This is a genomic window from Marinobacter nitratireducens, assembly GCF_000708045.1.
Classification (GTDB): domain Bacteria; phylum Pseudomonadota; class Gammaproteobacteria; order Pseudomonadales; family Oleiphilaceae; genus Marinobacter; species Marinobacter nitratireducens.
This window is the reverse complement of record NZ_ANIE01000009.1, coordinates 518,497-576,167: the sequence shown is the minus strand read 5'-3', so window position 1 is coordinate 576,167 and position 57,671 is coordinate 518,497. Positions and strand designations below refer to the sequence as shown.

The following is a 57,671-nucleotide window of genomic DNA, read 5'->3' as shown; positions in this document are numbered from 1 at the left end:
GCTTGAACCCCCAAACGCCCGGCTCACGTTCATCCACCAGGGACAAGTTATCCACCTGCAGGCCCTTGCTGACCTCCGACGGAGCCATGATATTTTTGTAAAAAGTCAGGTCTGATTTCAGTGAAACAATCTGTGTTTCCAGATCCACGATCATCCGGCGGGCCTGATTCAGAGCCTGCTCGTCGATCGCTCGCCCTCGCTCCAGATTAATTACCTGCTGTCGAGCCTCAGTGTAGTTTTCCTGCAACGTCTCCAGCTCTTCCTCAAGGACTTCATTGGACGCCTCGACACTGGAAAACCGGAAGCCACCTTTCGAAAGCCCCGCGACGTAGCCTGCTATGGCCGCAACCACGGTGAATGCCAAAAGGATGGCTGTACGACGAAGACGATACCCCGGCCTGTGCCGGATGACGACATACTCTTCAGCGGGTTTCTGCTCTTTACTCACAGACACGCCTCAGGGTAACAGAGCCGGAGCTTCCAGCCCCTGAGTTTCTTTCATCCCGAACATGATATTCATGTTCTGCACGGCTTGCCCCGCAGCGCCTTTGACCAGGTTATCGATCACCGAGGAGACGATAACGATATTACTGTCCTCCTGGCGATGCAGAGCCATCCGGCACTGATTTGCACCCCGCACACTTCGGGTTTCCGGATGGCTGCCATAAGGCATGACGTCGACAAATGGCTCGTCCCGATAGCGTGATTCAAACAGTTCCTGAAGCCGCTCAAAGTCTGCCGTATTCTTGATCTCCGCATACAGCGTCGCCTCAATGCCCCGGATCATGGGCAGCAGGTGAGGAACGAAGGTCACGCCCACCCTCCCGCTTGCGGCATCGGTCAGTCCCTGTCGGATTTCCGGGAGATGGCGATGCCCGGACGCTCCGTATGCTTTGAAGCTTTCACCAATTTCGCCGTGAAGTACACCAATCTTACCCTGACGACCTGCACCGCTGGCGCCCGATTTCGCGTCGGCTATCAAACGGCCCGGATCGACCAGTCCATTTTCCAGCAACGGCAGGAAACCGAGCTGCACTGCTGTGGGGTAACAGCCAGGGTTGGCGACCAGCTGAGCCTCTTTGATGACCTCCCGCGCAACCTCTGGGAGGCCGTACACGGCTCTTTCGTTCCATTCAGGCGTCTCATGCTGCATGCCGTACCAATCAGCCCAGACGTCAAGATCCTTGAGCCGGAAGTCCGCTGACAGGTCCACGACCCTGACACCTGCGGCCATCAACTCGGGCACCATCCGCATGGCCACACCGTGGGGTGTCGCAAAGAACACGAGATCACACGCCTTGAGAACAGAGGCATCCGGTTCGGAGAACGCAAGGTCGTAGTGGCCTCGCAGATTCGGGTACATATCGGCCACCGGCATACCGGCCTCCGAACGAGACGTAATACAGCTGACCTGTACCTCAGGATGAACCGCCAGGATTCTCAACAGTTCCACACCGGTGTATCCGGTGCCACCAACGATGCCTACTTTTATCACCTTGCACTCCAGCGACGTGGTATCAGTTTCTTTAGGATTGACCCCGTAGTCTACCATGATAAACCAAGGACTTATTGCAGCTACCGGGGCGACAGTTACAATGATGACAGAAAGTGTCCAACATGCCTCCATCCAACCGGAATCACGCCGTTCATGCGAAACCCATGGCATCAGATTACCGAGCACCTGATCCCGCTGTTCCGGCGCAGGCTGTCTGGTGTCGATGCATTGCCCCAACTGGCTGTCCTGGGCCTACTCTCCGGTATCGTGACCGGCGGCGTCATCCTGCTTTTCCGGCTGGCAATCGAGTGGCCATTGGAACACTTCCTCCCTGGCGCTGGCTCGGAATCGTTTGAACAGCTGGAGTGGATGACTCGGGGGCTGTTACCACTTACCGGTGCACTCGGGCTCGGGCTGATGCTACACCGCCTGGCGATTCACGATCGCAAGGTCGGGATTGTTCATATCATGGAGCGATTGAACTACCACCAGGGGTACATTTCCTTCCGAAGCGCGGTTGTCCAGTTCATCTCTGGCGTCGCTACGGTCGTCACTGGCCAGTCGGCAGGGCGGGAGGGGCCCGCAGTCCATCTGGGCGCGGCCTTTTCCAGCCTGATGGGTCAGTGGATGCGACTCCCGAACAACAGCATTCGAACGCTGGTGGCGTGTGGCTGCGCGGCGGCGATCTCCGCTTCCTTCAACACCCCCATATCCGGCGTCATCTTCGCGATGGAAGTGGTGATGATGGAGTACACCATCGCCGGTTTTACGCCCATCATTCTCGCAGCGGTCAGCGCGGCCATCGTCACCCAGGCGGTTTACGGGCCCGAACCTGCGTTTAACGTGCCAGCCCTGACCATGAATTCCCTGCTGGAAATACCCTGGATTCTGGTCATTGCCATCATCATAGGCATCGCTGCAGCCGCCTTTATCCAAATGGTTGATACGGCCGGGCGTCATCACCATCGCCCCGTACTACTCCGCATCAGTGTTGCCGGCCTGTTGATGGTTCCGTTTGCCATACTTGTTCCTGAAACCATGGGTATTGGGTACGACACGGTCAACGCAACGATCAACGGCGAACTGGGTCTGTGGATTCTGATTGGTGTCGGCGTCGCCAAGCTCCTCGTCACCTCGCTGACCATCGGCCTTGGCATGCCCAGCGGGGTCATCGGGCCCACACTTTTCATGGGCGCGACCCTGGGCGGAGCGATGGGCCTTGTCGGTTCACAGATCATGCCGGAACAGGCCTCATCGGTTGGCTTCTATGCCATGCTGGGCATGGGCGCCATGATGGGGGCCGTGCTACAAGCTCCGCTGGCCGCACTGCTGGCTTTGCTGGAGCTGACACGCAATTCCCACATCATCCTCCCGGCCATGCTGATTATCACCACCTCGACGCTGATCACCAGCGAGGCATTCGGGAAAAAATCCCTGTTCCTGACCATTCTTAAAAGCCAGGGGCTTAGCTATCAGAACTCCCCGGTTATCCAGGCTCTCAGACGAGTGTCTGTTGGCGCTATCATGGATCGGAGTATCATGCGCACGGAGCGCCACCTGACGGTCGACGAAGCCCGCAAGGCTCTCAAGGCGGAGCCCAAATGGCTGATTGTCGAGGGCAGTAACGGCCCGACTGCACTGCTGCCGGCGGTGGACCTGGCTCGATACCTCGAGGACACCGATCAACAGGTCGCCGAGCAGGAAATCGAGCTGCCGGATTCCGTGGATCTGATGGAGATACCGGCCAACCGAAGAGATCTGGCACCAGTGCAGTACCAGGCGACCCTCGAAGAAGCGCTGAACGAGTTCGAAGCCAGCAATGCCGAGGCCCTGTATGTACAGAGGCATGTCGCACCCATGATCCAGCGGGTGTACGGCGTTGTCCTGAAATCCGATATTGAAAGCTATTACCAATACCGACGGAGTTGATGAATGCTGTGGGTCAAAGCCTTCCACATTATTTCCATGGTGTGCTGGTTCGCCGGCCTCTTTTACCTGCCGCGACTGTTTGTGTACCACGCTGCCTGCGACGACCAGCCCGGTCGTGAACGTTTCAAAGTCATGGAACGCAAGCTGTATCGAGGCATCACCACTCCCTCAATGGTCGCTACCGTGATTTTTGGGCTCTGGCTGATCAGTTACAATGCGTCCGGGTATTTCAGCCAGGGCTGGATTCACGCCAAGCTTGTTCTGGTGGCCCTGTTGATCGTTTACCATTTCTATTGTGGCCACCTGGTCAGAGTGTTCAGAGATGAGCAGAACACCCGCAGCCACGTGTTCTATCGCTGGTTCAACGAACTGCCAGTACTGGTGTTGCTGGCCGTTGTAATCCTGGCCGTCGTCAAACCGTTTTAAGGAGCTGCACCATCAAACTCTATAACCGCCCACAGGTTCTGGTACTTTCCGGTCTTGACCCGTCCGGCGGCGCAGGCATCCAGGCCGACATCCAGGCCATCACCTCGCTGGGGTGTCACCCATTGCCCGTGGTTACTTGCCTGACCGTACAGGACACAACCAACGTCTATGGCGCGGAAGCCATTGATCCGGCGTTAATCCGCCAACAAATCGAGTGCGTGGCGAAAGACGCGCCCATCCATGCCATCAAGACAGGCGCCCTGGGCAGCGCAGCCATCGTCGACGTGCTGGTGGACTTCGTTCAACAGCACCCTGAAATCCCGGTCATCACCGACCCGGTCATCAAAGCTGCAGGCGGCGGTGATCTCGCAGACGATGAACTCGTCAACGCCATGAAGACCCGGCTGTTCCCGGTGTCGGAAATGATCACCCCCAATGGCGAGGAGCTCGCCATTCTCGGTGACAACAGCAATCCGGCTCAGGCCGCCAGCACACTTCTGAACACCGGTTGCTCGTCCGTGCTGGCCACCGGCGGCCACGGAACCGGCATGCACATCGTCAACACCCTGTATAACCATGCCCCTGAGCCCATGCGTTGGGAGATAGAGCGTGTTGGCGGCGAATACCATGGCACAGGTTGCACACTGGCGGCGGCCATAGCAGCCGGGAGAGCCTGCGGCCTGTCACCACGAGCGGCCATTTCTCAGGCTCAGAACTATGTGAACCACGCCATACTGCACGCCCTTAAGGTTGGTAAAGGCCAACCCGTCCCTGATCGGGGTATTCTGTGGGAACGTTAAGCCATCCACTGAAGCCCGGCCTGTATGCCATCACAGACAGCAAACTGACTCCCCCAGACACGCTGGCTGCCTCGGTAGAGGCAGCTCTGAGCGGGGGGGCCGTTCTGGTACAATACCGTGAAAAGTTCGCGCCAGGGCCAGAGCGGCTAAGACAAGCCACGGACCTGCAGCGGCTGTGCCGGGACGCAGGCGTCCCGCTGATCATCAATGATGATCCGGAACTGGCAGCCCGGGTCGGGGCAGCCGGTGCCCACCTCGGGCAGGATGACCAGGCGCTGATCGATGCCAGAACCCTTCTCGGGGCAGACGCCATTATCGGCATCACCTGCCACGATCGCCTTGATCTGGCCCGCTCCGCTGATGCCAGCGGTGCCGATTATCTGGCCTTCGGTCGGTTTTTCACATCGTCGACCAAACCTGGAGCGCCTCCCGCCAAGCCAGCCGTTTTGCGGGAAGCCAGACAATTTGGCAAGCCGATTACGGCAATTGGCGGCGTCACCGCAGACAACGGCGCGGAACTCATACTCGCTGGCGCCGATTTACTGGCAGTGGTTGGCGGCCTGTTTGGCGGCACACCGGCACAGATAGAACAACGCGCGAAACACTTTGTCCGGCTGTTCGAACAGCATCATCCACTTTTCACACTACCCAGCTGACAGGAAAGCATTCATGAACCATTCCGAAAGCCTTTTTGAAGAAGCTCAGAAATACATCCCCGGCGGCGTCAATTCACCGGTTCGTGCCTTCCGGGGCGTGGGTGGCACACCCATTTTCTTCAAACACGCCGAAGGCGCCTATCTCTACGATGAAGACGATCGCCGTTACATCGATTACATCGGTTCCTGGGGCCCGATGATTCTCGGTCACTCAGACCAACGCATCAAGGATGCCCTGCACGCACAGGTGGATCTGGGTGTCGGCTACGGTGCGCCAACAGCCATTGAAACTGAAATGGCAAAAAAAGTGTGCGAACTCGTGCCGTCCATTGACCTCGTCCGGATGGTCAACTCCGGCACCGAGGCGACGATGTCCGCCATCCGCCTGGCCCGGGGCTATACCGGCCGGGACAAGATCGTGAAGTTCGAAGGCTGTTATCACGGGCATGTGGATTCCCTGCTGGTCAAAGCGGGCTCCGGCGCCCTGACCCTTGGCGTTCCCAACTCCCCCGGCATCCCGGCGAGCCTGGCCGAGCACACCATCACACTGACTTACAACGATATCGACAGCGTCCGGGAAACGTTTGCCTCCCTCGGCGACCAGATTGCCGCCATCATTGTTGAACCGGTTGCCGGCAACATGAATTGCATCCCGCCGGTTCCCGGTTTCCTCGAAGGGCTGCGAGACGTGTGCGATGACCACGGCTCCGTGCTGATCTTTGACGAAGTCATGACCGGCTTCCGCGTTTCCCTGGGCGGTGCCCAGGGTCTTTACGGCGTAACCCCGGATCTCACTGCACTCGGTAAAGTAATTGGTGGAGGACTCCCGGTTGGCGCGTTTGGAGGAAAGCGCGAGATCATGGAGCATATTTCCCCGCTCGGCCCCGTTTACCAGGCCGGCACTCTCAGCGGAAACCCACTGGCCATGTGCGCAGGGCTGACCACACTGAACGCGATTTCCGAACCGGGTTTTCATGACCGTCTCAAGCAGAAAACCAGCAAACTCCTGGACGGTCTGAAAGAAGCAGCCGAAGCCAACAATATTGCCCTGACCGTTCAGCAGGCAGGTGCCGCCATGTTTGGCATTTTCTTCACTGATGAGCCGGAGGTCACCCGATTCGATCAGGTGATGAACTGCGACGTTGAGCGCTTCAAGAAGTTCTTCCAGGGCATGCTGAAGGAAGGCATCTACCTGGCGCCCTCTGCCTTCGAGGCCGGTTTTACCAGCGCTTCCATGAGCGATTCGGACATTAACGAAACCGTTGATGCTGCTCGCAGAGTGATGGCAACACTTTGATCATCTGATGCTTTTCTGGCCTGCCATGCCTCTGGTGTCATGGCAGGCCAGTCGTCGTGATCCACCTCACAGATTTATAAACAAGCCCCCGTCTCGTCCTCCCATTGCATTGACTCTCATTGCCAACTGATCAAATGATGGTCAGGTCTCAAACGAGACGCTCTGACAGCGGCAATCTAACAATCACAAAAGTAGTCAGCGCAAGGAAGCACCTCTTTCTGCCCGAATGGGGCGGATGCAGTACGAGAAGCAGTCTCTGGAGCAGCCCGTTAGGTTGAGCCGCAGTTTGATAACAAACACAAAAACAAACTGTAGGAACGACAATGAAAACCTGGATAAAAGCCCTCGCCCTGGCCTGCACCGTTGCATGGTCAGCCCCCTCTGCCGCCTGGTGGTGGGACTCGACTCCCTCGGATTACACAGACACCCGCTACCCCATCGTGCTGGTTCATGGCATGTTCGGTTTCGACGATATTGTCGGAGTAGACTACTGGTATGGCGTTGCCGAAGATCTGCGTCGTTATGGCGCCGACGTCTACACCACGCAAGTGCCTGCACTGGACAGCACCATCGCCCGGGGTGAAGCCTTGCTGCCTCAGGTAGAGGCCATCGCAGCCGTGTATGGCAAGGTAAATCTCATTGGCCACAGCCATGGCGGCCCGACCGCACGCTACATCTCCCGTGTGCGTCCTGACCTTGTTGCATCGGTTACCTCAGTTGGCTCGCCCCATAAAGGCTCGCCGGTCGCCGACCTGATATACGGCTCTCCCGCCGAAAGCGCGGCGGCAGGCCTTGGCAATGCCCTTGCCGGCCTGATCGATCTGCTTTCCGGTGGCGGTTACAATCAGGACATGCGTGCCAGCCTGCAATCGCTGACCTCACAGGGCAGCGCAGAGTTCAACAATTTCGCACCTGCAGGCATTCCGACCACATCCTGCGGAGAAGGCGCGTACTCGGCGAACGGCGTTCGTTTCTATTCCTGGGGAGGCACCGGGGTTCTGACCAACGCGCTGGATCCGTCAGACGCCCTCCTTGGAGTGACCAGCCTGGTGATTGGGGGTGCTGACGATGGTCTGGTTGGCCGTTGCAGCAACCACTTCGGCCAGGTCATCCGGGACAACTATTTCATGAACCATCTGGATGAGGTCAATCAGGCTCTTGGCTTGCATAGCCTTTTCGAGACCGACCCCAAGGCGGTATTCCAACAACACGCCAACCGACTGAAAAACGCCGGGCTCTGATAGCACGAATCCTTGGCTTTGGCTCCGGTATCTTTAGCCGGAGCCAAAAATTCCCTCAATGCTCAGCATCACTGTGTGTCTGCGATAATCATAGAGCGCAATGGAGCTATCCGACCGACGATACTGCCAGTCCGCCCGAACCAGCCACCGATTGTTCAACCACTGCTCTGCAAAGATCGTCGTGCTCAGGCGACGGTCTGTTCGCCGTTCTGTCACCAGTCCGCCAACCGTATCGATTGTGTGGGAATCCCGGTACCGGCTGTAACGGAACGAGCCGCTCAGGCCCGCCAACAGATTGGAGGACACTGGAACGCTCGCGGCAATCCGCAACCGGTGGTGCTGAGGGGACAGACTGTAGAACTGGTCTCCGACGCTGAGATCACGTCGATCCTCCATGTCCCAGCGATACTGGCTATCAAGCCGCCAATGCCCGATTTGCTTACCTGCGGCAAGAGTCAGCCGATACCGTTGACCGTCGTAAGCATCGTAATTACTCGCGCCCTGAATACGGGCCACCGCCAGCGCAATACTGCAATTTGCATCCTCGATGGCGCATGGCCGCCAACCCCGTTTACCCTCCAGCCCATAACGGGTTTCGAAACTTTGTCCACTGAACCATGACTGGCTGACGGTTAACTCAGCTTCCCGGTATCCTTCCGAGAGCGGCTCAAACAGAAAAACACTGCCCCGGACCAACGACGAGTTATAGCCGCTGTCATCTGGATACCGGCGGCCGTAGGCTGAGCCTTCCAGCCCAAGGGTATTGCCATTGAAGGAATCAACGCGGTATGAGCCTACGGCAAACAATTCGGCAAAGCTGCCGCCCTTGCTGGAGAGCTCACCATCAGGTAAGCCGGCGATGTTGCTGTCATACCCACCCGCAAGATTCAGAACGCCCGACCCTTGTCCTCGGTGCCCGGCAGGAACGTTGTCTGCTGCGAGCCGATCCAGCTGTACCTTTGCCATTTGTTGGAGCTTATTCGGGGCCGCCCCTCCTTCGCTGACTTCGGAAAACCAGGCTCTGGCAACACGTTGCTCGCCTCTTGCCAGGGCCACCAAACCGAGGTTGTAGGCAGCAAGAGCACGATCATCGGTGGTTAGAAGGGATCGGAATCGGCGCTCAGCGAGTTCATACTCACCCAGACGATAATAGACCACGGCCAGGTTGTAGGAGAGCGAGATCGACCGCATACCAAGCGCCTCCGCCCGCAGGAATTCATCCCGCGCAGCGTCCAGATCGCCTGACTGAAAATGAGCAATACCGGCGGCCAGGCTTTCCCTTGCCTTGTCATCCGTCTGCGACGTCGCCGTAGCGCTGAAAACAAGGCACAGCAGACAGACGGCCATCCTTTTGAAATGCAAGCAGAGCACTCCGCGACTGGAGAATAAAGACGGACAGGCGCAGCAAAGTGCCGCACCTGGAAAACCTATGGCGGGAAGTATAGCAAGGGTGGAGCCGGCTATGGCGGGACCGGGTAAAAGAATTCGTGTCCTAGCGGTTGAGACCCGGGGGTCCGTTTTCCTTTATTTCCTCAACCACTTCCGGCTTTTCCGGCCGCTCTCTCACCTGGTCCAACGATTCTCGGGCACTCCGGGCATCTTCCGAAACCGACTGACCAAATTCACGACCTGACTGGCGAGCTTCTTCGCTTTGGTCCTGTCCACGCATGACATCCCGAGTACGGGAATGTTCAAGATCGGGAGTGGGCAACTCAATTTCACGAACCACCTGATCCGTGAGCGCATCCCCGTCCATGACCATTCTCATGGTTACATCCAGATCGTCCGAAGCTGACGCCGAGAACGCCAACAACAGCCCAACCAGGCAAACGCCGGACCGCAGCAGCATGACAAAACCGGAATCACGACTGCTCATGATGCAGGACTCCCAGTTTGAAGGTTATTGAACGCTGGGATAGCCGCCCGAAACGTTTTCTGGCGATCTCCCGCATTAATGTGTGCGACCAGTTCCCCGGAACCGGGAAAAAGGACCTTGAGAGGCAATGACAACATATTCTCGCCGGCATCCAGGCTGACTTCCCAGCTTACTTCATGGCGACCGGGCATGGATGCCAACTCGACATGGGGCGGCAGCTCCAGCGTCAGCGTGACATTTTCCAGAGCTTCGCCAGAATGAAACGCCAGCCGGACAGTCTGCTCAACTGGCTTCAGGGTCTCTTCCGCGACTGTCGGCATGGTATCGACAGAGCGCTCGGTAAAATAGATGCCGACTGCCACGCCAAACACCATTGCGGCCGCCACTGCGCCAGCCAGCACTCCGTGACTCCAGCCGGCCACCTGGGGTTGCTTCGTGGCCTTCGCGAGAACTCGTTGTCGGAAATCCGAGGTAGGCTCCGGTATCGCGGTTCGACGGTTCAGCTCCTCGGCCAACTTGCGCTCGGCAGCAAACAGAACCGAACAGCTCTCGCAGTGGTGCAGATGCTCGTCGACCCGAGCGGTCTGCTCTTCCGAAAGCTCATCATGTATGTAGGCCGTAAGGCTTATGCGGATTTCCCGACAGGACATAGTCATCACCTCAAACTTCCACACGCCCGGATGGAGGAATTGGTTCCAATTCTCTTTGCAGTTTTTTTCTCAACTGCCCACGACAGCGGTGTAACCGGGATTTCACGGTGCCAACCGGGATATCAAGCACCAACGCGATTTCGTCGTGTCGCCAGCCATCCACGTCGTGCAGCAGCAGTAACGTCCTTTGATCCGGCGGCAATGAGGACAGCACACGATCCAGCGCGGGCCCCAGTCGATTCTGCTCAAAAATAGCCTGAGGGCCTGCGGCGTCAGATTCCAGGCTGTCCAGCCAATCAATCTGACTTTCCGCATCGACCAGTTCGCTCACCGGGCGGTCAATCTGTCGTCCTCGACGCCGAAACTGGTCGACAAACTGACGATAAAGAACCCGTTTGAGCCAGGGCCGGGGTTTGTCGACGCCTTCAAGCTCGGCTAACCGCGGGTACAGTTTAACCAGCACATCCTGAACCAGGTCTTCGGCATCGTGCTGAACACCGGTGAGACGGTAGGCAAACCGGTATAGCGAGTCCAGATGAGGCTCAACGAGGTGCTCGAAGCGTTTGGCTTTTGAAAGTCTGAAGGGAATCAGGGTCAAACCGATAAGACCTGTCAGGGGCGTTATGAAAGACTTCAGTCTATCCGAGTTGTCGGCGGACTGCACAGGCTACAGGGGCGATTCGTTCCGTCATATGGACACAGAATGAGACAATGTTAATAAAATTGCCGGAACCCTCCACGGCCGCTGTTCGTTTGAACCATGACTGGCAGCAAATTTTGCTGCGGCGCAATCGACAGCCCAAGGAGGTTTACATGAATCGTACCACTCGCCTTTTTACCATTTCGGCACTGGCCGCCAGCATTGCGGCATGCGGTGGCGGCGACGGTTCCGTTTCTTCGTCTACAGGCCAGGTTTCCTTTGACGTCACCGATGCTCCGGCGATGGAGTTTATCGACGTAACGGTGTCGTTCACCGGCATCCGCCTCAAGCCACAAGACGGTGATTGGGTGGAATTCACGTTCGATCAGCCGAAAACCTGGAATCTGCTGGATCTGCAGGGTGGCGTTAGCGAACCACTGATCACCGATGAGGAAGTTCCTGCCGGGCAGTATGACGAGCTGCGACTGATGGTCGACACCGATGGATCCTACGTGAAGCTGGAGTCCGAGCCGGACGTCGAAAAATCACTCGCCGTGCCCTCAGGTGAGCAGAGCGGCCTGAAGCTGAAAGGCGGCTTTGTCGTCGCTGCGGATACCACTACGGATTTCACCATCGACTTCGACGTCAGCAAGTCGATTGTTAACCCGCAGGGGCAATCGCTGGCCGATTACCTCCTGAAGCCTTCCCTACGGCTGGTGAACAACCTCGAGGTGGGGGCCATTACCGGCCTGGTTGACTACGCAACCATCAACTCTACCCGTCTCAATGATGAGACCTTGGCCGACTGCAGCGAAGGCTACGAAGGAGCGGCATATGTCTTCTCGGGAGAGGATGCCACACCGACCGATCTGAACGTGAACAACGAAGACAATCCGCTAATGGTGATACCGGTCACTTACGATCAGGAAACAGCGCTCTACAGCTACACCGCTGGCTTCCTCACAGAAGGGCCATACACCGTCGCTTACAGCTGTCAGCTCGATGACAATGAAGCAGACAACACCCTGGAGTTCGATGGCAAGCAAACCGTCATCGTGACGGCCGGTGAGACAGTAACGGCAGAGGATATTCCTCTCGCTCCATAAGCAATCACCCTGGCCGTCCAGGCCAGGGTGCCCACTTCACAGTGCCGAGGCTCGCGCCTCGGCCTGATCCGCCCCGGCAATATTCCCCCTCGCCCGACGAATATCCGCCAGCAATCGCCAGCCCGACCGTTGCAGATGGGTATCACTTCCAGCAACCGAAAGCCCCTTCAGGGTGAACTGTTCGGCAGCGCCCAGCCGATCACTGGCAACGTAGGCCTCAGACAGTTTGAAATAGACTTCAGCGGACCGCGGCGCAATGCGCTGAGCTCGCTCAAGATGCGCAATCGCAGCAGACGTATTCCCCTGCCGCAGGTAGCTCTCCGCTTCCCGGACCAAGCTGAGCGCCGCCGGAGACAGGCTCTCCCCGCTATCCCTGTAACTGGGAGAGGCACTCTCCCCGGCCTCAGGAGAGGGTTCTGGCTCATCGGGGATTTCACTCTTGCGCCACACCGGCGCCTCGTCGGAACCCGTTGGTTCTGTACTTGTACTGGGCGGGGGCGGCGCGGGCGCTCGACGTTCACCGCCAATAGGCACATAGATTCCGCCAGGGCTGGACGCGCAGCCAGACAGAATGAGAAGTGCAGAAAAGGTACCTGCGAGACCAATAACACGGTATTTCATCGGAACAATCCTTCAAACCAGCCTTGAATTCGACGTTGCAGAGCCCCGGAACAGGAAACCTCACGGGTTGGTTCGCTGCCTGCGATAAAGGGAACGAGCCGGGCATTGTCGCAGTATTCATCCGTCAATGCCTGGCGCTCTGAATCCACCCAGTGGTAGTTCACCCCATCCGGCATGACCGGTGAAAACCCATGCTGCGGAATCTGCGCCATGAATCTGGACCAGACCGGCAAGGCACCACTGGCCCCCGTGAGGGAGGTGGGTCCATTGTCATCGCGACCGACCCAGGCGACCGCCAGGAGGTCACCACTGAAACCTGCAAACCACGAGTCCCGGCCATCATCGGTGGTTCCGGTCTTGCCTGCCAGCGCCAACTCGTCCGGAACGGTATAGTAGGCCGACTTCCCGGTCCCTTCCCGCATGGTCTCCTGCATGGCGTACTGTACAAGGTGGACAGCAGCAGGATCGGCAACCTGGTCGACCTCCAGACTGTAACGGGATAACGGCTCACCTCCCGCGTCGGTCACTTCCCGAATCGTCCGCAACGGCGTATTAAATCCAGACGTCGCAAGCCCCTGGTACATCTGAGCAACGGTTACCGGGTTCATCGATACCGCGCCCAGCAGCATTGAGGGATACGGCGAAATCGGGGACGTTACCCCGAAGGCCTGCAAGGTTTCCCGCACCACATCCACTCCCACATCCAGGCCGAGTCGGACCGTGGGCAGGTTGTAGGAATGGGACAGCGCCGTGTGTAAGGGTATCTCGCCACGCTCCTTCTCATCGTAATTCTTCGGTTGCCAGCGCTGGCCATCATCAAACTCAAGAACAAAGGACTTGTCCTGCAGGGGCGTGATCAGGGTGTAACGGTCTGGCCGCGACAACGCTGACAAATAGACAAACGGCTTCACCAGTGACCCGATCGGACGGCTGGCATCAAGCGCGCGGTTGAAACCGGCAAACTGAGGATCCCGGCCACCCACCAACGCGAGTACTTCACCGCTGTCCTTCGCGGTAACCACCAAAGCCGCCTCCAGGGCCTTCCGGGTTTCCCCACTTGCGAGCCTTGGCAGCGTGTTGCTAACAGCGAATTCAGCGGCGTACTGGATCGCCGGATTCAGAGTGGTAAAAATCCTCAGCCCCTCACTGCGCAGATCTTCTTCGCGATAATCCCGCGCCAGATGTCGGCGAACCAGGTCTATGTATGCGGGGTAGCGGTTTTCCGAGTAGGAAGGCCGCTCGCTGACACCCAACGGCCGGCCCCGGGCCTGGGCAGCACGAACCGGCTCAATCAGCCCAGCCTCTTCCATTTCGGAGATCACAAGATTACGACGCGCCGTGGCTCGCTCCGGATGACGACGGGGATTGTAGTAGCTGGGTCCCTTGACCATGCCTACAAGCAGGGCGATCTGATGGACGCCTAGATCCCGGAGCGACTCCCCGAAATAGAACTGGCTGGCCAGACCGAAGCCGTTGATACTCCGGGTGCCCGCCTGCCCCAGATAGACTTCATTGAGATAAGTTTCCAGAATGTCGCCCTTGTCATAGTGCAGCTCCAGCAGGATCGACATCAGGGCCTCGTTACCCTTCCGGACCAGCGTCTGCTTGCGCGTCAGGAAGAAGTTTTTGACCAACTGCTGAGTCAGCGTGCTGCCGCCCTGCACAACTTCGCCGGCCCGGATATTGGCCAGCATGGCGCGGGCAATGGAGAGCGGAGCAATGCCAACATGGTCGTAAAAGTTGCGATCCTCAACGGCCATCAACGTGGCGGGCAGCAAGGCCGGCACCTGATCCAGCTGCACCAGTATCCGGTCTTCCTTGTGAGCCGGGTAGATGCCCCCAATCTGGGCCGGCTCCAGACGAACAATGGCCGCGGGGTCTCCGGCACGCACGGAAAAATCCTGGATCCGGTCTCCATAAATGTTCAACGACAGCCGACGCCGTGGTTCATCGCCATCCGGAAAACGGAATCCTCGGGTGCTGATCAGGAAGTGCCCGCCGTTGCGCCGGTAGCTTCCAGGCTTGTTACCATCGCCCTTGCGGAATCCCGCCAGCTCCAGTTCCCGTTCCAAAGCCCCGGAACTGATTCCAGCACCGTCGTAGAGCTCCAACGGCCGGGCAAACACCCGTGAGGGAACCTCAAAACGGCGACCTTCGAAGCGATCGGTAATCACCGCATCCAGGTAAACCATCCACCCCGCCAACAACACCAGCCCGATGACGGCGACACGGAGGAACAGCCGCCAGAACCAGGGGCGCCGGCCGTTTCTGGAGGACTTGCGAGACGATTTCTTTTTGGATCCAGAGGAAGTGCGGTTATTTTTCATGCCCGCGATTATAACGAAGGCTGGTGCTCGGAAGGCAGGGCAAGTATGTGTTATTTCTGTAATCTGCCCGTTATGATAGATCGACAATAACGACCGATTTCAGGGAATGCGAGGAGAGCACTGTGAGCGAGGCAACACCGGACACGCTGATTAAAGCATTACAGAACCCCGATCTGTACGATCACCCCGTCCGTGACTTTCAGGTTATCGAAACTCACATCTCACAAGTCATCCTGACCGGCGACTACGCCTACAAGATCAAGAAACCGGTCGATTTCGGTTTTCTGGACTTTTCCACGCTGGCGCGCCGTAAACATTTCTGCGAGGAAGAATTGCGACTGAATCGGCGCCTGGCAGAGCAACTGTACCTGGAAGTCATCCCATTGACCGGCACACCTGAGGCACCGGTTATCGGAGGCTCTGGCGAAGCCTTTGAGTACATGATCAAAATGCGCCAGTTTGGTCAGAATCAGCTGTTCGATCGACTGCAGGAAAGCGGCGCCCTGGAGTCCGAACGACTCGCCAGCCTCGCCCAACAGGTTGCCCATTTCCATGACCAGCTCCCCCCCGTGGCCGAAGACAAACCGCTGGGCACACCGGAAGCCGTATACGCCGCCATGCAGGAGAACTTCGATCAGATTCGGCCAATGATCGATGACAAAGCGCTGCTTGCGCAGCTGGATAACCTTGAGGGATGGACCCAATCGACGTTTGAGCGTCACCGCGACCTCATTGCCAAACGCCGCGCGGAAGGGATGGTCAGGGAGTGTCACGGCGATCTTCATCTTGCCAATATCACCTGCTTTGACGGAAAGACCACCGTTTTCGACTGCATCGAGTTCAACGAACCATTCCGCTGGATTGACGTCATTAACGACCTGGCCTTTCTGCTGATGGACCTGGAATCCCGGCGCGAGGATGGGTTGGCCAATCTGGTGCTCAACACCTACCTGGAGTACCGGGGCGATTTTGAGGCCCTGCCTTTGCTTCCGCTCTATAAAACCTACCGGGCGCTGGTGCGCGCGAAAATTGCGCTCTTCACGCTCGGCAATCCGTCGCTCTCCGATGCAGAGAAGGTCGAGCTGATGGAGCGATACCGCGCCTACGCACAACTGGCCGAGGACTACACCGCCATTCCCAACCATTACCTGCTGGCAACCACCGGGCTTTCTGCCAGTGGAAAAACCTGCGTCAGTGCGTCCATGGCCGGTGAACTGGGACTCATCCGGCTCCGTTCAGATGTCGAGCGCAAGAGGCTTCATGGACTTGGCCCGCTGGACGACAGCAAATCCGGGATTGGCGCCGACCTGTACAGCCCGGAAGCCAACGAGCAGACTTACCAGCGACTGGCGGAACTGGCGGATCAACTGCTTGCCGGTGGATTGTCCGTTATCATTGATGCCGCCTGCCTGAAACAGAAAGAACGCGACCTGTTTGCCGGCATCGCTGAAAACGAAGGCGTGCCCTTCGCCCTGCTTCATTGCGAGGCGCCTGAGGAACTGCGTCGAGAGTGGGTGCGCAAACGTAAAGGCGATGCCTCTGAAGCCACGGAAGAACTGCTTGACGCCCAGCAAAGCTGGTTTGAAGAGCTGACGGCGGAAGAGAAAAGCCACACGATCCATCTGCACACTGATGAGGAACACGTGGCTGAAGCGGTGGCGGACCGGATTCGACAGCACCTGGGTGTGACAGGCCACTAGGCCGGCTACACTGGGTGCAGACCTTTGAGACATTGGCCTGACAAGTGTGAGGTGCAGGATGGACGAACATCACGAGCCCGAAGTACACGCGATTGATCACCCGCTCTACGACCTGCTGCGAGCGGAAGATATTAAGACCTTCAACAGCGAAAAAGCAAAATTGAGCGAGCTTCCGAGCCTTGCGCACGGTGATTTCCGCGGGTTGGATTTACGCGGCCTGGATGCGACCGGGCTGGATTTCCGACATGCTTACTTTCGTGGAGCCGACCTGCGGGGCATCAATTTTGCAAAATCGAGAATGGAAGGTTCCAGCATCGCCAGCGCCAAGATCTCGGGCTGCTATTTCCCACATCGCCTAGACGCCGAGGAAATCGTCATGTCACTGAACCACGGCACCCGCATGCGTTACGCCATTCTGCCGAAATGAGTGAGGATAACGCTTGCTGGCAGCCCGCGTGTGCCATCGCTGACCTTGAGCAGGGACAATTCTCCGAGTTTCGTTTGCCTCGGAAAACGCAGGAGCCGGACACCCTCCCACAAACCGGCTTTGTCTTCCTCGATAATGGCAAGCCCCGAGCCTACCTCAATCAATGCCCTCACCTGGGCATTGAACTGAACTGGATGCCCGGCCGCTTTTTGGATGCAGATAACCTGTTCATCCAGTGTTCCACCCATGGCGCCCTGTTCAAACCCGGCACCGGCGAATGCATCGCTGGCCCCTGCCAGGGCGATGCATTGACCGCACTGGAGGTTCGGGTAACCAATGGCATGATTCTGGTCAGGGCGCCAGAATGACCTCAACGGGCTCACCCAGACTGAGCGATCCGGAGGGACTACCACCCTCCCCTGCCAGCGACGCCCGGTAAGCGAGCACTTCCACACCCGCTGCGCACGCCTCCCTCAGCAGGTTCCCGTAGGCCGGATCAATATGGTCGGCCGGGCGCACTGTGTTGATACCGGTGTGATTCACCAGAAAGAACAACACGGCCCGGTCTCCGTTGGCTACCTGCCCCATCAACTCACGCAGGTGCTTCTGGCCGCGGGTCGTTACCGCGTCCGGAAAATACCCGTTTCCATTCTCCGCCAGGGTGACATTCTTGACTTCCACCCAGGCGTCGGGCGCACTGTCATGCCCCGATAACAACAGATCAATTCGACTTTTTTCTTCGCCATATCGGACCTCTGCACGGCACTGGCTGTAACCTGCCAGCTCTCTCACCCGTCCAGCCTCAATGGCCTCCCGGGCCTGGCTGTTCGGACGAGCGGTGTTGATGCATGCAAATTCACCAGGGGCGGTTTCAACCAATTCCCAGGTGTATTTGAGCTTGCGCTTGGGGTTATCACTCTGACTCAGCCATACCCGTGCACCGTCCGGCTTGCAACCGAGCATGGAACCGGTATTCGGGCAGTGGGCAGTCACTTCTGAGCCGTCCATCAGCTGCACGTCCGCAAGGAAGCGCTTGTATCGCCGAATCAGGCGCCCCTCAACCAGAGGTTCTGGAAACTTCATGTGATCTCCGTACAAAAGTCGACGTCACAAGGCTGGCACCCCCGTGACTAATCTGCTATTTTCCGCAAATTCCCGTTTCAGGACGACTGCTTCATCCAGGGTTTAAAACGCGCAGCCACGGGGGCTCACGCGAAGGAAAGCAAAGCGTTCTTGTGAAGTACAGACTAGAGGCCGGGTTCAATGCCAAATACTGCAGAACAACCACGCGAACGTTTTACCAACTTCACTCCTTATGAAATGAAGAAGGGTGAAGAATACATGAGTGCTGAGATGTTGCAGCACTTCAAGGATCTGCTTCTGCAATGGAAACAGGAGCTGATGGAAGAAGTTGACCGCACCATGCACCACATGCAGGAGGATGCGGCAAACTACGCGGATCCCAGCGATCGCGCAACCCAGGAAGAAGAGTTCAGCCTGGAACTGCGCACCCGGGATCGAGAGCGCAAGCTGATCAAGAAAATTGACCAGACCATCGATCGTATCGACAAAGACGACTACGGTTTCTGCGATCAGTGTGGTGTCGAGATCGGCATCCGCCGCCTTGAGGCGCGCCCGACAGCGACTCTCTGCATCGACTGCAAGACCCTTGCCGAGATTCGCGAGCGTCAGACAGGTATTTGACCCCAGACCTGCCACGAGCCGGCGCCTGACATCGCAGCGCCGGCCGTCAGAACCTTCATGGCAACACACTATCGAGGGCGATTTGCCCCGTCTCCCACCGGCCCATTGCACTTCGGTTCTCTGGTAACCGCTGTCGCCAGCTATCTGGAAGCCAGGAGCCAAGAGGGTCAGTGGCTCATCCGAATTGAGGATCTGGATCCACTCCGGGAACCTCCTGAAGCGACAGGCCAGATTCTCCGAAGCCTTGAACAACACGGCCTCATTCCTGACGCCGAGATCCGTTTCCAATCTGCCCGACACGAAGCCTACCAGGCGGCCATCGATACCCTGACCAGTCGGGGCAAAGCGTATCGCTGCACCTGCTCGCGAAAGCAACTACTCAATAACGGCGGCAGGCATCCCAACCATTGCCGGGACAAAGATTTCACGAAGACCGACACCCCCTTTGCAGTTCGTTTCGCCCTGGAAGACGAAACATCCCGCTGGACGGACCTGCTGCTGGGTCCGCAAACACAGGAAGTCCAAAGCGAGCTGGACGACCCGGTGATCCTCCGCAAGGAAGGCTTCTACGCTTACCAACTCGCCGTCGTTGTGGATGACATCGACCAGGGAATTACCGATGTGGTTCGCGGCTCCGATCTGCTCGACATGACGGCCCAGCAGCAACAGATCTACCGGGCCCTGGGCGCAGAGCCACCCCACTGGCTGCATATCCCTGTCATCCTCAACGAAGACGGCCAGAAGCTCAGCAAGCAAACTCATGCCCCTGCACTTGTTGACGCCAACGCCCCCGAAAACCTGTTTGAGGCCCTCAAAGCCCTGGGGCAGAATCCCCCAGCAGACCTTGCACTGAAGTCGGTGGAGCGCATCCTCGATTGGGGCTCGACGAACTGGTGCAGGAGCGCCATTCACCTGACATTGCGCTAAGTGCCATGGTATAAAGCTTTTCTAACACGCTGGCACGGACATTCTGCCTGATGTATATCTACCGACTGGTCTTTCTGTTGGTTCTGGCCATCTATATCTTTTCCCCCAACATCCTTGACTGGTGGACCGCTCCGGGGAATGCCTGGTACAGCCCTTACCTGATATGGGCCAGCATTATTGCCATCGGCTTTTGGCTGGAGTGGCGACGGGATCCAAATGAGTTTTAGCGCTACCGGACTACTGTTTGCCAGCCTTCTTTACCTGATGCTCCTGTTCGGGGTGGCCTGGATTACCGAGCGGGGTTCCATCCCGCGGCATTGGGTCAGACATCCTCTGGTCTACACCCTGAGCCTGGGTGTGTATGCCGGTATCTGGGCGGTCTATGCGGCGGTTGGCGTCGCAGCGGAATCCGGTTACGGGTTCCTCGCCTATTACCTGGGCATCAGCGGCGCCTTCCTGCTTGCGCCGGTCCTGCTCAGCCCGATCCTTCGAATCGGCCGCGCCTACCAGCTGACGTCCCTTGCAGACCTCTTTGCCTACCGCTACCGCAGTCAGTGGGCCGGCACCCTGGTCACCCTCTGCTCCGGGGGCGCCATCCTGTCTCTGTTGAGCATGCAGATACAGGCCGTGACAACCTCCGCCAGCATTCTCGCGCCGGACACCTCGCCAAACCTGATCAGCGTTATGTTCAGCCTGACCGTGGTGCTGTTTGCCATGCTGTTTGGCGCCCGACGTGACCACCACTCCCAGAATCACCAGGGACTGGTACTGGCCATCGCTTTTGATTCACTGGTCAAACTGGTCGCCTTGCTGGTTCTCGGCGGCGTCATTCTGTTCGGCGTTTTTGGCGGAATGGAGGGGCTGGATTCTTGGCTGGCGAAAAACAACACCCCGGCCCGGACCATGACCCTCAATATTGACGACGGCAGCTGGCGGGCGCTAATGCTGATGTCCTTTGCCGCGGCCCTGGTACTGCCTCACATGTACCACATGATCTTCGCTGAAAACCCCTCGCCCAAGGCGCTGGCCAAAGCCAGCTGGGGCCTGCCGCTTTACCTGCTGTTACTCAGCATCCCGGTCCCTCTGATTCTCTGGGGAGGCCAGGAGCTGGGTGTGACCACCGGGGCCAATTTCTACAGCCTGGGCACCGCTCAGGCTCTGGGGAGCCCGGCACTGACGCTCCTGATGTACATCGCCGGCCTGTCAGCGGCCAGCGGCCTGATGATCGTCAGCACCCTGGCCCTGGCCGGCATGGTGCTGAACCACGTGGTCCTGCCACTGAAAACACCCCGGGAGCAAGGCGATATTTACCGTTGGCTGCAATGGATCAAGCGCCTGCTGATTGCGGTCATTATCTTCCTGGCCCTGCTGTTCCACGAGACCGTCGGTTCCAACCTGGATCTGTCCATCCTCGGCGCCATTTCGCTCTCGGGCATGCTGCACCTGCTGCCAGGCGCCCTCGGCGTGATCTATTGGCCCGAAGGTAATCGCCGTGGCCTGATCGCCGGCCTGATCATAGGGCTTGGAATCTGGATTGCCACCATCGTTCTGCCGTTCTCCCATACGATCAATCTGCTGGAGATTCTTGGTGCGCCTCTGGTTCCCGATTACAGCAACTGGCATATATTCACCTTTGCCGGACTGACCGCAAACGTGATGACCTTTGCCCTGATTTCTATTGTCAGCGGCACCACCAATGAAGAGGCCAGTGCAGCACAGGCGTGCTCCCTGGGTGCCCTATCGCGCCCACAGCGTCGAGAGCTTCTGGCGGCCTCCTCGAACGAATTCGTTAAACACCTTTCGGAACCGCTCGGTTATGGCGTGGCTCGCCGGGAGGTCGACCGGGCCCTGACTCAGCTGAAGTTGCCCAACGTGGAGTATCGTCCCTACCAGTTGCGCCGGCTGCGGGATCAGGTGGAAATCAACCTGTCCGGGTTGCTGGGCCCATCCGTCGCCCGGGACATGGTCAAACGGCACCTGGGCTTCAAGCCCCTTGCACGAGGCGGCGCCGCCCAGGATATCCGCTACGTTGAGCGGGCACTGGGTGATTACCAGAACCGCCTGACCGGCCTTGCAGGCGAACTGGACAACCTGCGGCGCCACTACCGGCAAACGTTACAGAACCTCCCAATTCCCGCCTGCTCAGTCGGGGAAGACGGCGAGATTCTCATGTGGAACAACACCATGGAGGCGCTGACTGGCATCACCGCCGACGATGTCGTGGGCGCCCGCCTGATGGCGCTGCCGGAACACTGGCACCTGCTTCTGGACGATTTCAACCGGGGCGAAGAATTACACCGCTACAAGCACCGACTGGACCTCCGAGGTAAGCCTCACTGGCTGAACCTGCACAAAGCAGCGCTCAGCGGTCCGGACCATCCCGAGGGCGGCAGTATCATCCTTGTGGAAGACCAGACCGAAACCCGGCTGCTGGAGGATGAGCTTATGCACAGCGAACGACTGGCCTCGGTTGGTCGACTGGCGGCCGGTGTTGCCCACGAGATCGGCAATCCGGTCACCGGGATATCCTCTCTGGCCCAGAATCTCAAGCTGGAAACCGACAACCCTGACATACTCGATACCGCCGACCAGATCCAGCAGCAGACCCGGCGTATTTCCACCATTCTGCAATCCCTGATGAACTTTGCGCGCACGGGCAATCATGCCCACGCCAATCGATATGAGCCCGTGGACATCCGCCGCTGTGTCGAAGAATCCATCAATTTGCTGTCGTTGAGCAACAAAGGGCATGGCATACGCTTTATCAACGACTGCCCGCCAGAGCTTCAAATTCTGGGGGACGAGCAACGTCTGGTTCAGGTGTTCATTAACCTGTTGGCCAATGCCCGGGATGCTTCTCCGGAGGGCTCTACCATCCAGATCAGTGGAAACGGCGACGGCTACTCCGCTATTATCGAAGTCACTGATGAGGGCTCCGGCATCCCCGAAGAACAACTTGATCACATTTTCGAGCCGTTCTACACCACCAAAGCGCCAAATAAGGGTACCGGGCTAGGCCTGTCGCTGGTTTACAGCATCATTGAAGAACACTACGGCAATATTCAGGTGGAAAGCCCAGCCAACGCTGAAACCGGCGCGGGCACACGCGTGCGGCTGAGGCTACCGGCCTATCAGGCTGAACCCGGCACCGACACCATCAGCCAGAACCAAGGGTTATGAGACTGCTATGCCTCGCATTCTGATCGTAGAAGACGAAGACATTATCCGCTCGGCAGTGCGAAAACTGCTGCAGCATGCCGGTTACGAAGTATCCGACGCCGGCTCTGTGGAAGAGGCCGACCAGTTTGAACCCGATCAGTTCGATCTTATTATTTCGGATCTGCGACTCCCGGGTGCAGCAGGCACCGAGTTGATCAACCGCGCCCCGAACACGCCAGTACTGATCATGACCAGTTACGCCAGCCTGAGGTCCGCGGTGGACTCCATGAAAATGGGGGCGGTTGAATACATCGCCAAACCGTTCGATCACGATGAAATGCTGGCGGCCGTTGAAAACATTCTCGCGCGCTCATCCAAAACGCCCGTTTCGCCCGAAGAAAAAGAGAGCACCCGCGAAGACGCCGAGCACAGTGATCCGGCCAGCATCATGTTTGGCCAGTGCGAACCCATGCAGCGCGTATTCACGTTGATTCGCAAGGTGGCTCCCACTGAAACCACCGTGCTTATTCAGGGAGAGTCCGGAACCGGTAAGGAGCTGGCTGCCCGCGCACTTCACCTGCTCAGCCCCAGAGCATCAAAGCCGCTGATCTCGGTAAACTGCGCCGCAATCCCGGAAAGCCTGATTGAATCCGAGCTGTTTGGTCACGAGAAAGGTGCATTTACCGGAGCTGTCTCGGCCCGAACCGGCCTCATTGAAGCAGCCGATGGGGGCAGCCTGTTCCTGGATGAAATCGGAGAACTTCCTGCCGAAGCTCAGGCGCGCCTGCTCAGAGTACTTCAGGAAAACGAAATCAGGCGGGTAGGCTCTACCCAGAGTCAGAAAGTGGATGTGCGCATGATTGCCGCAACCCACCGGAACCTCAAGGCAATGACCCGCACCGGTGAGTTTCGGGAGGACCTGTATTACCGGCTAAACGTCATGCAGATCCGTATCCCCCCGTTGAGAGAGAGACAGGGAGATATTCTTGGGCTCGCGCGACGTTTCCTCAAACGCCAGGGCGAGAAGATGGGCAAACCCAACCTAAATCTCAGCCCCGAAGCCATGCGCGCCCTGGAGCGACACCGCTGGCCCGGCAACGTCCGAGAACTGGAGAATGCCATAGAGCGCGCAACCATTCTCTGCGACGGTGATGTGATCACCCCCTACGTACTGGACCTTGAAAGCGAAGGGCACGAAGAACACATCCCGGAAACACTGGTTGATGGAAACCATGAGCAGACCCGTGCCAGCGATGCCGACTCTGCCAATGACCTTTCCCTTGAGGACTACTTTCAGCATTTTGTCCTTGAAAACCAGGATCGCATGAGCGAGACCGAGCTGGCCCAAAAACTAGGCATCAGTCGCAAATCTCTGTGGGAGCGCCGCCAGCGGCTGGGCATCCCCCGTAAAAAGTCCTCAGGCAACTAACTTGCAAGACGGTTGGCTGGCCTGAAAGGACCAGCTAACCGCCTCAAAATGTGAACACCCACTCATTTGTTACCCCATGTTCCCCTCGGTAACACTCCCCCAAAATCAACCGCGACCTCAGTAACACTTAGGTCGGATACGGGGTAACACTTACGAACTAAAAAAATTTAAACCATTGTTAATAAAGGATTTTCAAAAACTGGCACACGGTCTGCACTCTAATAAGCGCACGACAACAAAAACAAGAGTGACAACGCAGCGCCAACAACAAGAACAAAAAGCTGCAGAAAGACGTTCGGTAACAAAAACAAGAACAGAACGTGAGCGAACTGAGTGTTTTGGGTGCTTTGCTTTTTAGTGGTCCCACGGCACGTGTGAGTTGTAGATGTAGAGAAGAATCGTCTTCCAGGCGACACTGCAGATACTCATGACTCGCCCGATGTCTCTGACTACTCTGTGTATTCAAAGCTTTCCGTTTGCACTACTGATGCCCCGCCTTGGGGATGCACAGTGGGGTACAAGAATTAAGAAAAATCCCGGCAAAAATAAAAACAATGCAGATCGTCAACGCTTTCAGGGCGGATTCGTTTTAACGGATCCGCCTTTTGATTTTCTGTCCCCTGCGTTTTTAAAGCCAGCTCCAACCGGCAAACGTGTGCAAATCCTGCCCAAACCGTTAAACTCTCGGTTTTTGCTCATCGCACTCACGGAATTCAATGCCAAAACGACTCGTCGACAGAATCCGCTCCATCATGCCTGGTAGCGGAAAAAAGAAATCTCCCGTTTACCAACGCAGGGAAATCCCCCGGGACCAGCATAACGTGTCCCGGAGCATGATCAGCGAGGCAGCCAAAAAAGTACTGCATCGACTGAACAAGTCCGGCTATGAAGCCTACCTGGTTGGTGGCGGCGTACGGGATGTCCTGCTGGGCGGAAAACCCAAAGATTTCGACATCGCCACGAACGCCACCCCTGAAGAGGTTCACGATCTATTCCGGAATTCCCGACTCATAGGTCGTCGGTTCCGGATCGTGCACGTGGTATTTGGTCGCGAAATAATTGAAGTCACCACATTCAGGGGCAACGCTGGCCAGACCGACGATGCGGCGGACGCGGACGATCGCAAGACCAGCGAACACGGCCTGCTTTTGCGCGACAACGTCTACGGCAGTATGGAAGAAGACGCCCTGCGCCGTGACTTCACGGTCAATGCACTCTACTACTGCATCCGCGATTTCACCGTCATTGATTTTGCCAACGGCGTTGACGATCTTAACAACCGTCAGCTTCGCCTGATTGGCGATCCGGAGACCCGCTACCGGGAAGATCCGGTCAGAATGCTCAGAGCCATCCGTTTTGCTGGCAAGCTGGGATTCGATATTGAGCCTGCAACCGAAGCACCGATTAAAGAGCTGGCACCACTACTGACCCATATTCCTGCTGCGCGCCTGTTTGACGAAGTTCTGAAGTTGTTCTCCGCCGGCCACGGCGAAGCCACCTACGACCTCCTGACACAGTACAACCTGCTGGCCCCACTGTTCCCGGAAACCGTTAAAGCCCTGGAAGCCGGCGAGCCGGATGACCTGATCCGAAAGGCTCTGAGAAACACCGATGCCCGAATTGCCCAGGGCAAATCCGTCACCCCCTATTTCCTGTTTGCGGCCATGCTGTGGCCGGCACTGCAGGCAGAATGGCGTCGACGTCAGGATAATGGCGATCCGGTTCAGCCCGCCCTCCATGGTGCCATTGGCAAGGTCATCGGGCGCCAGGTTCAGGCAACCTCCATCCCCAAACGCTTCTCAGGTCCGATGAAGGAGATTTGGGAATTGCAAATGCGCCTGCCTCGTCGCCAGGGCAAACGGGCGTTTACCACTATGAGCCATCCGCGGTTCCGGGCGGCCTACGATTTCCTGCTGGTGCGGGAAGACGCCGGCGAGATCGAACCGGGCCTGGGCAAATGGTGGACCGAATTCCAGAAGGGCGATGAACGACATCAGGAGCGCATGCTGTCCCAGCTGGGCAGTGAAGGCCCGAAAAAACGCCGCCGCCGACGCAAGCCTGTCAAACGACCGGTGCAGTAATGACGACAAACGTTTTTGTTGGTCTAGGCAGCAATCTGGAAGATCCGGCGGCTCAACTGGCCCGAGCGGTTGCCGAACTGGCAGCCCTTCCCGACACCACCTTCGTGGCGCAATCCCCGTTCTATGCCAGCCGTCCGGTTGGCCCCCAGGACCAGCCGGACTATGTCAACGGTGCGGTCTGGTTGAATACGGATCTTCGGCCCCACGATCTGCTCGACCACCTTCAAACGATTGAACAGCAGCATGGTAGGGAGCGCACACGCCGCTGGGGGCCCCGCACGCTGGATCTTGACCTGCTGATCTACGGTGAGACGACGCTGGACGATGAACGACTGACGGTTCCTCACCGGGAGCTCGCCAACCGGGATTTCGTGCTCCAGCCGCTACTGGATCTGGCACCAGACCTGACGCTTCCGGATGGCCGCAGCATCCGTACACTCAGGAAACGGTGCCCTGACAATGGCCTCAGACTGCTCCCACCGCTGCCAAGGTAGGAAGCAGTCCGGGGATGATCCATGAGCGGATAACCCCGAGCCGGCATCACGCCGCTATTGCCTATGGCATACCCCCGAATTACCCTTAGCACCTGTACACCGGCAACCCCGGTAAATACGAGCCACATCCACCAGAGGTTAGGATCCTATGGCTGTTACCATCAATACCCTTCGGGAATTCAAAGAGAAGGGCGAAGCATTCTCCGTCCTGACATCCTACGATGCCACGTTTGCCCAGGTGGTGAGCGAGGCCGGCGTCGACGTTATTCTGATCGGCGACTCTCTCGGCATGGTTCTCCAGGGAAATGACAGCACCCTGCCGGTTTCTCTGGATGAGATGGTCTACCACACGGCCTGTGTTGCCCGAGGCAACAAGGGCGCCCTGATCATGGCCGACATGCCATTCATGACCTATGGCACCACAGAAGCCGCCCTGGAAAATGCGGCCGAGCTGATGCGGGCTGGCGCTCACATGGTCAAACTGGAAGGCACTGACTGGATGAAAGAAACCATCAGCGCATTGAGTGAACGCGGCGTACCCGTGTGCGCCCATCTGGGCCTGACACCTCAGTTCGTTAATAAATTCGGTGGCTACAAAGTTCAGGGCCGGGACGAGAGAGCGGCCGAAATGATGATCGAACACGCCTGTGAACTGGAGAATGCCGGCGCAGATGTCATTTTGCTGGAATGCGTTCCGGCGCCACTGGCCGCTCGCATCACCCAGGCGGTCAAAGCCCCGGTTATCGGCATTGGTGCGGGCGCCGACACGGACGGTCAGGTGCTTGTTGTCCACGACATGCTGGGCATCACCCCGGGCCGGAAGCCCCGTTTCGTCAAGGACTTCCTGGCCGAGGCCGATTCCGTTCAGGGAGCTGTCGAAGCCTACGTAAAAGCTGTCAAAGCACGCACTTTTCCAGCCGAGGAGCATACGTTCAAGGCATGAGAACCGTACATTCCCTGAAAGAACTTCGCACGATCCTTCGCGGCTATCGCCAGCAAGGCAAAACCATCGGCCTGGTTCCCACCATGGGCAACCTGCATGAGGGGCACATCTCTCTGGTGCGCAAAGCGTCCGAAGCGGCGGATATTGTTGTCACCAGCATTTTCGTCAACCCCATGCAATTCGGCGCCGGCGAGGACCTGGATACCTACCCCCGCACCCTTGCTGACGACCAGGAAAAACTGGAGGCCGCAGGCAACACGCTTGTGTTCGCGCCTACCGTGGACGAAATCTACCCGGAGGGATTGGCCAGCCAGACCCAGGTGGTGGTACCGGATGTCAGCGACGGCCACTGTGGCGCCAGCCGCCCGGGCCATTTTGAGGGTGTTGCCACGGTCGTGACGATGCTGTTCAACATGGTTCAGCCAGACCTGGCGGTGTTTGGTGAAAAGGATTTCCAGCAGTTGGCCGTGATCCGAAAGATGACCCGCGATCTGATGATGCCGGTGGAAGTCATCGGAGCACCGACGGTGCGCGAGGACGATGGCCTCGCAAAAAGCTCAAGAAACGGCTATCTTTCTGATAAGGAACGCCAAATTGCTCCGGCGGTTTACCAGACACTACAGGCCACCGCCCGAAAACTGTCCGACGGACGAGCGGATTTTGAGGCTCTGGAGCAGGAAGCGGAAGCCAGCTTGACCCAAGCAGGCCTCCGCCCCGACTACTTCAACATCGTCAACAGCCTGACATTGAAGCCGGCAAAACCCGATGACAATGACATCACGCTTCTGGTTGCGGCGTTCCTGGGTACAACACGACTGATAGACAACCTGACGGTTAGCCGATAGGACGAATGCCCCACCAAAACAGGAGCCCGGGATGGCAACTTCGACAGCACTGACCTCACGGCCGGAATGGCAGGCGCTCAAGCAGCAGAGGTCGGAGCTCCAGTCGGTACCAATGACCCGGTTATTTGAGCAGGATCCGGAGCGGGCCCAACGCTACTTCGCTGAAGGCGCGGGCCTGTCCCTGGATTACTCCAAGAACCGGATCACAGACCAGACGCTTGAGGCGCTATTCAGCCTGGCCCGCGCCTGCGATCTCGAGGGCCGCCGTGACGCGTTGCTATCGGGCGCCCCGGTGAATATAACCGAGCAACGCCCTGCCCTTCACACCGCCCTGCGCAATCCGGGTAACACCAGGATCCTCGTGGATGGGGTCAATGTAGTCGCCGAGGTTCAACGCACGCTCGATCACATGCAACGCTTCGTCGATAGCGTTGTCAACGGCGCTCGTAAGGGATACAGCGGAAAGCCCTTTACCGACCTCGTGAGCATTGGCATCGGCGGTTCCTATCTCGGCCCCAAACTGGCCACCGAGGCCCTTCAGCCTTACTGGAATCAAAAAATCCAGTGTCATTACGTGGCCAACATCGACGGGACTGACATTCATGAGACCCTGAGTCGCGTCAATCCCGAAACCACCCTCGTTCTGATCCAGTCAAAGTCTTTCCGGACCATGGAGACCCTTGAAAACGGCAAGGTCGCCCGAGAGTGGTTTCTGTCGCAGGGGGGTACCGAGACCGATATCGCAGACCACTTCCTTGCCGTAACTGCCAACGTCTCCGCTGCCGAAGCGTTTGGCATTGATGCACGCAACGTGTTCCCGATGTGGGATTGGGTTGGCGGGCGTTACTCCCTGTGGTCAGCCATTGGCCTACCAATTGCGTTTTCTGTTGGCATGGATAATTTCAGAGCCCTGCTGGCCGGCGCTCATGCCATGGACGAACACTTCAGGACGGCGCCGCTGGAGCAGAATTTGCCGACACTGATGGCCCTGCTCAGTGTCTGGTACAACAATTTTTGGGGTGCCGATACCCATGCCATCTTGCCCTACGATCATTACTTGCGGAGCCTGCCCGAGCACCTGCAGCAGCTCGACATGGAAAGCAATGGCAAGCGGGTGACGCAGGAAGGCAGCGCCCTGGACTATGAATCCGGGCCAGTGATTTGGGGTGGCGTGGGCTCAAATGGTCAACACGCCTATCATCAGCTGATCCACCAGGGGACGCGGCTGATTCCGGCGGATTTCATCATCCCGTTACAAAGCCACAACCCCGTGGCCAACCACCACGCCAACCTGTTCGCCAATTGCCTTAGCCAGTCACAGGCCATGATGGCAGGCAAATCCCTGGACACAGCAAAGGCTGAATTACTGGCTGACGGACTTTCCGAGGAAGAGGCTGAAAAGCTCGCACCACACAAGGTGATACCCGGCAACAAACCAAGCAACACCCTGATTATGGATCGCGTCACTCCGGAGACGGTCGGAGCGCTGATTGCGCTCTACGAACATCGGACATTCGTTCAGGGCGCCATCTGGAATCTTGATTCGTTCGACCAGTGGGGCGTGGAACTCGGCAAACAGCTTGGCAATCGCATCATGCCCCGGCTTACTGGCACTGGCGATTCAAGCACTGACAGCGACAGTTCCACCGACCACCTGATTGCGCTTTTCCGCTCAGCTCAACGCCCGTGAGATTTGCTGACCCCGCCAGGAAAAATCGACGGGCCAGAGCTTCTGATTCCGGTTGTAGGAAGACCAGAGTTCACCGTAGCTCTTTCCGCAAACCGGGTGACACTCCAGCCCGGCAATATCGGCCAGGGGCTGAAGCACAAACGCATTCTTCAGAATTTCCCCTCGGGGCAGCTCAACTCCGTCCACCGTACCCACCTCACCTCCATAGGTCAGGATGTCCAGGTCAAGGGTACGAGCGCTGAACTTTGGCACATCGCGGCGCCGTCCATTCTCGGCTTCCAACTGTTTGAACCGTTGAGACAGCTCGCCAACGGACCAGTCTGTACGAACACCGACCACGAGGTTGTAGAACGGAGAGCCGTCGAAGCCAACGGCCTCGCTTTCGTAGACAGGGGAGATTTCCAGGTCTGTGAACCACTCGGATAACGCGTCCAGCGCTGCGGCCACATGCCGTTCGCGATCAACGTTGGTGCCAATACTGATGAAAACCTTGTTGCCGTTGGCCATTAGCGTACTCCTCGCTCGATCCGGACCCCAACCGACTGAGCAGTTGGAACCGCGCCCGGCTTCCGAAGCGTGAGTCTCAGCCACGAGATACCAAACACGTCCTGCAGCTCTGCAGCCAGCACCTCGGCACCGCGCTCCAGCAACTGAGGCTGGAGCTGCTTCAGGCAAACGTTGACCTGTTCGCTGACAGCCGCATAATCCAGAGCATCCGCTACGTTATCCGAACGGCCCGGAATCCGATTGTCCCAGGCCATTTCAAGGTCCACGACCAGTCGCTGGTCAATCGTCCGCTCCCAGTCGTAGACGCCAACCACCGTCTCGACCTCCAGACCTTCTATAAGCACGCTGTCCGTCAAAGAAAACTCCAGGGCATTAAACTCTTTGCTGATTGAATAACGCACAACCAGCGGATAATGTACAAACAAGGCTGGCCAGTGGTTTCGAGGCTGGCATTTTCTCACATAATCCACTGGGACGTCTCCGCCCGCGAACCTGCTTATGACACAACCCGGCGATCCAATCATTACCGTTTTGCTCTGCACCGCCGCCTATCTTGCCGGCTCGGTTCTGTTTGCATTGCCGGTCAGTCGATTGTGGAAGCTCCCCGATCCCAGAGCGCAGGGCTCTGGCAACCCAGGTGCCACAAACGTCTACCGAACCGGTGGCTGGGCTCCAGCTGCGGCCACTCTGATACTGGATGCGGCGAAAGGTGGCCTGCCGGTCTGGCTTGCCCATTCAGCAGGACTTTCGGTGATGGTGCAGGCCATCGTGGCACTGTTTGCCGTGACCGGACACATGATTCCGGTATTCTATCGCTTCAAGGGTGGTAAGGGTGTGGCCACCGCCCTTGGCGCGGGACTCGCACTCGCCCCGGTAACAACGTTGCTCATGGCAACCATCTGGCTGGCGGCCATGTGGCGTTGGCGGATTTCAGCAGTGGCCTCCCTGATCGCCATTGTTTGTGGGCCGTTAATCAGCGCCTTTATTGAGCCGAACACGCTGCCACTGTTTGGGCTTCTGGCCCTTCTGATTGTCGTTCGACATCGCAATAACCTGATCCGGCTGGCCCAGGGCCGGGAAGCCGGACTCTAACCCAGAGGTCAGTCCGCCAACCCATTTTGGCGCGGCTCGGATACCGCAGGCAGCGTATTCATCGGCCAACGCGGCACCGCCACGATCCGATCTCCATCCCGCTGCCCGGCAACCAGGCGCTGAGCCCCCGCGTAGGCAATCATGGCGCCATTGTCGGTGCAGAATTCAGGCCGGGCGTAGAATACCTCCGCATTGAGCTTGGCAGCCATCTTCTCCAGACCCGCCCGCAGACGCTTGTTAGCACTTACACCACCGGCAATGACCAGACGCTTGCACTCAGCCTGCTCAAGCGCCCGACGGCATTTGATGGTCAGGGTATCGACAACTGCCGATTCAAAGGCCAGAGCAATGTCCGCACGAACCTGATCATCGAATTCACCGGCGTCTTTGGCAGCATTCACGGTATTCAAGGTAAAGGTCTTCAAACCACTGAAGCTAAAGTCCAACCCCGGCCGATCTGTCATAGGTCTTGGGAAGCGGTACCTGTCTGGCGTTCCCTTCTCCGCCAGCGCGGCGACCCGCGGCCCGCCGGGGTAATCCAACCCAAGCATCTTGGCCGTTTTATCAAATGCCTCTCCCGCTGCATCATCCACGGATTCACCGAGCATTTCATACTCACCGATTCCGTTGACTCGAACCAACTGGGTATGCCCGCCAGAGACCAGCAAGGCGACAAACGGAAACGCGGGCGGTGCGTCCTCCAGCATAGGGGCCAGAAGGTGACCTTCCATGTGATGTACCCCGAGCACCGGCACGCCCAGAGCATACCCGAGAGCATGGGCCACCGACCCGCCGACCATCAGAGCACCGACAAGCCCCGGGCCTGCCGTGTACGCGATACCTTCGATGTGCGCCCGTTCTTTGCCCGCATCCGACAACACCTGATCACACAGGGGCAGCAATTTACGCACGTGGTCCCGCGACGCCAGCTCCGGAACAACGCCACCATAATCCGCATGCATATCGATCTGACTGAACAGAGCGTGGGATAACAGCCCCGCCTCACTGTCAAACAGCGCCACACCGGTTTCATCGCAAGAGGTTTCGATCCCGAGTACCAACATAATATCTTCGCCGCCCCAACTGGCCTGGTGAGAAAAGCCGCCATTTTAGCAGAAACCCGAAATCCGCTGGCAGATTCATCGAACAAACATTGACCTTGCAGCAGCCCAGGCGCTATTATTGCCGCCCTAAAATATGCACTGGTCGAGTTTTAGCCAATCTGACCAGGGATCGAGCCGATCTGGCCATTCCAGACGGACCAAATTGAAACCGAATCTATCAGGTAGGTGATTTTCGAATGCCAGCTGTTAAAGTGAAAGAGAATGAACCGTTTGACGTAGCCCTGCGTCGCTTCAAGCGTTCCTGCGAAAAAGCAGGTGTACTGTCCGAAGTGCGTCGTCGTGAGCACTACGAGAAGCCGACAGCCGTTCGCAAGCGCAAAGCAGCCGCTGCCGTTAAGCGTCATCTCAAGAAGCTTCAGCGGGAACAGCGCAAGTTCGAGCGTCTGTACTAAGTTACAGCTGACGCCGCTTGACTGCGAAGTATTGATCGCCTGTTCAGCCACAGGCCGCACAGAGCGATTCACAAATGCCGCCGAGGCCTGGCTTCGGCGGCATTTTTGGCTATGGCCGAAGTCTGATAAAGCCCGGTTGACCTGGAGTATCCATGAGCGGACTGATCCCTCAACGTTTCGTTGAAGATCTGCTGGACAGGATTGATCTGGCAGAGCTGATCGGGTCGCGCATTACGCTCAAAAAGGCTGGCGCCAACTACAAGGCATGCTGCCCGTTCCACGATGAAAAGACACCGTCTTTTAACGTGAGGCCGGACAAGGGCTTCTATCACTGTTTTGGCTGCGGGGCCCATGGCGATGCCATTAGTTTCATCCGGGAATATGATGGACTGGGCTTCACCGAGGCAGTGGAGGACCTGGCCAAACGAGCAGGACTGGAAGTCCCCTATGACCGGGCGGCCAAGCAGGAGATCCAGCAGGCCAGGACGCTGACCGACGCACTGGATTTTGCCAGCACGTTTTATCAGTCAGCGCTGTCCGGCCCGCAAGGCTCCTACGCCCGCGATTACCTCAAGCAGAGAGGCCTGGACGACGCCATTGTCGGCCAGTATCGGATCGGCTTCGCCCCGGGCACCGGCACGGCGTTGTTTGACGCGGCCAGCCAAGACCTGAAAACACCACTTGTTGAGACCAAAACGGTATCCGACAAGTACGGACGCCCCAGGGATCTCTTCCGCAACCGGGTCATGTTCCCGATCCGTAATACCCGCGGCAGAACGATCGCCTTCGGCGGCCGAACACTGGGTGACGACAAGGCCAAATACATAAATTCTCCGGAATCGGATGTTTTCCACAAGAGCCGGGAGATTTATGGCCTGTTCGAGGCAAAGCAGGCGCTCAAGCAACTCGATAAGCTACTGGTTGTCGAAGGCTACATGGACGTCATCGCACTGGCTCAACATGGCATTCATTACGCCGTCGCAACGCTGGGCACTGCAACTAATCAGGACAGCCTGACTGCTCTACTCAAACAGGTACGACACATCGTGTTCTGCTTTGATGGCGACCAGGCAGGCTTTCGCGCTGCCGACAGAGCCATGGAGAATGCACTGGAGCTGATGACTGACGGGTTGCACCTGCAGTTCCTGATGCTCCCCCAGGGCGAGGACCCGGACACACTGGTTCGCAAAGAAGGGCCGGAAGCATTTCAGAAACGAGTGGATGGCGCAACGCCGCTGTCACGCTTCCTGTTCGACAGGCAGAGTGAAGGTCTCGACCTTCAACTTCCTGAACACCGGGGTGAGCTCAGAGCGAGAGCAGAGCCTCTGCTCAACAGAATGCCCAGAAGCACCCTCCGGGATGCCATGTGGCACGAAATGCTCCGATTGTGCGGCGGCCGGAGCCAGTGGCAGAAACCGCAGCGAGGAGAATGGAAGAGCTGGAAAGGTGAGCGTCGGGACCGGGTCAGTGAGGAACGCATCGACGTAAAGCTCAGCAAAGACAGCGTTCTTTGCCTGGCTCTTCTGGAAGCTCCCGAGCTGGCAAGCGAAATCAGCGAGCTGACCACCCGTTCGAGACAGTACGGACAAGCCCGAGAATTGGCTAACTGGATACTGAGTCAGGAAGCCGGCGACCGGCGAACACTGGTTCGGAAACTGGCCCTTGATGGACGAGCCCGGGAACGCTTCTACCATCTTTTTGATGGCATTGAGCACATCCCGTCACGTGAGAATACATTGGCTCAAGCCAGGGAAATGCTGAATCCGAACGAGGAAGCAACGCGGCAACAACGACTGGCAGCGTTACTCCGAAACTTTTCAAACCTCTCAACGGAGGAGCGAAAAGAGCTGAAGACTCTGAGCAGTGGAACCCAGAGCTAACAGCACTTGAAACTTGAAGCCCTGATCACCATCTAACCTATCGGTGGCAGAGCAACCGAGCGGCAGCTATAATGGCTGTTTAACTTTTTTCCTTATAAAGCGAGTTTACAGGGTGTCTATGTCAGGCAATTCGCAGAAATCACGGTTGAAAGACCTCATTGCAAAAGGCAAAGAACAAGGTTACCTGACTTACGCCGAGGTAAACGATCACCTTCCGGAAGACATAGCCGATCCGGATCAGGTGGAAGACATCATCCGCATGATCAACGACATGGGTATCCAGGTGTGCGAAGAAACACCGGATGCAGATACCCTGTTGATGACCGAAGGCGACTCTACCGCCGATGAAGCTGCCGCTGCGGAAGCCGCCGCAGCGCTGGCCGCTGTCGAGACCGATGCCGGCCGCACCACGGATCCCGTTCGCATGTACATGCGGGAGATGGGCACCGTAGAGCTGCTGACCCGGGAAGGCGAAATCGTGATCGCCAAGCGTATCGAGGAAGGCATCCGGGACGTCATGGCGGCCGTCGCCCACTTCCCCGGAACCGCTGGCACCGTCATCCAGGCTTATGACCGGATCATTGAGAACGAGGGCCGCATCAGCGACATCGTCACCGGCTTCCTGGACCCGGACGACGCTGAGCCGTTCATGGGCGAAGAGACTCCGTCCACAGAAGACACGTCCGACACTTCGGACTCTGACTCCGACGATGACGATGATTCTGACGAAGATGACAACGATAACGGCCCGGATCCGGAAGAGACGCGCCTGCGTTTCGAACTTCTGAAAGAGAAGCTCGACGCTGCCGACAAGGCTCTCGCCAAGCACGGCCGTGGCGACAAGAAGACCCAGGCTGCTCTGAATGAACTGGGCCAGGTGTTTGCCCCATTCAAACTGGCCAACAAAGCTTTCGAAGAACTGGTCAACGTTGTTCGCTCCACCAACGATCTTGTACGTGAAAACGAGCGTGCGATCATGGGCATCTGCGTACGCGAATGCAAAATGCCCCGCAAGGATTTCATCAAGTGGTTCCCTGGCAACGAGGTGGACCTTGAGTGGGCCGGCGAAATCGCCAACACCAAAAAGCCGTATGCCGCCGCCATCGGCGAGCGTATCGACGAGATCGTTCGTCTCCAGAAGCGCATCCACAACGTGCAGACCGAAGTCGATCTGGACGTAGCCGACATCAAGGAGATCAACCGTCGCGTGTCGATCGGTGAAGCCAAGGCTCGCCGCGCCAAGAAGGAGATGGTTGAAGCCAACCTTCGTCTGGTTATTTCCATCGCCAAGAAGTACACCAACCGTGGACTGCAGTTCCTGGACCTTATCCAGGAAGGCAACATTGGCCTGATGAAGGCGGTGGACAAGTTCGAGTACCGTCGCGGCTACAAGTTCTCCACCTATGCGACCTGGTGGATCCGGCAGGCTATCACCCGCTCCATCGCGGACCAGGCCCGCACGATCCGTATTCCGGTCCATATGATCGAAACCATCAACAAGCTCAACCGCATCTCGCGGCAGATGCTGCAGGAGATGGGCCGTGAGCCCACACCGGAAGAGCTTGGCGAACGCATGGAAATGCCGGAAGACAAGATCCGCAAAGTTCTGAAGATCGCCAAGGAACCGATCTCAATGGAAACTCCCATTGGCGATGACGAAGACAGCCATCTGGGCGATTTCATCGAGGATATCCAGGCCCTGTCGCCGGTGGACTCAGCCACCGCCGAAGGCCTGCGAGAATCTACCCGCCTTGTCCTGGCCGGCCTGACGGCACGTGAGTCCAAGGTTCTGAGGATGCGCTTCGGGATCGAGATGAACACCGACCACACTCTGGAAGAAGTCGGCAAACAGTTCGACGTTACCCGTGAGCGGATCCGTCAGATCGAAGCCAAGGCCCTGCGCAAACTGCGCCACCCGTCTCGCTCCGATCACCTGCGCGGTTTCATCGACGACCAGGGAAACCAGGGATAATCTCCCGAATACTAGCGGGCGCCTCACCTCACCGGTATAATGGCGCCCGCTTTGTTTCCCCCACCCGGGAACACCCTTTCAAAACAGCGTACGCTGCACGGGCCTATAGCTCAGTTGGTTAGAGCAGGGGACTCATAATCCCTTGGTCGCTGGTTCGAGTCCAGCTGGGCCCACCATTTCAGATACATCTTTACACCACCGAAACCAGCCGCTTCAATGTGTCTCAGTGGTAACCTAGCCACCCGACGTAGGGCTGTCGGCTTTGTTTACACACCTCTATCCCCTGCCAAAACAGCAAACCCCAACTGTTTATTTTTTAATCCATTTTATCAATTGGTCTGGAATATGCTCGTCTACCGATGAAGGCAACACAGCCTGAAACTACAGGTACAGGAGTGATTAGCCATGAATCAGCGTCAAAGCATGACAGCCATTGGTAGCCTCACCGCTGGGCTACTCTTTTCCGGCATCGCACTAGGCGGAACGATTCAGTGCGGTGCAGACATAAACAACAACTACATGCAGGTGGACGACACACTGGTATCGGCCTGCCTTGGATCTGGTCTCGGGAACATCGGCAACGGGATAAATGACGATTTCCTCCAAACCGCAGCGAGCGCCGGTTACACCGATGTGTCCGGTTCGTACTCCATGAGTTTCAGCCAGAGCGGTGGCACCCCTCTGGTATCGACCGCAGGCACATGGTCTATCGACCCCACCTTCTGGGATTCGTTCTCCGCCGGAGCCATTGGCTTCAAGTTCGGCACCGGGAACACTCCGGATGAATGGTTTGTCTATTCCCTTGAAAGTGGAGCGACAGGGGGTGACTGGACCTTCCTTTATGGACTTCAGAACACCAAAAAAACAGGTGGAGGCCTTTCCCACCTGACCCTGTATAGCAAGGAAGTCTCCGTACCCGAGCCCGGCACCATTGCCCTGCTCGGCCTCGGATTGATCGGACTGGGTTTAGCGCGAAAGAGCCGAAAAACCGCATAGACCTGACTCCTCTACTGGGTAAGCCCTCACCCTTCAGTGAGGGCGCCCTACTTGTGTCGAATTTTCTTACACCGCACACCCAACTGCCCTTCCACTTGGTTGTAATCTATAGATTTTCTTAAGTTGGCATGACTATCGCTTGAATCGTTAAAGCACAGACAAACGACACCTTCGTTGATGCATGTGACTGAACTTTAGTCACCGGATTAACGAGAGGATGCCAGGAAGTAGAAGTAAAGGGCCTATGCCCGAGGAGCAAAAAATGAAAAAGGGAATGTTTTTAAAGGCGGCAATGGCAGTATTCAGCATCTTGCTGTTCTCGACTTCCGCAAATGCGCTTGTAATCTCGCCGTCAACGGCGGATGCCGACGGCAATCATGCTTCCGGACCTTACGGCCCAGATAATTGCGAGCCCACCTGCATTAACAATATTTTCGGCACCTCCTACGACGCGAGCAACCTGCTGTACAAAGCAGACGCAGCAGAGGATGGCGGAAGCCCCACCGAATCCGGCAGCTTCAGCGGTTCCTATGACTTTGGTTTCACAGTCGGGAATGATGGCGGCACACTGGAATGGATCCTCGGCACTTCATCCATTGTTTGTGGGGACTGCTACATTGCCGTGAAAGATGGCAACAACGACCCGCGCTACTATTTTTATGACATCAGCAACATCTGGGACGGCATGGAGTCCATCGTGCTTGAGGACTTTTGGAGCAACGTCCGGGGTTCCATCTCCCACGTATCCATCTGGGGATCATCGCCCGTAACTGTTCCGGAGCCCGGAACCCTTGCCCTTCTCGCGCTGGGCATTACCGGCCTTGTTGCCAGCAGAAGGCGCGCAACCAAAGCCTGACACCCCATGTCAGACTTATTTACACCCTAAAGCTCCCCTCCCGGGGAGCTTTTTCGTTTCCCGACGTAAAAAATCGCAACACTCCTCAACAAAATCAAACAGTGTCAGCCCTTTAAGAGCAGGCAATCTACCTGTTTTTCGACCATGATTGAGCATACGTGGTTTTACCGACATCAATTCGTGTCACGAAAGCCAAAGTCCCCAAAAGACAAGCCGCATACACTTAAAAACAGAACAAAAGTACCAGTCGCGTTCAGTCGGGCCTGGAAAGGCACTTAAAAAAACAACGAGCTTTTGGAGTAAGTCCATGGATTCAACTTCCCGATTCTCAATTCGGTCACTTTCCCTGTGCATTGCCGCCACAACCGCCCTCGCCTCCGCAACGGCGACAGCCAACATGGGCAACATCGGCACCACCTATGGGCTCCTGCCAACCGATATTGCTTCGGCTCAGGCACTGTCCATGTTTAATACTCAGGTTTCAGCGACCTACTACAACCCGGCCTATCTTGCCAAAGATCCTCGCGGTGAGCTGACCGGTGGCTTTCTCCATGGTGCTCATGAACTGAGAGCTGAGGGTGCGGATCGGACAGGATCTATCGTCACTGACCGCCCGAGTCAAAACGTCTTGATCGGTATGAAGACCAATCTGTCGTCGCTCACTCGGGTCAAACACCCTATATACCTGGGCTTCGTTGCAGGTGTCGAAAAGCTCGGCAAGGAGCTTCTTGCCTTTAACTCAGAAACCTCGAACTCTGGCCAGTTCCTGACCTACGAGCGTCAGCCGCTGTTTCTGAACCTTGGTGGTGCAACCACACTTTGGCGGGGTATTGATGCCGGTTTTGCCACCCGTATCACGCTACACTCCGAAGCCGCTCTCTCAACCACCACTGACCTGGCGGGCAACACTCAATACGAAAGCCTGTCGGTGAACGCCAAGCCCTCAATCCGATCTATCCTGAGTGCAAGCGTTGATCTTGGTGAAACTCTCTGTCCAGACTCGGATTGCTTCCTTGACGGTTTCGAAACGGCCGTTGTCTACCGGAGCAGCTCCAACACACGCACGACCGTCCAGGCCAATACGGTGATTCCCGGCCTGATCCCGGCCAGCGACCCACTCCAGTTTGCAATTTCCACCTACGACTCGTATCAGCCAACTGTTTATGCCGTCGGCGTCCAGTACAGCGCATCCGACTGGCGGGTCGGTCTGACCCTCGAGCAGCAGAACTGGTCAGATCTGGAAGATGAGTTTGCCGGTGACGACATCAAAGATCAGGCGGCAGCCCAGTTCGACGACATCCTGATTCCCCGTATTGGTGGTGAGATGAAGCTGGGTGATACCTTTGCTGTGACCGGTGGTCTCGCATTCCAGCCGACAGCTCTGAAAAGCACCTCGACCCAGGACGTCAACTACTTCGACAACGACAAGTACATTGTTGGTCTCGGCGTGAGTGCCGAATACAAGCGCACCCGAATCCTCGCTTATCCGGTTCGACTGGATTTGGGCTACCAGTATCAGATGCTTCAGGACCGGGATTTCACCATTAACACCACCGATCCCGATGCCACAAACAACGGTACGGTTGTCTCTACTGACGGTGACGTACATGTATTCAGCGGTTCCATTACGCTGAAATTCTGATCGGAGGCTGAGCCATGAACTACAACAAAACTCTCGCTCTGGTACCGGCGATCCTGTTGGCCGCCTGTGGCGGTGATCAGCAACAGATAAATAACGATGCCTCGTCTCCGGGAAGCGTGATTTACTCGTTCCCGGCTGATGGACAAAGTACGGTCAGCCCGGAGGCCGATATCGTTCTTCGCTTCTCCGATGCCATTACCGACGAAGCTCCGGAATCCAAGATCCAGCTCACGAACGATCAAGGCCCCGTGGCCTACACGCTGACCACGACCGACGGGGGCAAAAGTCTGATTCTCAGTCCTGATGCGCCGTTGAGTCTCGGTTCCGACTTCAACATATCGTTCTCGGAACCTCTGGATGCGGGATCGCGGCCGATTGGCACACCCAATGCAGTAGGAGCCGATGGCATCCAGTTCACCACCCGTGCCGGATTCACGGGCATCCAGTCGCTGGACTCCCTGCAATCCGGCTTTGCCGTCACCAACATGATTCCCTCGGCTGACGGCTTCTTCAAACCCATGGACTTTTCCTCCTTCAGGCTGACTCTGAGCCAACCGGTGCACCCCGATTGGAAAGCCATGGGCGGCAGCATTCGCTTGCTGGACAGCCAGGGAAGCGAGGTCGCCAGTGACGTCTATGTGGACGGCCGATACCTGACCCTCGATCCGTGCATCGCAGAAACCCGCGATGCCTGCGGCATGCCGGGTGACATACTGACACCCGGTGAGACCTACACGCTGGACATTGGCGCTCTGCCCTCCCTGTCAGGAGAGACCCTGGACTACAGCGCACAGTTTTCTCCGAAGGACACCAGTCCAACCGTTATCCTCTACCAGGAAACCATTGATTCCGGGCTTCTGGCAGGCACGGAGCCCCAGCGCTCCGTACTCAACGGGCAGATCATCAACGGTGTCAGCCTCAATTCCGTGCTACAGGGCACCACTGATGTATCCCAACAGACTGGCGCACTGTATGCCGAGCTGGCTTATGGTCCAAGTTTTCCGGGAGATGAGCCAGTCCCCCTGAGGGTACCCAAGGGCAGCCTGCTGGAGAGCAGCAGCCTGGATGTCAAAGTGAATGGCACCGTCCCCGTATTGGATCCGGCAACTGGAACCATTCAGAAAACCGGCGCCATCAAGGTCACCATGCTGACCGATGCGACCGGCTACCTGTACCCGAACCCTTATTCGGATTCGGCCGAGGCCCCACGTCATGTGAAACTGTTTATGGACGTGTCCATGAACACCGAGGCGCCGCAGCCAAACGCGTCACTGTCCCAGAACCTGATGCACGTAGAACTTAGCGGTATTGCCATCGTCAAGGAAGGGGTTCTGACCATCGACGCAATCGGCATGGTCGAGCCCAATCTTCTTGGTCAGGAAACCACGGATGCGACTATCGCCTTCCGCATCGAGGCTGATACCAACGCCGATGTCCAACTGGACGCACTGGAAAACCGGACGTCGGATACCACCGGGCCAGCCCTGGTAAGCTGGATGCCGGGCCCCGATTCAGCGGTCCCAGGCGACCGGGATCAGATGCAACGTCCGGGTGACCCGATTGTGCTCAACTTTGATGAGCCTCTCGATCCGAAATCTCTGGACTCTGCATTTACCCTGTTCCAGGGCAACACCAGCGTTGATTTCAAAACCAAACTCGATGGCACAGTTGTGGCTCTGAATCAGGTCGGCGGCCTTGTGCATGGCGTCGAATACACCCTGAACATCAGCTCGGGACTGACGGATCTCGCTGGAAACGGGGCAACTCAACAGGCACTGACCTTTGCCCTGCCAGCCCTCACAGATGGCTCCGAGGCCGCGCCGGTGTCTCCGTTCGCTCTGACAACTTACCCAGGCTATCCCTGTGTGACGACTGGTCAGGATATCGCAGCGGGCCAACACGGTACCTGTGTGGATGCCGCGACAAACAACCCTGTTCGTGATCAGATTCCAGTCATGTCCATGCCCGAGGATCGGCCTATCGTGGTCAAGTTCTCACAGTCAATGGACCTTGCCACCATTAACAACCAGTCTCTGGTGGTCGAAGCCATCGCCGATCCATCGAGCCCTGGTAATGTAGGGTCCGAAGCTCCGGTTGCCGGCAGGATCGAAAAGAACAATCAGCAAATCCGCTTCTATCCGGATAGCGCCTGGGAAATCGGAACCACTTACCGTTACACCATGCGTTCTGCGCAGAACGGCGACTGCAACTCCGGGTCCATCATCTGCTCGGAAGAGGGGTTGCCTTTGCAGACAGACCTTTTGGTCGACCCTTCCGATATTGGCGGTCCGGACCTATCGATCTACTTCGTCGGCGCGGAGCAGCAGGAAAGCGTATTTACACCGCTTCGGAACCTGCCGATCCGCGACACAAACTCAAACTATGTCATCGACTGCGATGCTGCAGACAGCACCAACTGTCTTGAGCCTTTCGATCACGAGATCGTCAACGGAGAAATCCTGCCGTCGGCCAACTCCAGCAAGCTGACGGTGGTCAATGGTCAAAGCTCTGCCGGCGCAGCCAGAGTCGGTTGCTCGCCAGACAATGGTGACTGTCCGGCCAACAAGTTTATCTACCAGACCTATGGACTGGACACAGAAGTTATAGGTCCTGCCACCAATGAAGCCGGAGAAGTCATTGGTGTTCGGGTTCTGCTATACCCAACGATGCTGACCACGACATCAGCACAGGTCGTCGTAAGCGCAGATCTACTTTTCGGAGCGGATATCAACTCCAACACCGGAACCCAGATCTTGCGGATGACTTATGGTGAACCGACAGCAGACAACCCGATGGGACTCGTCGAGGGCCGCATTGTAGAAGGCGCCAATGGCGGACCGGTCTTTCAGACCGTTGCCAACCTGACACTTGATGCGCCTAACCTGGATGGTGTCACCAGCCATGACCTGTATAGCAAGCCGCTTACCCTGAACCTGGAAGGCCCCATCACATTCTTTGATGATGGCCGGATGCAGATAGAGCAGCGCAATACGGTGGCCGAGGACATCACCGTCAATGCGGTATCCTTTGGTATTGTCCCCGTCGAGATTCCCCTTCGAATTCCGGCTGAGGGGACCTACCTCAATTTCCTTTCAAACCCCATCAAGGAAATCCCTGCCTCCCAGTAGGAGTTCCTTTCCTTGGCACCAGAGGCCAGTCCGTTGGGCTGGCCTTTTTTGTATCCGGATAAAACCACACAATTTCCCCATCGCCCTCAAATCCTGTTAATCTGGTTTCATTAAAAAACCATTAATTCCAGAACAACAACGCCCGGGAGAGCAAGTCCATGGAGAACGGCACCCACTTTCGAACCTGCCATCTGTGCGAGGCCATGTGCGGCGTTGCCATTGAAGTGAAGGATGGCCACATTTCTTCCATCAAGGGCGATGAGAACGACCCGCTGAGCCGTGGACACATTTGCCCCAAAGCCGTTGCCCTTCAGGATCTGCATGAAGATCCCGAGCGCCTGAGAAAGCCCGTTCGCAAGACGCCTGATGGCTGGAAAGAAATGGAATGGGATGAAGCCTTTGATCTGGTCGCGCGTAAACTACACCGGACACGCACCGACCATGGCCGCAACAGCATAGGCGTCTACCTGGGCAACCCGAATGTCCACAACCATGGTTCACTGGTTGCGACCATGCCGTTTCTGCGAGCTGTTGGCTCCCAAAACCGGTTCTCTGCCACCTCCAACGATCAACTTCCCCACATGTTGACCAGCCTGGAGATGTTCGGGCATCAGATTCTGTTCCCGATCCCCGATATCGACCAGACAGACCTGTTTATCTGCATCGGTGCCAACCCGATGGCTTCCAATGGCAGTCTGATGACGGTGCCAGACTTCCGTGGCCGGCTAAAGCGCCTCAAAAGTCGTGGTGGCAAGATGATTGTGGTGGATCCCCGCCGCACTGAAACAGCCAAGCTGGCAGATGAGTTCCATTTTATTCGACCAGGCTCTGACGCGCTCCTGCTCATGGCGATGGTGCACACCCTGTTTCAGGAAGAGCTGGTTAATACCGGCCCAGCCGGCCCACTGGTCAAGGATGTGGATCTACTCCGCCTCGCCTCATTGAGCTTTTCTCCAGAGGCTGTTGCCGAGCATACAGGCATTCAGGCCGATGCGATCAGACAACTGGCGCGGCAACTGGCCACCACACCCAAAGCGGCACTCTATACCCGAATGGGAACCAGCACCCAGGCATTCGGCGGCATCGCCACCTGGCTTGCCTACTGCCTCAACATTCTGACCGGGAAGCTCGACGTCCCCGGAGGCGTTCTGTTCACCCAGCCCGCCATTGATCTGGTCGCCATCGGTGCCATGTCCGGACAAAACGGCCACTTCGGCAAACGTCACAGCCGGGTTCGAGGGCTGCCGGAGTTCGCCGGCGAATACCCCGCCAGCACCATGGCCGATGAGATACTGACGCCAGGCGATGGCCAGATCCGCGCGTTTGTCACCGTGGCCGGCAACCCGATACTGTCCAACCCCAACGGACGTCGTCTGGACGAGGCATTTGAAGGGCTCGACTTCATGGTGTCCGTCGACTACTACCTGAACGAAACCACCCGGCACGCTGATGTGATCCTGCCTCCCACTGCCGCACTGGAGCGCAGTCACTACGACCTGATCTTCAGCATGTTTGCGGTCCGCAATACCGCCAAATACAGCGACAAACTCTTTGATGCCGGACCTGATAGCCGGCACGACTGGCAAATACTCCTGGAACTGGCACACCGCCTGGAGAAGCTCCGCAAAGGCGGGAACCTACCGCTGCGATCGGAACTTGGCTGGCGCACATTCAAGAAGCTCGGCCCCGATCCCATTCTGGACCTGATGCTGCGCTCCGGTCCCTATGGTGCTTCCGGACAACCTCTGCGAGGTCTGGCGCAGCCGGCCCTTGACCTGATCATCGACCTGCTCCCCAAACGCCACCCGCTTCGGGGACTCGCCAACCTGAGCTCGATGAATCGACGCTGGGAGGATCTTCCTAAAGGCCTTTCCCTGAGCGCGCTTCGGAATCAACCGCACGGCGTCGATCTCGGCCCACTGAAGCCGACACTCCCGGACCGGCTGTTTACCAGGGACGGCAAGATCAACCTTGCACCTCGACGCTTTCTGGATGATCTTGAACGGCTTCATAAAAAGCTGGAGCTCAGCCCCGAGGATGGACTGATGCTGATCGGCCGTCGACACGTTCGCAGCAATAACTCGTGGATGCACAACAGCCAGCGCCTGGTAAAAGGCAAGGATCGGTGCACCCTGATGCTTCACCCGAAAGAAGCATCACGACTGGGCCTGCAAACCGGCGACTCCGCCGAGGTGAATTCCTCCGCTGGAAAAATTGTTCTGCCGGTGGAGATCACCGAAGATATCATGCCCGGTGTTGTTTCGATTCCCCACGGCTGGGGCCACGATCGGGAAGGTAGCGGCCAATCCATCGCATCCAGCCACGCCGGAGCAAGCATCAATGATGTGATCAGCGACGCGCAGATCGATGATCTGGTTGGAACCTCGGTATTGAATGGCCAGTCGGTCAATGTCAAAGTCTGGCGGCCGACCCGCCAACGGAAACGGGCATGATGGATCAAGGGAGAACTCGATGCCGATCTGGCTCCAATGGACATTGATTGCGGCAGGGCTGGGAGTCATCGCCCTGCTTCTGGTATTCATCTTTCGTCAGGCAAAAGCTCTGGCCGATGGGAAACGACGACAGGCCAAGGCGACCGCCTTCCTGGAGCAACGTCGGCAGGACATGGTCGAGAGCGTGCGAGTCATCGCCCTGGCCGTTGAAGCGGACCAGGTTGAATACTCTGAAGCCTGCCTCCGGTTGAAGGGCCTGCTTGATCATCTGGCGCCCGAGCTTCTGGAGCAGTCGCCCTACCGGGTCTTCCTGGAGGTCCATGAGCACCTCCAGCACATGCCGACCCACCGTGCCCGGCAGGCAACAGAAACGCGCTTCGTCGAGAAGATGGACAAAGAGCGATTCGAGATAGAGAAGAAATACGCCGATGAGATTCGCCGGGCTGCGACAGCCATTCGCCTGCACGCCTTCGACAACTGAAGAGCCTACCGGGCAACCTTTTTGTAATATTTTGTAACTGGCCTAACCAGACACACTAGCATTTCACACGGTAAAACAACAGGTTCCACACCGCTCCAAGTGTGACGCCGCCTTCACAGTCAACGAGTTTGGCCAGACAGCTTTCCTTTTTCGGCGCTTTGTCTAACTTTAAAGACAGGGCGCAACCCAACCAGCGGCGGTGATTGCCCTATCGTTGTTTTCTCCTGAAAAGTCTGGACGACTCTGCAACAAGCGGGTGAGCTTGCCGGCCAAAATGGCCGGCTTTTTTTGGTGGTGAGTACGACGAAGAGGCTTACTGATTCATCATCCCGGCCATCGCCATGATGCTGTCCTTGCTTTCAACCAGCTGATCAAACTGTTCTTCCACCTTCTCGCGATCCAGGCCAAGTTCATCGTAGAACGACTGCGGCACCTCTTGCCCGGCGCCCAGTGCTACGCCCCTCTCTGTCAGCAGCTGACGTCCCAACCAGAGCAGCTTTGCGTACACGCAAAAAGGACCGTCGTAGCGCGGATTTTTCTGATATCGAATAGATAGCGTCACTTCGTCCGGCATGCCCCAGTTTTCCATCAGCTGACTGGCGATCTGCTCCCGCGTGATTCCCAACAGATAATGCTCGGTAACCGACGAGTCGATCTCAGGGTTTACTTCCAGGGAACGACAAACCAGCTTGAAATGCGGAGGGAACACCTGAGCTAGCACCAGATGACCGAAGTTATGCAATAACCCGGCAAGGTAGGCCAGCCCAAACAGCGGCCGTTCGCCTCGGGGCATCATACTGGCCAGGATCCCCGCTGACTGAGCCTGCCAAATCGCCTGCTGCCAGTAATCGACATAACCCTCGGGGTGATCTTGGGGCTGCTTCAATGCCCGCCCCAGGGATAGACCCATGGCCAGGTTCATCACCAGATCAAATCCGAGTACACGGGACACGGCATCATGAACCGAGCGCACCTGGCCAGCCGCCGCATAGAAAGAGGAGGATGCCCAGCTGACAACCTGCGCGGCAAGGCTTGGATCACTCTCGACGATATCGACCAGGTCTCCCATCACCGCATTCGGGTTCACCCGCAGATGGATAATGCGCTGGGCTGTTTCCGGCAACGGCGGCAGCTCAAGCGTGTCTTCAAGCCGCTGCTGAATACGAAGCCCGGTAAATTTCTTGATCGCCGTGTTGAACTGGTCCCGGTCTTTGCCATGATCGTTCAGGTTCACCTCAATGGACCGGGGATCCACGGTAAATACCACATGGTTGGCCTTGGCCGTGAGCGAGCGAAAATCATCAGCGGGCATGACCATGGCCAGGTTCTGCTCACCCAGCTCAATGGCGACCGACGTCAGCTCATCCACCCTGTGATCAACCACTGTCGGCCACCCCGTCAGCGATGGCAGGGCCGGCATGACACTCAACCCAGCCCGTTCACGCACCCGCAACTGCTCCCTCGGTTTCATCAGTCGAAGGTCCCGCCCCAGCTGCTTATTGAGCCGATCAAGATCAATCAGGTCACCCTTGCGGCAAATCGCCTGAATATTGCCTTCCCCATCACTCAGCAAGACCATACGCAACAGTTCACTGCCAGGCGCCTGACTGGCGTCCCGCAACGACACGCCAGACGCCGACTCCCCAAGTGCCTGCTGAACTGCGACAGGTAATTCCATAACACTCTCCCGAATAATGCTGATGGCGGGATCACGGCCCCGCCCTGTATCGTTCACTGTCCAGTCTAAAATGGGCGCCACTCTGGCAAATTGACCCATGCCTGTTTCCGGACTGTTTCCATACGCTCACGACAGCTCAACGGGCGTACTCTTGAATATCTAAGAACGGCTATACGTTATACATCGCCGTATCGGATTCTCTCGCCTAACCAACGGCGTATCAGTCCCTCAACAATGACGGGCGAACGCATAAGGGAGGGGGCCATTTCCCTGACCGGCTCAATCCACCCTTTATCACGTTCAAAATCCGCCAGTCGGAACTGCATCATGCCGGTCTGCCTTGTACCCAGTACTTCGCCGGGACCACGAATTTCCAGATCCTTTTCAGCGATGAAAAAACCATCCTGACTATCCCGCAAAGCCTGCAATCGAGCCTTACCATTCAGGGATAAGGGGGGATGGTACATCAAAACACAGAAGCTGGCCTGCTCCCCCCGACCAACCCTCCCCCGAAGCTGATGTAATTGTGCCAACCCCAGGCGCTCGGGATTTTCGATCAGTATGAGCGATGCATTGGGGACATCGACCCCTACTTCAATCACGGTTGTCGCCACTAAAAGATCCAGCTCCCCCTGCTTGAAGCGATCCATCACATCGGCTTTTTCCGATGCCTTCAGGCGGCCATGCACCAGTCCGACCTTGAGCTCGGGCAATCGTTCCACCAACTCCTCAGCCGTCGCTTCCGCCGCCTGGCATTGCAAAGCCTCGGACTCTTCTATGAGCGTACAGACCCAATATGCCTGGCGACCCTCCAGGCACGCCTTGCGAACCCGCTCGACCACATCCTCTCGTCGGTTGTCTGGAATCACGATGGTTTCTATCGGCTTGCGGCCAGGGGGCAGCTCATCAATCACCGACGTATCAAGGTCTGCATAGGCACTCATGGCCAGGGTGCGGGGAATCGGCGTGGCCGTCATGATCAACTGATGGGGCGCCAGAGCCCCCCCAACGCCTTTTTCCCGCAGGGCGAGACGCTGGTGTACTCCAAACCGGTGCTGCTCGTCCACAATGACCAGAGCAAGTCGTTGGAACTGCACGTCATCCTGGAACAGCGCGTGAGTACCAATAACCACCTGGGCTTCGCCCGAGGCCACGGCCGCAAGTGTTTCACGGCGCACCTTGCCCTTCACCTTTCCAGAGAGCCAGGCAAGCTGAATGCCCAGCGGCGTCATCCACTCCTGAAAATTCCGGTAGTGTTGCTCTGCCAGAATCTCAGTCGGTGCCATGAGCGCGACCTGGGCACCCGCCCCCAGGGCTTGCAATGCCGCCAGAGCTGCGACAACAGTCTTGCCTGACCCCACATCGCCCTGCACCAATCGCAGCATAGGTACCGGCTGGCTCAGGTCCTGACGAATATCGCTGAGCACATGACGTTGGGCGCCCGTGAGATCAAATGGGAGAGATTCCTGAAAACGCTGTACCAGATCCCCCGCCGGCAACAATGGAAGCGCCTCTCGGGCCTGGATTTGTTCCCTAACCTGCAGGAGGCTGAGCTGATGGGCCAGAAGCTCCTCCATGACCAGGCGCTGTTGGGCCGGGTGCCGGCCTTCCATCAGCAGATGGACCGGAGCCGAGGCCGGCGGCGAATGCACAAGCTGAACGGCGTCTGTAATACCCGGAAGCTGGTAATCCGAAAGCAGCTCGGGAGGAAGCCAATCCTTGATCGGATAACGCTGGAGATAAACCAGCGCCTGCTGGCACAGACCCCGAACCCTTGGCTGCTGGATACCCTCCGTCAGCGGGTAGACCGGGGTCAGAGTGGCTTCGCCATCCGCGGGCATTGGCGGTGGATTTACCTGGTACTCCGGATGGTAGAATTCATAGCCCGCACGGCCTGGGCGGACCTCGCCAAAACAACGCACCCGCGCGCCTTCCGCCAGTTGATTCTTCTGGGCGGCGTTGAAGTGAAAAAAACGCATCACCAGGAAACCGCTATCATCCTTCAGGGTGACCTGCAGGCTCCGACGACGCCCCATCACCAGGTCCGACTTCATGACCTCGCCTTCCACCACCGTCAGATCACCAATTCGGAGACGGCCCATCGGGGTAACCCGCGTCCGGTCTTCGTAGCGATGGGGCAAATGGAAAAGCAGATCCTGGAGCGAATGGATACCCAGCTTGGCGAACTTCTCCGCGAGAGCGCTTCCTACGCCCTTAAGCTGGGTGACGGGGATGTCATCCAGTGACGTCATGGTTCCTCTCAGGCGCTTTCGGCAACAGCAGGTGTCTCAGTCCTGGCCTTCTCCATCACCCGACATTGGCTCGCAGCCAGAGACAAGACATCAATGGCTTTGGGCCTTGGGAAGGTTACCCGCCAGGCGAGGGCCACCGTCCGGAAAGGTACCGGAGTCGCAAATGGCCGAACGGCCAGAATATCTTCATGGTATTGCATGGCCGTTGCGGCAGATAGCGGCAGCACTGTAATCCCCAAACCGGAGGCGACCATGTGGCGAATAGTCTCCAGGGAACTGCCCTCGGTCACCAGGGATGGCGATCCGGTGTCCGAGCGTTTGGTCATGGCATCGACCAGGGGAGGACAGGATTCCAGCACCTGATCCCGGAAACAGTGACCTGGCCCCAGTAACAGCAATTGCTCTTTCGCCAATTCGTCCGCAGTCAGCTCGTCCTTGCAGGCAAGCGGATGACCGGCAGGCAGGAGAACGACAAACGGCTCGTCATACAGCGGCAAGGTCACCACTTCCGGCTCTTCAAATGGCAACGCAATGATGATCGCGTCCAGCTCGGATTGACGAAGCTTCTGCCTGAGGCTCGCGGTATAGTTCTCCTCGATGTAGAGCGGCATTTCCGGTGCCGCGCGCCGGAGCTCCGGTAACAGGTGCGGGAACAGATAGGGGCCAATCGTGTAGATCGCGCCAACTTTCAGCGGAGAATTCAGCTGGTTCTTGCCATCCTGGGCAAGATCCTTGATCAAGCCAACCTGATCCAGAACCCGCTGGGCCTGCTCCACAATACGTTGCCCGGTTTCGGTCACCCGGATACTGCTCTTACTTCGCTCGAACAGGGGAATACCCAGCTCATCTTCGAGCTTCTTCACAGCCACACTCAGGGTTGGCTGGCTAACATGACAACGTTCTGCCGCACGGCCAAAATGCCTTTCACGGGCAAGCGTAACGACGTATCGTAACTCGGTAAGCGTCATGGTGAGCTCCGGTCAGGTAGGTATCGTATCGGTCGAAGTATCACTAATTTATGAGGTAAAGGATAAGGATTGATATTGTCTATGGCAATGACTGATAGCAAAGACAGGGCCCGGGTACTGGTTGCCGGATGCGGAAAACTGGGAGGCGCAATCGCCAGCCTCCTGACAGCCGACGCTACCGTCTTCGGGCTTCGCCGCCGGACCAACCTGCTTGCCGATGACATCAGGCCCGTATCTGCAGACCTGACAGATCCAGCATCGCTGACAGATAGCCTGCCTGACGACCTTGATATCGTGATTTATTGCCTGACGCCCTCACGCTACGATGATCAGGGTTACCACGACGCTTACGTTCGTGGCCTCAAGAACTTACTGGCGGCACTCAGCGGACAACCTGTAAAGCGTCTGATCTTCATCAGCAGCACCGGCGTTTACTCGCAGGACGATGACAGCTGGGTGAACGAGAGCAGCCCCACCCAACCGGCGCGCTTTAGCGGCGAGCAGATTCTGGCCGGAGAAACCCTGGCTCTTAACAGCCAGTTCCCGGCAACCGTTATTCGCTTCAGTGGCATTTACGGGCCATCCCGGCGGCGGTTCCTGCAAGAGGTCATCGAGGGCCGGATGAATCCGCATTCACCAGCCCCCTACAGCAACCGCATCCACGAGGAAGACGCTGCGGCCGCAGTACACCACCTGGCCACGCGTGCACTTGAGGGGGACACTCTGGCGGATTGTTATATCGGTACTGATTGTGAACCGGTGCGGCTTGACGACGTGGTCAACTGGGTCCGCGAGCAAATTCCCTGCGCATCGCCGGTGGAAGGTGCCCGTACCGGTGGCCGCGCAGGCAGCAAGCGTTGCTGCAACCAGCGGCTTCTCGATAGCGGCTTCACGTTCCGATATCCGGACTTCCGCTCAGGTTACCGGGCCATGATTGATGAAACAGGGCAGCAGTAACGCAAAAAGGCGACCTCAGGTCGCCTTTTTATTCTCGATAGAGCAGATGTGTGCAGACTCAGCTGAGCACCATAACCGCTTCCATTTCGATGGGGACCCCTTTGGGGAGCGCCGCCACACCGACCGCAGCCCGGGCAGGATACGGCTCCTGGAAGTAAGTTGCCATGATCTCGTTGACGGTGGCAAAGTTGGCCAGATCCGTCATGTAGATGTTCAGCTTGACGATATCCTTGAGCTCACCACCTGCAGCCTCGCAGACTGCCTTGAGATTCTCGAACACCTGACGGGTCTTGGCGGAGAAATCTCCCGCAACCACTTCCATGGTCTCCGGCACCAGCGGAATCTGGCCGGACAGATAAACAGTATCACCAGCCTTCACAGCCTGTGAGTAGGTACCGATGGCCTGGGGAGCGTTTTCAGTCTGGATAACGGACTTGTTGGTCATGTTCCGGAATTTCCTCTGTTCCAAAACGCCAATCGTCAACCTTAGGCGCCACCATTGTCAACCAGTCAATGGTCGATCAACTGCGCACCCGACCAATATAGGTGACCGCCTTGATGTTCCGGATTCGGCGCATGACCCGGGCAAGGTGTCGGCGCCCATTCACATGCAGGACAAGGCTGACCACGCCGAACTTGGCGTTCTGGTCCTCGACGTTAATACGTTCGATGTTGCCGTCCGCCATGGCCACAGCATTGGCCACCTCGGCAATCACACCACGCTGCCGCTCAAGTTCGACACGCAGCTCCACCGAGAACTCATCAGTAATGTCCTTCGCCCATTTGAGATGGGTCAGGCGAGCCCGCCCTTCGTCATCTTCCGGCAACCGGACACAGGAATCGGAATGAATCACCATGCCATTGCCGGAGTCCATGACACCGACAACCGGATCACCGGGGATCGGCTTACAGCAGCTCGCAAACCGCACCAGCAGTCCCTCGGTACCTCGAATGGTAACCGGGCTGCCATCACCACCACGCATATCGCGAATGGTCTCAGGCTCGCTCTGAACTTCAGCACCGCTTAGCAACTGCCGCGCCACAAGATAGGCCATGCGATTACCCAGGCCAATGTCGCTGATCAGCTCATCCAGGCTGCCAACCTGATTGTGATTGACCACAGCCTCGATCTGGGCTTCGCCGATGTCGGCAAGGCGGGCACCAAAGCCCTTAAGGGATTTCTTAAGCAGCGTTTTGCCGAGCTCGAGAGACTCGGTTCGCTTCTGGCCTTTGAGCACGTGGCGGATACTGCTCCGTGCCTTGCCTGTCACCACGAAACTCAGCCACGCCGGATTGGGTCGGGCGCCCGGTGCCGTGATGATTTCAACCGTCTGACCGCTCTGCAGGGGCTGACTCAGCGATCCGAGGTTACGGTTGATACGACAGGCAACTGTCGCATTACCAATATCGGTATGAATGGCGTAGGCAAAATCAACCGGGGTCGCCCCGCTGGGCAACTCCATGATCTTGCCTTTGGGCGTGAATACGTAGATCTCATCCGGGAACAGGTCCACCTTCACGTGCTCAATGAATTCCAGCGAATCATCGGCGCGCTCCCGCATTTCCATCAGCCCCTTCACCCAGCGATCCACCCTTGCCTGATTGGCCGAGGTCACGCTGCTGGGCTCGTTCTTGTACATCCAATGGGCAGCAATACCGTTGTTGGCGATATGCTCCATCTCTTCCGTACGGATCTGGATCTCGATATTGACGTGCATGCCAAACAGCGTGGTATGCAGGGACTGATAACCGTTCGCCTTAGGCATGGCGATGTAGTCTTTGAACCGGCCGGGGAGCGGCTTGTAGAGACTGTGAACCGCCCCAAGGATGCGGTAGCAGTCATCTTCGGTGTCGGTAATGATCCGGAAGGCGTAGACATCCATGATTTCATGGAAGGATTTCTGCTTGAACTTCATCTTATTGTAGATGCTGTTCAGGTGTTTCTCCCGGCCAAGAATTCGACCTGGCAGCCCCCGCTCCTCCAGCTTTTCCTGCAACTTGCCCCGAATTTCTTCGATGATTTCACGGTGGCTTCCGCGTAGCTTGTCTACCGCCTTGGAAATGTACTTCGAGCGCATCGGGAACAGCGACGAGAACCCAAGATCTTCCAGTTCGGTACAAATCGAGTGCATGCCCAGGCGGTTGGCAATGGGGGCATAGATATCAAGGGTTTCGGTCGCGATTCGCTGGCGCTTCTCATAGGGCATGGGACCGAGCGTTCGCATGTTGTGAAGGCGGTCCGCCAGTTTTACCAGAATGACACGGATATCTCGGGCCATCGCCAGGGTCATCTTCTGGAAGTTTTCAGCCTGTGCCTCCGCTCTGGAGCGGAATTCGATCTGGGTGAGTTTACTGACGCCATCGACAAGTTCGGCTACGTCGTCGCCAAACTGTTCGGCGAGGGCATCCTTGGGGATACCCGTGTCTTCAATCACATCGTGAAGCATGGCCGCCATCAGGCTCTGGTGATCCAGCCTCAGCTCAGCAAGAATCCCCGCCACCGCCAGGGGATGGGTAATGTAGCGGTCGCCACTTTTACGCATCTGCCCTTCGTGGGCCTGCTCGGCATAATAGTAGGCCCTTCGCACCTGATTGATGCGATTGGTATCCAGATAGGTACTTAGCTCCTTCGCCAGACCTTCAACCGAAGCCTCTACTGACACCGCGCCTCCACATATCAACAAAAATCAGGGACAAAAAAACCCGAATGCTCGCATTCGGGTCCTTCCTCAGTCCTTCCAGCAACGTTCTATAGATACACTATAAAACCGCGGGGACAGAATTCAATGCTTGTCACTCAGGCATAGGTATAACCCGACTGACGATCAATCCTCGTCTTCTTCATTCAGAAGATCACGGCTGACTTTGCCCTCGGCAATTTCGCGCAGAGCGATAACCGTCGGCTTGTCGTTTTCTTCTGGCAGCATTGGCTCCGCGCCCTTGGTGGCAATGTGGCGAGCGCGCTTGGTAGCCAGCATCACTAGCTGGAAGCGGTTATCAACGTTCTCCAGGCAATCTTCAACGGTAACTCGTGCCATAACTTCCCCGAAAATAAAAATGACTGATTCAGCAGACCGCGTAGTTTACTAAGGCCGGCTCAATTTGTATACAGGAAACGTGCGTCAGGATCGTTCCGACAACGCCGCTAACAAGTCTCCGTGGCGCTCCTGCTGCACCGGCATCCGCAGCCTCTGGCTGCGCGTCACCGCGAGCAGGTCGGCCAGTGCGACGGCAAAATCGTCGTTCACCACCAGATAATCGAATTCAACAGCGTGCCGGCACTCCTCGACAGCCTCGGCCAGCCGGCGCTCAACCACCTCAGGTGCATCTGTACCGCGACCGGTCAGCCGCTCCCGAAGGGTTTCGGCAGACGGCGGAACAATGAAAATACTGACGCATTCGGGCATCAGCCGGCACACCTGCTCAGCGCCCTGCCAATCGATCTCCAGAATCACATCACGACCTGTTGCCAGGGTTTCCCGCACCCAAACCTGGGAGGTGCCGTAATAGTTGCCGAACACATCCGCATGCTCCAGGAAATCACCCCGGGCGATCATGGCTTCGAACTCATCACGGCTTACAAAGTGGTAGTTGACCCCGTCCTGCTCGCCATCCCGCATGGCCCGGGTTGTGTGAGAAACAGAGACACCCAGCTTGCTGTCGCTGCGCAGCATTTCAGCAACAAGGCTGGTCTTGCCCGCTCCCGACGGCGCAGAAATAACGAAAAGGGTACCCTGTTCTACAGCCTGACTCATTATCCAAACTCTCCGGAACTGACTGGGCGGCCGAGTGACCGGCCGGAAAGTCGGGGATTATACGGAGTTTGCGATATCCCCGCACCCTGACCAATGCCGGCCAGGCAATCACTCAAGATTCTGCACCTGCTCGCGCATCTGCTCGATCAGAACCTTCAGATCGACAGCAGCCCGCGTCACCCGGGAATCAATACTCTTGCTGCTCAGGGTATTGGCTTCCCGATTCAGCTCTTGCATCAGGAAATCCAGACGCCGGCCAATCGCGCCATCGCCTGCCAGGGTATCCGACACCTCACTGATGTGGGCATCCAGACGGTCCAGTTCCTCTGCCACATCACTTTTCTGAGCAACCATGACCATTTCCTGGGACACGCGCTCCGGGTCGAGCTCCACTCGCGCCTTCTCAAAACGCTCCCTGAGCGTTTTCTCCTGGAGTTGAAGCAGCTCCGGCATCGCTTCACGAACCTGAGCGACCAACTCGGCCATCCCCGTCAGACGCTCCTCAAACAGCGGTCGCAGTCTCTCCCCCTCACGTTCGCGGACAGTCACAAGCTCCGCCACCGTATCTTTGAACAGCGCGTCAGCCGCCGCCTTGGCGGGCCCAAAATCCTGCTCAGGCACCGACAGCACGCCGGGCCAGCGCATGATATCGAGCGCACTGAGGTGTGCTGGATTATCGAGCATGCGATTGATGTGATTAGCAGCCTCGTTGACGGCCTTTGCCATCTCATCGTTGATCTCAAAACTCTGGGACGCCTTGTCCACAGACTGGAGACGCATGGAGATATCCACCTTGCCGCGCTTCAGCTGCTTGCGCAGCTCCTCCCGAAAACCGTTTTCCAGCTCTCGCAGCGCCTCCGGCAAACGAAACGACGGTTCCAGGTACCGATGATTTACCGTGCGGATCTCGCATGTAAGCGTTCCCCAGTCGCCCTGGACATCCTTCCTTGCAAACGCAGTCATACTTCGGATCATGATATCTCCGGTCCTGATCAATGAGGGTTATACCACTGTAGTCTCAGAGTGTATCAGGCTCTGACAATGCCCGGCGAACTGGACAAAAGGCCTAGCCGTA

Annotated in this window: 52 protein-coding genes, 1 tRNA gene and 1 pseudogene (1 of these 54 running past the window's edge); 33 read left to right on the top strand and 21 right to left on the bottom strand. The window is 57.4% G+C overall.

Features of this window, described 5'->3' with window-relative positions; genetic code table 11:
* Both D777_RS16605 and argC read right to left on the bottom strand, forming a co-directional pair.
* Positions 1 to 448 carry the 5' portion of a DUF6776 family protein gene (locus tag D777_RS16605; protein ID WP_036134373.1) on the bottom strand. It extends 293 nt beyond the left edge of the window, so 448 of the gene's 741 nt are visible here — the first part of the coding sequence; it begins with the start codon at positions 446 to 448; its stop codon lies beyond the left edge, outside the window.
* 9 nt (positions 449 to 457) lie between these two features.
* On the bottom strand, positions 458 to 1,495 hold the full coding sequence (gene argC / locus D777_RS16600) for an N-acetyl-gamma-glutamyl-phosphate reductase (protein ID WP_036134536.1): 1,038 nt from the start codon (positions 1,493 to 1,495) through the stop codon (positions 458 to 460).
* 153 nt (positions 1,496 to 1,648) lie between these two features.
* Between argC and D777_RS16595 the strand changes: the two genes are divergently transcribed.
* Positions 1,649 to 3,424, top strand: coding sequence for a chloride channel protein (locus tag D777_RS16595; protein ID WP_036134364.1), 1,776 nt, complete (start codon positions 1,649 to 1,651; stop codon positions 3,422 to 3,424).
* Between the two features lie 3 nt (positions 3,425 to 3,427).
* Entirely contained in the window at positions 3,428 to 3,850 is a 423-nt protein-coding gene (gene hemJ / locus D777_RS16590) for a protoporphyrinogen oxidase HemJ (RefSeq protein WP_036134363.1), read from the top strand.
* Here hemJ and D777_RS18280 read toward each other — a convergent pair.
* Positions 3,847 to 3,969, bottom strand: a complete 123-nt coding sequence (locus D777_RS18280) for a hypothetical protein (RefSeq protein ID WP_264673454.1) — start codon at positions 3,967 to 3,969, stop codon at positions 3,847 to 3,849. The genes hemJ and D777_RS18280 overlap by 4 nt on opposite strands.
* Here D777_RS18280 and thiD point away from each other — a divergent pair.
* From thiD to D777_RS16570, 4 genes are all read left to right on the top strand, one after another.
* Positions 3,940 to 4,650 carry a bifunctional hydroxymethylpyrimidine kinase/phosphomethylpyrimidine kinase gene (gene thiD, locus D777_RS16585; protein WP_264673458.1) on the top strand — a complete coding sequence of 237 codons (711 nt, stop codon included), beginning with the start codon at positions 3,940 to 3,942 and terminating at the stop codon, positions 4,648 to 4,650. The genes D777_RS18280 and thiD overlap by 30 nt on opposite strands.
* On the top strand, positions 4,638 to 5,306 hold the full coding sequence (gene thiE / locus D777_RS16580; RefSeq protein WP_036134360.1) for a thiamine phosphate synthase: 669 nt from the start codon (positions 4,638 to 4,640) through the stop codon (positions 5,304 to 5,306). The genes thiD and thiE overlap by 13 nt, the downstream gene beginning before the upstream one ends.
* A 13-nt stretch (positions 5,307 to 5,319) precedes the next feature.
* Positions 5,320 to 6,603 carry a glutamate-1-semialdehyde 2,1-aminomutase gene (gene hemL, locus D777_RS16575; RefSeq protein ID WP_036134359.1) on the top strand — a complete coding sequence of 428 codons (1,284 nt, stop codon included), beginning with the start codon at positions 5,320 to 5,322 and terminating at the stop codon, positions 6,601 to 6,603.
* Between the two features lie 323 nt (positions 6,604 to 6,926).
* Complete coding sequence (locus tag D777_RS16570; RefSeq protein WP_036134358.1) at positions 6,927 to 7,844, top strand: lipase family alpha/beta hydrolase; 918 nt, start codon at positions 6,927 to 6,929, stop codon at positions 7,842 to 7,844.
* Between the two features lie 33 nt (positions 7,845 to 7,877).
* Here D777_RS16570 and D777_RS16565 read toward each other — a convergent pair whose 3' ends face one another.
* The 4 genes from D777_RS16565 to D777_RS16550 all read right to left on the bottom strand — a co-directional run bounded on the left by D777_RS16565 (position 7,878) and on the right by D777_RS16550 (position 10,968).
* Positions 7,878 to 9,206, bottom strand: a complete 1,329-nt coding sequence (locus D777_RS16565; RefSeq protein WP_150112664.1) for a tetratricopeptide repeat protein — start codon at positions 9,204 to 9,206, stop codon at positions 7,878 to 7,880.
* Between the two features lie 130 nt (positions 9,207 to 9,336).
* Positions 9,337 to 9,720: a hypothetical protein gene (locus tag D777_RS16560; RefSeq protein WP_051669160.1), complete on the bottom strand. Its 384-nt coding sequence runs from the start codon at positions 9,718 to 9,720 to the stop codon at positions 9,337 to 9,339.
* Positions 9,717 to 10,376, bottom strand: coding sequence for an anti-sigma factor family protein (locus D777_RS16555; RefSeq protein ID WP_227501809.1), 660 nt, complete (start codon positions 10,374 to 10,376; stop codon positions 9,717 to 9,719). The genes D777_RS16560 and D777_RS16555 overlap by 4 nt, the downstream gene beginning before the upstream one ends.
* A 4-nt stretch (positions 10,377 to 10,380) precedes the next feature.
* On the bottom strand, positions 10,381 to 10,968 hold the full coding sequence (locus D777_RS16550; RefSeq protein WP_081849593.1) for an RNA polymerase sigma factor: 588 nt from the start codon (positions 10,966 to 10,968) through the stop codon (positions 10,381 to 10,383).
* Positions 10,969 to 11,183: 215 nt separating this feature from the next.
* On the opposite strand from D777_RS16550, the gene D777_RS16545 reads away from it, so the two are divergent.
* Entirely contained in the window at positions 11,184 to 12,116 is a 933-nt protein-coding gene (locus D777_RS16545) for a DUF4382 domain-containing protein (RefSeq protein WP_036134528.1), read from the top strand.
* 36 nt (positions 12,117 to 12,152) lie between these two features.
* Here D777_RS16545 and D777_RS16540 read toward each other — a convergent pair whose 3' ends face one another.
* A complete protein-coding gene (locus D777_RS16540; protein ID WP_036134356.1) occupies positions 12,153 to 12,737 on the bottom strand; it encodes a tetratricopeptide repeat protein in 585 nt (194 codons plus the stop codon).
* On the bottom strand, positions 12,734 to 15,064 hold the full coding sequence (gene mrcB, locus D777_RS16535) for a penicillin-binding protein 1B (protein WP_036134355.1): 2,331 nt from the start codon (positions 15,062 to 15,064) through the stop codon (positions 12,734 to 12,736). Before mrcB ends, D777_RS16540 begins: the two co-directional genes overlap by 4 nt.
* A 122-nt stretch (positions 15,065 to 15,186) precedes the next feature.
* Here mrcB and D777_RS16530 point away from each other — a divergent pair, with 122 nt between their 5' ends.
* Genes D777_RS16530 through D777_RS16520 form a run of 3 tightly spaced genes read left to right on the top strand, consistent with a single transcriptional unit; the run spans position 15,187 to position 17,559 of the window.
* Entirely contained in the window at positions 15,187 to 16,764 is a 1,578-nt protein-coding gene (locus D777_RS16530) for a bifunctional aminoglycoside phosphotransferase/ATP-binding protein (RefSeq protein ID WP_036134354.1), read from the top strand.
* 58 nt (positions 16,765 to 16,822) lie between these two features.
* Positions 16,823 to 17,191 (top strand): pentapeptide repeat-containing protein, encoded by a 369-nt coding sequence (locus D777_RS16525; protein WP_036134353.1) that lies wholly within the window; start codon positions 16,823 to 16,825, stop codon positions 17,189 to 17,191.
* On the top strand, positions 17,188 to 17,559 hold the full coding sequence (locus tag D777_RS16520) for a Rieske (2Fe-2S) protein (RefSeq protein ID WP_036134352.1): 372 nt from the start codon (positions 17,188 to 17,190) through the stop codon (positions 17,557 to 17,559). The genes D777_RS16525 and D777_RS16520 overlap by 4 nt, the downstream gene beginning before the upstream one ends.
* Here D777_RS16520 and sfsA read toward each other — a convergent pair.
* Positions 17,543 to 18,274: a DNA/RNA nuclease SfsA gene (sfsA, locus tag D777_RS16515; RefSeq protein ID WP_036134351.1), complete on the bottom strand. Its 732-nt coding sequence runs from the start codon at positions 18,272 to 18,274 to the stop codon at positions 17,543 to 17,545. The two genes, D777_RS16520 and sfsA, sit on opposite strands and share 17 nt — an antisense overlap.
* Positions 18,275 to 18,454: 180 nt before the next feature.
* On the opposite strand from sfsA, the gene dksA reads away from it, so the two are divergent.
* The 11 genes from dksA (at position 18,455) to pgi (ending at position 30,463) form a co-directional block, all read left to right on the top strand.
* Positions 18,455 to 18,895, top strand: coding sequence for an RNA polymerase-binding protein DksA (dksA, locus tag D777_RS16510; protein ID WP_036134350.1), 441 nt, complete (start codon positions 18,455 to 18,457; stop codon positions 18,893 to 18,895).
* A gap of 57 nt (positions 18,896 to 18,952) precedes the next feature.
* Positions 18,953 to 19,822: a tRNA glutamyl-Q(34) synthetase GluQRS gene (gluQRS, locus tag D777_RS16505; RefSeq protein WP_036134348.1), complete on the top strand. Its 870-nt coding sequence runs from the start codon at positions 18,953 to 18,955 to the stop codon at positions 19,820 to 19,822.
* A 50-nt stretch (positions 19,823 to 19,872) separates the two neighbouring features.
* Positions 19,873 to 20,049 carry a hypothetical protein gene (locus tag D777_RS18080; RefSeq protein WP_036134346.1) on the top strand — a complete coding sequence of 59 codons (177 nt, stop codon included), beginning with the start codon at positions 19,873 to 19,875 and terminating at the stop codon, positions 20,047 to 20,049.
* Positions 20,039 to 23,002 carry an ATP-binding protein gene (locus D777_RS16495; RefSeq protein ID WP_036134344.1) on the top strand — a complete coding sequence of 988 codons (2,964 nt, stop codon included), beginning with the start codon at positions 20,039 to 20,041 and terminating at the stop codon, positions 23,000 to 23,002. Before D777_RS18080 ends, D777_RS16495 begins: the two co-directional genes overlap by 11 nt.
* Positions 23,003 to 23,009: 7 nt before the next feature.
* On the top strand, positions 23,010 to 24,410 hold the full coding sequence (locus tag D777_RS16490) for a sigma-54-dependent transcriptional regulator (protein ID WP_036134342.1): 1,401 nt from the start codon (positions 23,010 to 23,012) through the stop codon (positions 24,408 to 24,410).
* A gap of 427 nt (positions 24,411 to 24,837) precedes the next feature.
* Positions 24,838 to 25,173 carry a hypothetical protein gene (locus D777_RS16485; RefSeq protein WP_227501808.1) on the top strand — a complete coding sequence of 112 codons (336 nt, stop codon included), beginning with the start codon at positions 24,838 to 24,840 and terminating at the stop codon, positions 25,171 to 25,173.
* Entirely contained in the window at positions 25,127 to 26,491 is a 1,365-nt protein-coding gene (gene pcnB, locus D777_RS16480) for a polynucleotide adenylyltransferase PcnB (protein ID WP_036134340.1), read from the top strand. Before D777_RS16485 ends, pcnB begins: the two co-directional genes overlap by 47 nt.
* Positions 26,491 to 26,985 (top strand): 2-amino-4-hydroxy-6-hydroxymethyldihydropteridine diphosphokinase, encoded by a 495-nt coding sequence (gene folK, locus D777_RS16475; protein WP_036134338.1) that lies wholly within the window; start codon positions 26,491 to 26,493, stop codon positions 26,983 to 26,985. The genes pcnB and folK (D777_RS16475) overlap by 1 nt, the downstream gene beginning before the upstream one ends.
* 148 nt (positions 26,986 to 27,133) lie before the next feature.
* The gene (gene panB, locus D777_RS16470; protein WP_036134336.1) at positions 27,134 to 27,928 is read left to right on the top strand and encodes a 3-methyl-2-oxobutanoate hydroxymethyltransferase; all 795 of its coding nucleotides are present in this window, start codon (positions 27,134 to 27,136) and stop codon (positions 27,926 to 27,928) included.
* A complete protein-coding gene (gene panC, locus D777_RS16465) occupies positions 27,925 to 28,773 on the top strand; it encodes a pantoate--beta-alanine ligase (protein ID WP_036134335.1) in 849 nt (282 codons plus the stop codon). The genes panB and panC overlap by 4 nt, the downstream gene beginning before the upstream one ends.
* Positions 28,774 to 28,804: 31 nt before the next feature.
* Positions 28,805 to 30,463 carry a glucose-6-phosphate isomerase gene (pgi, locus tag D777_RS16460; RefSeq protein WP_036134333.1) on the top strand — a complete coding sequence of 553 codons (1,659 nt, stop codon included), beginning with the start codon at positions 28,805 to 28,807 and terminating at the stop codon, positions 30,461 to 30,463.
* Here pgi and folK (D777_RS16455) read toward each other — a convergent pair.
* Together folK (D777_RS16455) and folB are read right to left on the bottom strand one after the other, a co-directional pair.
* Positions 30,446 to 30,970 carry a 2-amino-4-hydroxy-6-hydroxymethyldihydropteridine diphosphokinase gene (gene folK, locus D777_RS16455; protein WP_036134331.1) on the bottom strand — a complete coding sequence of 175 codons (525 nt, stop codon included), beginning with the start codon at positions 30,968 to 30,970 and terminating at the stop codon, positions 30,446 to 30,448. The two genes, pgi and folK (D777_RS16455), sit on opposite strands and share 18 nt — an antisense overlap.
* The gene (gene folB, locus D777_RS16450; RefSeq protein ID WP_036134523.1) at positions 30,970 to 31,326 is read right to left on the bottom strand and encodes a dihydroneopterin aldolase; all 357 of its coding nucleotides are present in this window, start codon (positions 31,324 to 31,326) and stop codon (positions 30,970 to 30,972) included. The genes folK (D777_RS16455) and folB overlap by 1 nt, the downstream gene beginning before the upstream one ends.
* 142 nt (positions 31,327 to 31,468) lie before the next feature.
* On the opposite strand from folB, the gene plsY reads away from it, so the two are divergent.
* Positions 31,469 to 32,062, top strand: coding sequence for a glycerol-3-phosphate 1-O-acyltransferase PlsY (plsY, locus tag D777_RS16445; protein WP_036134329.1), 594 nt, complete (start codon positions 31,469 to 31,471; stop codon positions 32,060 to 32,062).
* 8 nt (positions 32,063 to 32,070) lie between these two features.
* Here the strand turns inward: plsY and tsaD are convergent, their stop codons facing one another.
* On the bottom strand, positions 32,071 to 33,126 hold the full coding sequence (gene tsaD, locus D777_RS16440) for a tRNA (adenosine(37)-N6)-threonylcarbamoyltransferase complex transferase subunit TsaD (protein ID WP_036134327.1): 1,056 nt from the start codon (positions 33,124 to 33,126) through the stop codon (positions 32,071 to 32,073).
* A gap of 236 nt (positions 33,127 to 33,362) precedes the next feature.
* Here tsaD and rpsU point away from each other — a divergent pair, with 236 nt between their 5' ends.
* The 10 genes and pseudogenes from rpsU to D777_RS16390 all read left to right on the top strand — a co-directional run bounded on the left by rpsU (position 33,363) and on the right by D777_RS16390 (position 46,986).
* Positions 33,363 to 33,578 carry a 30S ribosomal protein S21 gene (rpsU, locus tag D777_RS16435; protein WP_007153483.1) on the top strand — a complete coding sequence of 72 codons (216 nt, stop codon included), beginning with the start codon at positions 33,363 to 33,365 and terminating at the stop codon, positions 33,576 to 33,578.
* A gap of 152 nt (positions 33,579 to 33,730) precedes the next feature.
* Positions 33,731 to 35,458: a DNA primase gene (gene dnaG / locus D777_RS16430; RefSeq protein WP_036134323.1), complete on the top strand. Its 1,728-nt coding sequence runs from the start codon at positions 33,731 to 33,733 to the stop codon at positions 35,456 to 35,458.
* Between the two features lie 118 nt (positions 35,459 to 35,576).
* On the top strand, positions 35,577 to 37,430 hold the full coding sequence (rpoD, locus tag D777_RS16425) for an RNA polymerase sigma factor RpoD (protein WP_036134321.1): 1,854 nt from the start codon (positions 35,577 to 35,579) through the stop codon (positions 37,428 to 37,430).
* 99 nt (positions 37,431 to 37,529) lie between these two features.
* Positions 37,530 to 37,606 (top strand) — tRNA-Ile (locus tag D777_RS16420).
* Positions 37,607 to 37,835: 229 nt separating this feature from the next.
* On the top strand, positions 37,836 to 38,426 hold the full coding sequence (locus D777_RS18190; protein WP_036134320.1) for a PEP-CTERM sorting domain-containing protein: 591 nt from the start codon (positions 37,836 to 37,838) through the stop codon (positions 38,424 to 38,426).
* Positions 38,427 to 39,183: 757 nt separating this feature from the next.
* Positions 39,184 to 39,282 (top strand): annotated as a pseudogene (locus tag D777_RS18350) (PEP-CTERM sorting domain-containing protein); the annotation flags it as partial.
* Between the two features lie 307 nt (positions 39,283 to 39,589).
* Entirely contained in the window at positions 39,590 to 40,924 is a 1,335-nt protein-coding gene (locus D777_RS16405) for an aromatic hydrocarbon degradation protein (protein ID WP_036134316.1), read from the top strand.
* A 14-nt stretch (positions 40,925 to 40,938) separates the two neighbouring features.
* Positions 40,939 to 44,052 (top strand): Ig-like domain-containing protein, encoded by a 3,114-nt coding sequence (locus D777_RS16400; RefSeq protein WP_036134313.1) that lies wholly within the window; start codon positions 40,939 to 40,941, stop codon positions 44,050 to 44,052.
* Positions 44,053 to 44,210: 158 nt separating this feature from the next.
* Complete coding sequence (locus D777_RS16395) at positions 44,211 to 46,505, top strand: molybdopterin-dependent oxidoreductase (protein ID WP_036134312.1); 2,295 nt, start codon at positions 44,211 to 44,213, stop codon at positions 46,503 to 46,505.
* 19 nt (positions 46,506 to 46,524) lie between these two features.
* Entirely contained in the window at positions 46,525 to 46,986 is a 462-nt protein-coding gene (locus D777_RS16390) for a DUF2489 domain-containing protein (protein ID WP_036134309.1), read from the top strand.
* 313 nt (positions 46,987 to 47,299) lie between these two features.
* Here the strand turns inward: D777_RS16390 and D777_RS16385 are convergent, their stop codons facing one another.
* From D777_RS16385 to D777_RS16375, 3 genes are all read right to left on the bottom strand, one after another.
* Entirely contained in the window at positions 47,300 to 48,664 is a 1,365-nt protein-coding gene (locus tag D777_RS16385) for an aminoacyl-tRNA deacylase and HDOD domain-containing protein (protein ID WP_036134521.1), read from the bottom strand.
* 176 nt (positions 48,665 to 48,840) lie between these two features.
* The gene (recG, locus tag D777_RS16380) at positions 48,841 to 50,916 is read right to left on the bottom strand and encodes an ATP-dependent DNA helicase RecG (protein ID WP_036134307.1); all 2,076 of its coding nucleotides are present in this window, start codon (positions 50,914 to 50,916) and stop codon (positions 48,841 to 48,843) included.
* Between the two features lie 8 nt (positions 50,917 to 50,924).
* On the bottom strand, positions 50,925 to 51,884 hold the full coding sequence (locus D777_RS16375) for a hydrogen peroxide-inducible genes activator (RefSeq protein ID WP_036134306.1): 960 nt from the start codon (positions 51,882 to 51,884) through the stop codon (positions 50,925 to 50,927).
* An 81-nt stretch (positions 51,885 to 51,965) separates the two neighbouring features.
* Here D777_RS16375 and D777_RS16370 point away from each other — a divergent pair, with 81 nt between their 5' ends.
* The gene (locus D777_RS16370) at positions 51,966 to 52,841 is read left to right on the top strand and encodes an NAD-dependent epimerase/dehydratase family protein (RefSeq protein ID WP_036134305.1); all 876 of its coding nucleotides are present in this window, start codon (positions 51,966 to 51,968) and stop codon (positions 52,839 to 52,841) included.
* 58 nt (positions 52,842 to 52,899) lie between these two features.
* Here D777_RS16370 and D777_RS16365 read toward each other — a convergent pair whose 3' ends face one another.
* The 5 genes from D777_RS16365 to D777_RS16345 form a co-directional block, all read right to left on the bottom strand.
* A complete protein-coding gene (locus D777_RS16365; protein WP_036134303.1) occupies positions 52,900 to 53,286 on the bottom strand; it encodes a RidA family protein in 387 nt (128 codons plus the stop codon).
* 76 nt (positions 53,287 to 53,362) lie between these two features.
* Entirely contained in the window at positions 53,363 to 55,504 is a 2,142-nt protein-coding gene (locus D777_RS16360) for a RelA/SpoT family protein (RefSeq protein WP_036134301.1), read from the bottom strand.
* 162 nt (positions 55,505 to 55,666) lie between these two features.
* Positions 55,667 to 55,879, bottom strand: coding sequence for a DNA-directed RNA polymerase subunit omega (gene rpoZ / locus D777_RS16355; protein ID WP_036134299.1), 213 nt, complete (start codon positions 55,877 to 55,879; stop codon positions 55,667 to 55,669).
* 84 nt (positions 55,880 to 55,963) lie between these two features.
* Positions 55,964 to 56,596, bottom strand: coding sequence for a guanylate kinase (gmk, locus tag D777_RS16350; RefSeq protein WP_036134297.1), 633 nt, complete (start codon positions 56,594 to 56,596; stop codon positions 55,964 to 55,966).
* Positions 56,597 to 56,704: 108 nt separating this feature from the next.
* A complete protein-coding gene (locus D777_RS16345) occupies positions 56,705 to 57,571 on the bottom strand; it encodes a YicC/YloC family endoribonuclease (protein ID WP_036134295.1) in 867 nt (288 codons plus the stop codon).
* Between the last annotated feature and the right edge of the window lie 100 nt (positions 57,572 to 57,671).

Bases quoted from the DNA above. Each gene is read 5' to 3' on its own strand.
- D777_RS16595 (WP_036134364.1), top strand. From the start codon at position 1,649: ATGCGAAACCCATGGCATCAGATTACCGAGCACCTGATCCCGCTGTTC.
- hemJ (WP_036134363.1), top strand. From the start codon at position 3,428: ATGCTGTGGGTCAAAGCCTTCCACATTATTTCCATGGTGTGCTGGTTC.
- hemL (WP_036134359.1), top strand. From the start codon at position 5,320: ATGAACCATTCCGAAAGCCTTTTTGAAGAAGCTCAGAAATACATCCCC.
- D777_RS16570 (WP_036134358.1), top strand. From the start codon at position 6,927: ATGAAAACCTGGATAAAAGCCCTCGCCCTGGCCTGCACCGTTGCATGG.
- D777_RS16560 (WP_051669160.1), bottom strand. From the start codon at position 9,720: ATGAGCAGTCGTGATTCCGGTTTTGTCATGCTGCTGCGGTCCGGCGTT.
- D777_RS16555 (WP_227501809.1), bottom strand. From the start codon at position 10,376: ATGACTATGTCCTGTCGGGAAATCCGCATAAGCCTTACGGCCTACATA.
- D777_RS16545 (WP_036134528.1), top strand. From the start codon at position 11,184: ATGAATCGTACCACTCGCCTTTTTACCATTTCGGCACTGGCCGCCAGC.
- D777_RS16540 (WP_036134356.1), bottom strand. From the start codon at position 12,737: ATGAAATACCGTGTTATTGGTCTCGCAGGTACCTTTTCTGCACTTCTC.
- mrcB (WP_036134355.1), bottom strand. From the start codon at position 15,064: ATGAAAAATAACCGCACTTCCTCTGGATCCAAAAAGAAATCGTCTCGC.
- D777_RS16525 (WP_036134353.1), top strand. From the start codon at position 16,823: ATGGACGAACATCACGAGCCCGAAGTACACGCGATTGATCACCCGCTC.
- D777_RS16520 (WP_036134352.1), top strand. From the start codon at position 17,188: ATGAGTGAGGATAACGCTTGCTGGCAGCCCGCGTGTGCCATCGCTGAC.
- sfsA (WP_036134351.1), bottom strand. From the start codon at position 18,274: ATGAAGTTTCCAGAACCTCTGGTTGAGGGGCGCCTGATTCGGCGATAC.
- dksA (WP_036134350.1), top strand. From the start codon at position 18,455: ATGCCAAATACTGCAGAACAACCACGCGAACGTTTTACCAACTTCACT.
- gluQRS (WP_036134348.1), top strand. From the start codon at position 18,953: ATGGCAACACACTATCGAGGGCGATTTGCCCCGTCTCCCACCGGCCCA.
- D777_RS18080 (WP_036134346.1), top strand. From the start codon at position 19,873: ATGTATATCTACCGACTGGTCTTTCTGTTGGTTCTGGCCATCTATATC.
- D777_RS16495 (WP_036134344.1), top strand. From the start codon at position 20,039: ATGAGTTTTAGCGCTACCGGACTACTGTTTGCCAGCCTTCTTTACCTG.
- D777_RS16490 (WP_036134342.1), top strand. From the start codon at position 23,010: ATGCCTCGCATTCTGATCGTAGAAGACGAAGACATTATCCGCTCGGCA.
- D777_RS16485 (WP_227501808.1), top strand. From the start codon at position 24,838: ATGACTCGCCCGATGTCTCTGACTACTCTGTGTATTCAAAGCTTTCCG.
- pcnB (WP_036134340.1), top strand. From the start codon at position 25,127: ATGCCAAAACGACTCGTCGACAGAATCCGCTCCATCATGCCTGGTAGC.
- folK (WP_036134338.1), top strand. From the start codon at position 26,491: ATGACGACAAACGTTTTTGTTGGTCTAGGCAGCAATCTGGAAGATCCG.
- panB (WP_036134336.1), top strand. From the start codon at position 27,134: ATGGCTGTTACCATCAATACCCTTCGGGAATTCAAAGAGAAGGGCGAA.
- panC (WP_036134335.1), top strand. From the start codon at position 27,925: ATGAGAACCGTACATTCCCTGAAAGAACTTCGCACGATCCTTCGCGGC.
- pgi (WP_036134333.1), top strand. From the start codon at position 28,805: ATGGCAACTTCGACAGCACTGACCTCACGGCCGGAATGGCAGGCGCTC.
- folK (WP_036134331.1), bottom strand. From the start codon at position 30,970: ATGGCCAACGGCAACAAGGTTTTCATCAGTATTGGCACCAACGTTGAT.
- plsY (WP_036134329.1), top strand. From the start codon at position 31,469: ATGACACAACCCGGCGATCCAATCATTACCGTTTTGCTCTGCACCGCC.
- tsaD (WP_036134327.1), bottom strand. From the start codon at position 33,126: ATGTTGGTACTCGGGATCGAAACCTCTTGCGATGAAACCGGTGTGGCG.
- rpsU (WP_007153483.1), top strand. From the start codon at position 33,363: ATGCCAGCTGTTAAAGTGAAAGAGAATGAACCGTTTGACGTAGCCCTG.
- dnaG (WP_036134323.1), top strand. From the start codon at position 33,731: ATGAGCGGACTGATCCCTCAACGTTTCGTTGAAGATCTGCTGGACAGG.
- rpoD (WP_036134321.1), top strand. From the start codon at position 35,577: ATGTCAGGCAATTCGCAGAAATCACGGTTGAAAGACCTCATTGCAAAA.
- D777_RS18190 (WP_036134320.1), top strand. From the start codon at position 37,836: ATGAATCAGCGTCAAAGCATGACAGCCATTGGTAGCCTCACCGCTGGG.
- D777_RS16405 (WP_036134316.1), top strand. From the start codon at position 39,590: ATGGATTCAACTTCCCGATTCTCAATTCGGTCACTTTCCCTGTGCATT.
- D777_RS16400 (WP_036134313.1), top strand. From the start codon at position 40,939: ATGAACTACAACAAAACTCTCGCTCTGGTACCGGCGATCCTGTTGGCC.
- D777_RS16395 (WP_036134312.1), top strand. From the start codon at position 44,211: ATGGAGAACGGCACCCACTTTCGAACCTGCCATCTGTGCGAGGCCATG.
- D777_RS16390 (WP_036134309.1), top strand. From the start codon at position 46,525: ATGCCGATCTGGCTCCAATGGACATTGATTGCGGCAGGGCTGGGAGTC.
- D777_RS16385 (WP_036134521.1), bottom strand. From the start codon at position 48,664: ATGGAATTACCTGTCGCAGTTCAGCAGGCACTTGGGGAGTCGGCGTCT.
- recG (WP_036134307.1), bottom strand. From the start codon at position 50,916: ATGACGTCACTGGATGACATCCCCGTCACCCAGCTTAAGGGCGTAGGA.
- D777_RS16375 (WP_036134306.1), bottom strand. From the start codon at position 51,884: ATGACGCTTACCGAGTTACGATACGTCGTTACGCTTGCCCGTGAAAGG.
- D777_RS16370 (WP_036134305.1), top strand. From the start codon at position 51,966: ATGGCAATGACTGATAGCAAAGACAGGGCCCGGGTACTGGTTGCCGGA.
- D777_RS16365 (WP_036134303.1), bottom strand. From the start codon at position 53,286: ATGACCAACAAGTCCGTTATCCAGACTGAAAACGCTCCCCAGGCCATC.
- rpoZ (WP_036134299.1), bottom strand. From the start codon at position 55,879: ATGGCACGAGTTACCGTTGAAGATTGCCTGGAGAACGTTGATAACCGC.
- gmk (WP_036134297.1), bottom strand. From the start codon at position 56,596: ATGAGTCAGGCTGTAGAACAGGGTACCCTTTTCGTTATTTCTGCGCCG.
- D777_RS16345 (WP_036134295.1), bottom strand. From the start codon at position 57,571: ATGATCCGAAGTATGACTGCGTTTGCAAGGAAGGATGTCCAGGGCGAC.